The organism is Megasphaera hutchinsoni (assembly GCF_001553405.1).
Taxonomy (GTDB): Bacteria; Bacillota; Negativicutes; order Veillonellales; family Megasphaeraceae; genus Megasphaera; species Megasphaera hutchinsoni.
On the sequence record NZ_KQ960929.1, the window covers coordinates 7,590 to 65,260 of the forward strand.

Annotated in this window: 49 protein-coding genes; 41 read left to right on the plus strand and 8 right to left on the minus strand. The window is 38.9% G+C overall.

Annotation, left to right across the window (positions count from 1 at the left end; all coding sequences use genetic code 11):
• Positions 1 to 524: 524 nt before the first annotated feature.
• The 4 genes from HMPREF3182_RS01440 to HMPREF3182_RS07525 are packed head-to-tail and all read left to right on the plus strand — an operon-like array spanning position 525 to position 1,446.
• Entirely contained in the window at positions 525 to 722 is a 198-nt protein-coding gene (locus tag HMPREF3182_RS01440; protein WP_235808621.1) for a hypothetical protein, read from the plus strand.
• A 14-nt stretch (positions 723 to 736) separates the two neighbouring features.
• Complete coding sequence (locus HMPREF3182_RS01445; RefSeq protein ID WP_206445529.1) at positions 737 to 1,045, plus strand: hypothetical protein; 309 nt, start codon at positions 737 to 739, stop codon at positions 1,043 to 1,045.
• Complete coding sequence (locus tag HMPREF3182_RS01450; RefSeq protein WP_156208642.1) at positions 1,042 to 1,269, plus strand: hypothetical protein; 228 nt, start codon at positions 1,042 to 1,044, stop codon at positions 1,267 to 1,269. Before HMPREF3182_RS01445 ends, HMPREF3182_RS01450 begins: the two co-directional genes overlap by 4 nt.
• A gap of 24 nt (positions 1,270 to 1,293) precedes the next feature.
• Positions 1,294 to 1,446, plus strand: a complete 153-nt coding sequence (locus tag HMPREF3182_RS07525) for a hypothetical protein (RefSeq protein WP_156208643.1) — start codon at positions 1,294 to 1,296, stop codon at positions 1,444 to 1,446.
• A 302-nt stretch (positions 1,447 to 1,748) separates the two neighbouring features.
• Here the strand turns inward: HMPREF3182_RS07525 and dprA are convergent, their stop codons facing one another.
• Genes dprA through HMPREF3182_RS01465 form a run of 3 tightly spaced genes read right to left on the minus strand, consistent with a single transcriptional unit; the run spans position 1,749 to position 4,759 of the window.
• Positions 1,749 to 2,849: a DNA-processing protein DprA gene (gene dprA, locus HMPREF3182_RS01455; protein WP_180977842.1), complete on the minus strand. Its 1,101-nt coding sequence runs from the start codon at positions 2,847 to 2,849 to the stop codon at positions 1,749 to 1,751.
• A gap of 11 nt (positions 2,850 to 2,860) precedes the next feature.
• A complete protein-coding gene (locus tag HMPREF3182_RS01460) occupies positions 2,861 to 4,378 on the minus strand; it encodes a YifB family Mg chelatase-like AAA ATPase (protein WP_062485109.1) in 1,518 nt (505 codons plus the stop codon).
• Positions 4,379 to 4,390: 12 nt separating this feature from the next.
• Positions 4,391 to 4,759 carry a YraN family protein gene (locus HMPREF3182_RS01465; protein ID WP_007392582.1) on the minus strand — a complete coding sequence of 123 codons (369 nt, stop codon included), beginning with the start codon at positions 4,757 to 4,759 and terminating at the stop codon, positions 4,391 to 4,393.
• Between the two features lie 219 nt (positions 4,760 to 4,978).
• Between HMPREF3182_RS01465 and HMPREF3182_RS01470 the strand changes: the two genes are divergently transcribed.
• The 4 genes from HMPREF3182_RS01470 to HMPREF3182_RS01485 all read left to right on the plus strand — a co-directional run bounded on the left by HMPREF3182_RS01470 (position 4,979) and on the right by HMPREF3182_RS01485 (position 11,728).
• Entirely contained in the window at positions 4,979 to 7,093 is a 2,115-nt protein-coding gene (locus HMPREF3182_RS01470) for a TonB-dependent receptor (RefSeq protein WP_062485111.1), read from the plus strand.
• 15 nt (positions 7,094 to 7,108) lie between these two features.
• Positions 7,109 to 9,226: a TonB-dependent receptor gene (locus HMPREF3182_RS01475; protein ID WP_062485113.1), complete on the plus strand. Its 2,118-nt coding sequence runs from the start codon at positions 7,109 to 7,111 to the stop codon at positions 9,224 to 9,226.
• The gene (locus HMPREF3182_RS01480) at positions 9,216 to 10,016 is read left to right on the plus strand and encodes an energy transducer TonB family protein (protein WP_062485115.1); all 801 of its coding nucleotides are present in this window, start codon (positions 9,216 to 9,218) and stop codon (positions 10,014 to 10,016) included. Before HMPREF3182_RS01475 ends, HMPREF3182_RS01480 begins: the two co-directional genes overlap by 11 nt.
• A gap of 149 nt (positions 10,017 to 10,165) precedes the next feature.
• On the plus strand, positions 10,166 to 11,728 hold the full coding sequence (locus HMPREF3182_RS01485; RefSeq protein ID WP_062485117.1) for a WG repeat-containing protein: 1,563 nt from the start codon (positions 10,166 to 10,168) through the stop codon (positions 11,726 to 11,728).
• Between the two features lie 36 nt (positions 11,729 to 11,764).
• Here the strand turns inward: HMPREF3182_RS01485 and HMPREF3182_RS01490 are convergent, their stop codons facing one another.
• The 3 genes from HMPREF3182_RS01490 to HMPREF3182_RS01500 all read right to left on the minus strand — a co-directional run bounded on the left by HMPREF3182_RS01490 (position 11,765) and on the right by HMPREF3182_RS01500 (position 15,076).
• Entirely contained in the window at positions 11,765 to 12,028 is a 264-nt protein-coding gene (locus HMPREF3182_RS01490; RefSeq protein WP_062485119.1) for a hypothetical protein, read from the minus strand.
• Positions 12,029 to 12,167: 139 nt separating this feature from the next.
• Complete coding sequence (trhA, locus tag HMPREF3182_RS01495) at positions 12,168 to 12,824, minus strand: PAQR family membrane homeostasis protein TrhA (protein ID WP_062485121.1); 657 nt, start codon at positions 12,822 to 12,824, stop codon at positions 12,168 to 12,170.
• A 251-nt stretch (positions 12,825 to 13,075) separates the two neighbouring features.
• Positions 13,076 to 15,076: a TonB-dependent receptor plug domain-containing protein gene (locus HMPREF3182_RS01500; protein ID WP_062485123.1), complete on the minus strand. Its 2,001-nt coding sequence runs from the start codon at positions 15,074 to 15,076 to the stop codon at positions 13,076 to 13,078.
• 351 nt (positions 15,077 to 15,427) lie between these two features.
• On the opposite strand from HMPREF3182_RS01500, the gene HMPREF3182_RS01505 reads away from it, so the two are divergent.
• From HMPREF3182_RS01505 to HMPREF3182_RS01565, 13 genes are all read left to right on the plus strand, one after another.
• A complete protein-coding gene (locus tag HMPREF3182_RS01505) occupies positions 15,428 to 16,954 on the plus strand; it encodes a cobyric acid synthase (protein ID WP_062485125.1) in 1,527 nt (508 codons plus the stop codon).
• A 1-nt stretch (position 16,955) separates the two neighbouring features.
• Complete coding sequence (gene cbiB / locus HMPREF3182_RS01510; protein WP_062485127.1) at positions 16,956 to 17,894, plus strand: adenosylcobinamide-phosphate synthase CbiB; 939 nt, start codon at positions 16,956 to 16,958, stop codon at positions 17,892 to 17,894.
• 290 nt (positions 17,895 to 18,184) lie between these two features.
• Positions 18,185 to 19,264 carry a pyridoxal phosphate-dependent aminotransferase gene (locus tag HMPREF3182_RS01515; RefSeq protein ID WP_062485129.1) on the plus strand — a complete coding sequence of 360 codons (1,080 nt, stop codon included), beginning with the start codon at positions 18,185 to 18,187 and terminating at the stop codon, positions 19,262 to 19,264.
• A 187-nt stretch (positions 19,265 to 19,451) separates the two neighbouring features.
• The gene (gene brnQ, locus HMPREF3182_RS01520; RefSeq protein WP_062485131.1) at positions 19,452 to 20,774 is read left to right on the plus strand and encodes a branched-chain amino acid transport system II carrier protein; all 1,323 of its coding nucleotides are present in this window, start codon (positions 19,452 to 19,454) and stop codon (positions 20,772 to 20,774) included.
• 73 nt (positions 20,775 to 20,847) lie between these two features.
• Entirely contained in the window at positions 20,848 to 22,236 is a 1,389-nt protein-coding gene (locus HMPREF3182_RS01525; RefSeq protein WP_007392602.1) for an amino acid permease, read from the plus strand.
• 163 nt (positions 22,237 to 22,399) lie between these two features.
• Positions 22,400 to 23,437, plus strand: a complete 1,038-nt coding sequence (locus HMPREF3182_RS01530; RefSeq protein WP_007392578.1) for a rod shape-determining protein — start codon at positions 22,400 to 22,402, stop codon at positions 23,435 to 23,437.
• Positions 23,438 to 23,439: 2 nt separating this feature from the next.
• Positions 23,440 to 24,360 carry a rod shape-determining protein MreC gene (mreC, locus tag HMPREF3182_RS01535; protein ID WP_062485133.1) on the plus strand — a complete coding sequence of 307 codons (921 nt, stop codon included), beginning with the start codon at positions 23,440 to 23,442 and terminating at the stop codon, positions 24,358 to 24,360.
• Positions 24,357 to 24,866, plus strand: a complete 510-nt coding sequence (mreD, locus tag HMPREF3182_RS01540; protein ID WP_007392593.1) for a rod shape-determining protein MreD — start codon at positions 24,357 to 24,359, stop codon at positions 24,864 to 24,866. The genes mreC and mreD overlap by 4 nt, the downstream gene beginning before the upstream one ends.
• Positions 24,867 to 24,885: 19 nt before the next feature.
• A complete protein-coding gene (mrdA, locus tag HMPREF3182_RS01545; RefSeq protein WP_062485135.1) occupies positions 24,886 to 26,703 on the plus strand; it encodes a penicillin-binding protein 2 in 1,818 nt (605 codons plus the stop codon).
• A gap of 31 nt (positions 26,704 to 26,734) precedes the next feature.
• The gene (locus HMPREF3182_RS01550) at positions 26,735 to 27,622 is read left to right on the plus strand and encodes an AAA family ATPase (protein WP_062485137.1); all 888 of its coding nucleotides are present in this window, start codon (positions 26,735 to 26,737) and stop codon (positions 27,620 to 27,622) included.
• Positions 27,623 to 27,631: 9 nt separating this feature from the next.
• Positions 27,632 to 28,738: a rod shape-determining protein RodA gene (gene rodA, locus HMPREF3182_RS01555; RefSeq protein ID WP_062485139.1), complete on the plus strand. Its 1,107-nt coding sequence runs from the start codon at positions 27,632 to 27,634 to the stop codon at positions 28,736 to 28,738.
• Between the two features lie 41 nt (positions 28,739 to 28,779).
• The gene (locus HMPREF3182_RS01560; RefSeq protein WP_007392614.1) at positions 28,780 to 30,216 is read left to right on the plus strand and encodes an Rne/Rng family ribonuclease; all 1,437 of its coding nucleotides are present in this window, start codon (positions 28,780 to 28,782) and stop codon (positions 30,214 to 30,216) included.
• A 127-nt stretch (positions 30,217 to 30,343) separates the two neighbouring features.
• Positions 30,344 to 31,300: a lactate/malate family dehydrogenase gene (locus HMPREF3182_RS01565; RefSeq protein WP_007392596.1), complete on the plus strand. Its 957-nt coding sequence runs from the start codon at positions 30,344 to 30,346 to the stop codon at positions 31,298 to 31,300.
• Positions 31,301 to 31,387: 87 nt separating this feature from the next.
• On the opposite strand, the gene HMPREF3182_RS01570 is transcribed toward HMPREF3182_RS01565, so the two are convergent.
• Entirely contained in the window at positions 31,388 to 32,935 is a 1,548-nt protein-coding gene (locus HMPREF3182_RS01570; protein WP_062485141.1) for a degradosome RNA helicase CshA, read from the minus strand.
• Between the two features lie 178 nt (positions 32,936 to 33,113).
• On the opposite strand from HMPREF3182_RS01570, the gene secA reads away from it, so the two are divergent.
• From secA to HMPREF3182_RS01655, 17 genes are all read left to right on the plus strand, one after another.
• The gene (secA, locus tag HMPREF3182_RS01575) at positions 33,114 to 35,564 is read left to right on the plus strand and encodes a preprotein translocase subunit SecA (RefSeq protein WP_072270819.1); all 2,451 of its coding nucleotides are present in this window, start codon (positions 33,114 to 33,116) and stop codon (positions 35,562 to 35,564) included.
• A gap of 94 nt (positions 35,565 to 35,658) precedes the next feature.
• Positions 35,659 to 36,796, plus strand: a protein-coding gene (prfB, locus tag HMPREF3182_RS01580) for a peptide chain release factor 2 (protein ID WP_353848116.1) whose coding sequence is annotated in 2 segments (ribosomal slippage) — positions 35,659 to 35,730 and positions 35,732 to 36,796 — 1,137 coding nt in all. Because the reading frame shifts where the segments join, the coding sequence is not laid out codon by codon here.
• A 72-nt stretch (positions 36,797 to 36,868) separates the two neighbouring features.
• On the plus strand, positions 36,869 to 38,920 hold the full coding sequence (locus HMPREF3182_RS01585; protein ID WP_062485143.1) for a DUF5693 family protein: 2,052 nt from the start codon (positions 36,869 to 36,871) through the stop codon (positions 38,918 to 38,920).
• Entirely contained in the window at positions 38,907 to 40,046 is a 1,140-nt protein-coding gene (csaB, locus tag HMPREF3182_RS01590; protein ID WP_235808622.1) for a polysaccharide pyruvyl transferase CsaB, read from the plus strand. Before HMPREF3182_RS01585 ends, csaB begins: the two co-directional genes overlap by 14 nt.
• A gap of 20 nt (positions 40,047 to 40,066) precedes the next feature.
• On the plus strand, positions 40,067 to 40,753 hold the full coding sequence (ftsE, locus tag HMPREF3182_RS01595) for a cell division ATP-binding protein FtsE (RefSeq protein ID WP_007392598.1): 687 nt from the start codon (positions 40,067 to 40,069) through the stop codon (positions 40,751 to 40,753).
• Entirely contained in the window at positions 40,743 to 41,621 is an 879-nt protein-coding gene (gene ftsX / locus HMPREF3182_RS01600; RefSeq protein WP_062485145.1) for a permease-like cell division protein FtsX, read from the plus strand. The genes ftsE and ftsX overlap by 11 nt, the downstream gene beginning before the upstream one ends.
• Before the next feature lie 3 nt (positions 41,622 to 41,624).
• Entirely contained in the window at positions 41,625 to 42,863 is a 1,239-nt protein-coding gene (locus tag HMPREF3182_RS01605; RefSeq protein ID WP_062485147.1) for a murein hydrolase activator EnvC family protein, read from the plus strand.
• Between the two features lie 13 nt (positions 42,864 to 42,876).
• Positions 42,877 to 44,109 (plus strand): S41 family peptidase, encoded by a 1,233-nt coding sequence (locus HMPREF3182_RS01610; RefSeq protein ID WP_007392609.1) that lies wholly within the window; start codon positions 42,877 to 42,879, stop codon positions 44,107 to 44,109.
• A 142-nt stretch (positions 44,110 to 44,251) separates the two neighbouring features.
• Positions 44,252 to 45,526 (plus strand): GTPase ObgE, encoded by a 1,275-nt coding sequence (gene obgE / locus HMPREF3182_RS01615; RefSeq protein WP_007392603.1) that lies wholly within the window; start codon positions 44,252 to 44,254, stop codon positions 45,524 to 45,526.
• A gap of 12 nt (positions 45,527 to 45,538) precedes the next feature.
• A complete protein-coding gene (locus tag HMPREF3182_RS01620) occupies positions 45,539 to 45,829 on the plus strand; it encodes a YhbY family RNA-binding protein (RefSeq protein ID WP_007392610.1) in 291 nt (96 codons plus the stop codon).
• A 15-nt stretch (positions 45,830 to 45,844) separates the two neighbouring features.
• On the plus strand, positions 45,845 to 46,975 hold the full coding sequence (gene proB, locus HMPREF3182_RS01625; RefSeq protein ID WP_007392589.1) for a glutamate 5-kinase: 1,131 nt from the start codon (positions 45,845 to 45,847) through the stop codon (positions 46,973 to 46,975).
• 14 nt (positions 46,976 to 46,989) lie between these two features.
• Positions 46,990 to 48,234, plus strand: a complete 1,245-nt coding sequence (locus tag HMPREF3182_RS01630; RefSeq protein WP_062485149.1) for a glutamate-5-semialdehyde dehydrogenase — start codon at positions 46,990 to 46,992, stop codon at positions 48,232 to 48,234.
• A gap of 147 nt (positions 48,235 to 48,381) precedes the next feature.
• Entirely contained in the window at positions 48,382 to 48,993 is a 612-nt protein-coding gene (gene nadD / locus HMPREF3182_RS01635; RefSeq protein ID WP_062485151.1) for a nicotinate-nucleotide adenylyltransferase, read from the plus strand.
• On the plus strand, positions 48,981 to 49,595 hold the full coding sequence (gene yqeK / locus HMPREF3182_RS01640) for a bis(5'-nucleosyl)-tetraphosphatase (symmetrical) YqeK (protein WP_062485153.1): 615 nt from the start codon (positions 48,981 to 48,983) through the stop codon (positions 49,593 to 49,595). The genes nadD and yqeK overlap by 13 nt, the downstream gene beginning before the upstream one ends.
• Complete coding sequence (locus HMPREF3182_RS01645; RefSeq protein WP_062485155.1) at positions 49,582 to 50,601, plus strand: LCP family protein; 1,020 nt, start codon at positions 49,582 to 49,584, stop codon at positions 50,599 to 50,601. The genes yqeK and HMPREF3182_RS01645 overlap by 14 nt, the downstream gene beginning before the upstream one ends.
• A 26-nt stretch (positions 50,602 to 50,627) precedes the next feature.
• Positions 50,628 to 51,005 (plus strand): ribosome silencing factor, encoded by a 378-nt coding sequence (gene rsfS, locus HMPREF3182_RS01650; protein WP_062485157.1) that lies wholly within the window; start codon positions 50,628 to 50,630, stop codon positions 51,003 to 51,005.
• Between the two features lies 1 nt (position 51,006).
• Positions 51,007 to 51,873 (plus strand): CvfB family protein, encoded by an 867-nt coding sequence (locus HMPREF3182_RS01655; RefSeq protein ID WP_062485159.1) that lies wholly within the window; start codon positions 51,007 to 51,009, stop codon positions 51,871 to 51,873.
• A gap of 125 nt (positions 51,874 to 51,998) precedes the next feature.
• Here HMPREF3182_RS01655 and HMPREF3182_RS01660 read toward each other — a convergent pair whose 3' ends face one another.
• Positions 51,999 to 52,874: a phosphoribosylaminoimidazolesuccinocarboxamide synthase gene (locus HMPREF3182_RS01660; RefSeq protein WP_062485161.1), complete on the minus strand. Its 876-nt coding sequence runs from the start codon at positions 52,872 to 52,874 to the stop codon at positions 51,999 to 52,001.
• A gap of 191 nt (positions 52,875 to 53,065) precedes the next feature.
• On the opposite strand from HMPREF3182_RS01660, the gene HMPREF3182_RS01665 reads away from it, so the two are divergent.
• From HMPREF3182_RS01665 to HMPREF3182_RS01675, 3 genes are read left to right on the plus strand one after another with little or no spacing between them, the layout of a single operon-like run.
• Positions 53,066 to 53,539, plus strand: coding sequence for a MarR family winged helix-turn-helix transcriptional regulator (locus HMPREF3182_RS01665; protein ID WP_007393051.1), 474 nt, complete (start codon positions 53,066 to 53,068; stop codon positions 53,537 to 53,539).
• Entirely contained in the window at positions 53,526 to 54,617 is a 1,092-nt protein-coding gene (locus HMPREF3182_RS01670; protein ID WP_007393066.1) for an efflux RND transporter periplasmic adaptor subunit, read from the plus strand. Before HMPREF3182_RS01665 ends, HMPREF3182_RS01670 begins: the two co-directional genes overlap by 14 nt.
• On the plus strand, positions 54,614 to 57,655 hold the full coding sequence (locus HMPREF3182_RS01675; RefSeq protein ID WP_062485163.1) for an efflux RND transporter permease subunit: 3,042 nt from the start codon (positions 54,614 to 54,616) through the stop codon (positions 57,653 to 57,655). Before HMPREF3182_RS01670 ends, HMPREF3182_RS01675 begins: the two co-directional genes overlap by 4 nt.
• The last annotated feature ends 16 nt before the right edge of the window (positions 57,656 to 57,671 follow it).

Consider the following 57,671-nt stretch of genomic DNA (forward strand, 5'->3'; position numbering starts at 1 on the left):
GAGAGTAATGTAATTCTATAAGTGTCTAAAACTTGACCCTAACGGTTTATATACTTGCCCCAGTTTGAGAGTAATGTAATTCTATAAGTGTTTAAAATACAATGGGAAAGTGACGCATCGGTTGCTGTGTCGGAACGGATGGAAATATTCTCCGAAAAACGGTTTTACAAGTGAAAGAGACGTGAAAAATAAGCGGCCAATGATGAGGCGACTTATTTTGCAATGTGTCCTATAGGCGGTAGCGAGGAAAAAAAGAATCCGTATCTTGACTGATACGGATTCTTTTTTTCCGGTGTATACGGATGTGACACGATTTCGACGGTAGACGGTTGTGAGGAGTGGTTTGGGTGTATATGTGTATGTTGCAGGGGGAGTCTTGCAGGGAACGCGTATTTTTACGGTACGGGCGGTACGCGTTTTTTGCGTCGCAGGCGAAAGAAGCGGCGTAAGAGGTCGGCACATTCGTCGGCACGAATGCCGGCGGTAACGGCTACGCGATGGTTCAAGCGGGGGTGGTCCGTCAGGTGAAAGAGGGTATGTACGGCTCCGGCTTTGGGGTGCGTCGTGTTGACTGGGTGTTTTTATACCTCTTTTTATCGTTGCCGCCGGCTTCCGTACTGGCTTGTACGGTTACCATTGCCGTGCGGTTGGTGGCAGTGAAACGGCATTGGAAATTAGCGTTAATTCACAGAAAACGGCATAGACCGTATTTTTTCAGATAGGCAGGCGAAGTAAGGTGAAGAGAATGCGCAGGGGATGGCGGTTGGTGTTGGCAGTGGTCATGGTTTGCGGCGGTTTGGGTGCCAGTATAGATGTTGTTGCGTATGAGGCAAGACGTAGAGGATATGACGTAGAAGCTTTGCCGAATAGTGAAGAATATAGATGGGGAAAGAACGGTGAATACACAAGCCTGTTAGAGGCGTGGTTTAGTATAATCAAATTTACAGAAAACGGGTCATGGAAAGGCTCTGAATTATTACGTGTTGATGATAATAATTTTAACGTTGAGATGATAAATAATATTTTGAAAAAGAGAGAAGAATGATGGGTATACAAGAAAAGGCCACTCTATATGCAAAAAAACTTGGGTACAAGTATGCTGAACGTGATGGGCAGTATGAGGGGAAGGAAGTATATAGGTTGATAGGGGAAAATAAAAACGCCTTTGTCGGACAACCTCAATATATTATAGAAAAAGAAGGAAATTTTAGAGTATTAAAACCCAAAGAACATGATCAATATTTTTGGGGATTAACAAAGGTAAATTAACCTGTTTATGTTGGTGTGGGATATATGAGTAGTATAATGAAAGCGAGAATTGCCTATACGGGTTCTGCTTTAGACAATGGAGAAATGGGGATTCGAAATTTTACCAATGCTTTATTGCGTCGACTATTAGGTTTTTTGTGTGGAAGCAATGGGAGGAAAATTGGGAAAGTGGGGTAGCAAAATACATCTTTTATTGAAAAAATTGAATAAATTGAATAAATCGTGTTATACAGATAAACGGATTTTACGTTTATCTTTTTTTGTTGGAGGTAGTTATGAAAAATGTGTTCGGCATGGCAAGTGATTTTTGCATAATATTTTTAGATATATATCATTTACTAAAATAAAGGCGAGTTAATGACTACAATGAGATAAAAAAATTTGTATATAGAAAAAATGGTACAATTAATTTTTATTAGCGTATAGTATGGATATTAAGCAGTTGTTTAGGTTACGTAAAGAAAGTACACAATGTACCATTAGATTCGAATATATTGGGAGCCATTCCAGATTTTTATACATTGTTTTAATTGTAATTGTAGTAAGATTTGGGGTAATTTCGCTAGAGAGAGCCCACTCTTTAGAAGAATGTCTTCATATGACAATGGTGTTTCATAGGATAGAATTGCTAAAATTTGTGTTTCTTCAGGTGTGAGCGTAGTGGTAGCAACTGGTTGTGAATTAGGTATAGTAGGTGTGATTATTTTTTTATATTCAATGATAACGTCTTCTGTTTTCGTGAGGGCAATGGCCCCATTCCGCAAGAGGGCATTACTTCCCTGGCAGGTAAGAGAATAAATGCTGCCGGGGACGACAAAGATATCACGACCTTCTTCTAGGGCGAAATCTGTGGTAATGAGGGCACCGCTCTTAGCGGCAGCTTCGACAATGATAACTCCAGAGGATAGTCCAGCTATAATGCGATTTCGAGCAGGAAAATTAGCCGCTGAGGGAGGCGTACCGAAGGGGTATTCACTAAGGATACAGCCGTCATTTTTAATTATATTTGCAAATAAGGTGGTATTTTCTGGAGGATAGGTAATATCTATACCAGAGGCAATGACTACAATGGTTTTACCATTGCCTTGCAAGGCTCCTTGGTGTGCTTTGGTATCAATGCCACGAGCTCCGCCACTGACAATAATTACATCTTGTTGAGCTAATTCTTTTCCTAATTGATGGGCAACTCTATTGCCATAGGGGGATGATTTTCGTGATCCGACAATAGAGATAAAAAGATGGTGAGCTGGTGGTAGTTTACCTTGACAATAGAGAATATATGGGGGTGTTGCTGTTTCTTTTAATAAAGGAGGATAAGTTTCATCGTATATTGTAATTAAGGTGGTATTGAATTTTTCTAATAAGGCGGGCAAGCGAGATAAAAATTCGGGGTTTCTTCCTTTTTGTAATATAGAAATACAACTTTCATGAATATCATATTTTTTTAATTCTACAGCCGTAGATTGCCAAATTTTTTTTACATCAGGAATTTTAGTCAATAGGTAAGTTAAGCGTTTATAGCCGATTCCACGAATCATTTGGAGTGCGGCTAGATAGAGTCTATCTTCAGGTACCATCATAGTATCTCCTATTACGGTTGAGGTAAGGTGTTACGATAACTAATTGCTTCAGCTATGTGACTATCTGTAATAGATTCAGACGCATCTAAATCGGCGATAGTTCGGGAAACTTTAATAACTCGATCAAAGCTGCGTGCACTCAATTTTAATGAATCGAATACATGTTGTAATAATTTTTGCCCGTCTGGCGTGAGGTGGCAGGTTTCTTTTACGGCACGATGGCCCATGTGAGCGTTACAATATAAGTGATAAGGTGCTAAACGGGTAACTTGACGTTCACGGGCAATACATACACGTTGGCGAATAGTTTGTGAGGTTTCTTGTTGTATATGAGAGGTTAATTCTTCATATTTGGGGCGTTCTACAGAAACGTGAAGATCGATACGGTCTAAGAGCGGGCCTGAAATTTTTTGAATATAGCGTCGAATTTCGCGTGGGGTACAAGTGCAGGGACGTTCTTTATCACAAAGATAGCCACAAGGGCAAGGATTCATGGCAGCAATTAAGATAAAGCGTGCGGGGTAGGATAAGGTAGCTTGAATACGGGAAATATGAACGATACCATCTTCTAGTGGTTGTCGGAGTACTTCCAGTACGGTTCGAGGAAATTCAGGAAATTCATCTAAGAAGAGAACCCCATTATGACTAAGCGTGACTTCGCCAGGCTTAGGAATAGAGCCTCCGCCAATTAGTCCCCCCATAGAAATGGTATGATGGGGACTGCGAAAAGGCCGTTGTGTATGTAATTGAACCTCATGAAAGAGGCCAGATACACTGTAAATTTTGGTGACTTCCATAGATTCTTGTAATGTCATGGGAGGTAAAATAGTAGGAATACGTTTGGCAAGCATGGTTTTACCTGATCCCGGTGAGCCGATCATGAGGACATTGTGTCCGCCTGCAGCTGCAATTTCCAAGGCTCGTTTGGCTATATATTGACCTTGCACTTCGGAAAAATCTATATCGTAGGATAAAGGGGGATGGATGGGTACATCAAAATGGATAGGCTGTTGTGGTTTGGTTTGGGATAGATGGTTATATAGGGTTTGCAAGGTATCTACGGCATAAATGTTTATATTGGGACAAAGTGTTGCTTCCGCTTGATTTTCGGGATGGACGAAAACATTTGTAAATTTTTGGGCTCGGCCTTCTAGGAGCATGGGAAGTATACCGGTTACGGGTCTAGTTTTTCCGTCTAAGGCTAGTTCACCGATAAATAATGCATGCTCACAAACCTGTTCATCTAATTGTCCGCTTGATACGAGAATTCCAACGGCAATCGCCATATCTAGGCCAGCACTATCTTTTTTTAGGTCAGCTGGGGCAAGGTTTACGGTGATGCGTCGCATGGGAAATTCATAACCACTATTTTTAATAGCTGCACGAACTCTATCCTTTGATTCTTTTACAGCTGTTGTGGCTAGACCAACTAATTCAAAAGCGGGGAGACCATTGGCAATATCAATTTCGACAGAAATAATGTGTCCTTGTAAACCGAGTACAGAGGCACTAAATGTGCGGGCAAACATGAGTGAAACCTCCTAAAAGCAGGGAATAAAAGCATGTTGAATGTGATGAATTTGTTGATTTAGTGGTAATAAAGGAAAGATTTCTATTACGTCGAATCGACAAGACATTTCCCATTGTTCATGCGCTTGTAAGTAACAAATGGCAGTTTTTGTAATTTGACGTTGTTTTTGTAGTGAAACGGCTTCCATTGGCAGACCACATGTACAAGAACGTCGAGTTTTTACTTCAATAAAGACAAGTATATCTTTATCTTGGGCGATAATATCAATTTCTCCAGTTCGGGTTTGATAATTACGGCATAGAATATGATATTTTTTTTTCTGTTGGAGATAGGTTGTTGCAATTTCCTCTCCATAGGCACCTAATAGTTTGGTATTCATAATTCTCCTTTTTTATTTATTATATCAATATAAGATGAAAATGATTTAAATTGTTGATGAAAAATAGATGAAATATAACATTCTAGTGCATGCGTATAATACATGTGGCGTATTCGTTAACGCATTGTGAGGACCTTATGATTATATTGAGTTTATATATGATTTATGTTACCATTATTTTGATAACCAATTTCATTAATGTCATTAATAGGAGGTATTATGAATAAATATATAGCACTTACGTTAGTTGCACTTTTTTCTAGCACCGTCAGTAGTGAAGCGGCTGTACCGACAGGAATATTGGCACCGTCTTACGTGCATCCTGATTATATTGCGATGGAACAATTGCGACCGACAAAAGATATCATTGTGATTACTAAAAAAGACATTCAAGAAAATGGATATACGAGTATATCTGAAGCCTTAAAACGACAGACCGGAATTAACGTAGGTCTTACGGGAGAGGGGAGTATTGATATTCGTGGACAAGGTGATCAGTATGCAGATTCTAATATTCAAGTGTTAGTTGATGGTGTTCCTATTACTACCTTAGTTAATCATCCAATTCACACGAATTATGATGTTGTTCCTATTGAAAATATTGAAAAAATAGAAATTATTCCTGGTGGTGGTTCGGTATTATATGGGTCGGGAACGGTTGGGGGTGTGATTAATATTACGACTAATTTACGTTCCGTCCAGCGTGATCAAACGACAATTGGTATGCGGTATCAGCCGGAAGGATATAGGATGACAGGAAGTATCGCGACCCGGCCCAATGCACGTATTCGCATTACCGGAGGATATACGAAGTATAGAGAAAATTTATATTTTCAGGATACGTGGCAAGGTGGAAATTATTATTTTACTGCTGTTCGTTATGAACCACGTAGTGGTACAGCGCTTACATTTCGGGCGAGTCATTTAGATAATCAAGGCCAATATATTCAATTATTACAAACTCGTAAGATACAGCAATTTGGTAAGGATTATAAACCTGGATATAGAGATTTGACTGTAGGTGTTGATAAAGATGGTAATAAGATTGTGCGTAAAATACGAGATTATAGTATAAAAGATCGAGTGTTGAATACGTATCATATGACGTATATGGCACCATTGGGAAAGTTTTGGAATATGGAAATAGAGGGTTTTACTCAGAACGGAAATTATGCTAACTTTGAATTAAAAAAAATGGAACATCATACGCAGGGGGGCATGCTAAGATTGAGCCGAAATGCAGGAAATCATAAGTGGTTATTCGGCATGGAAGGTACGACGCAACAAGCTAAGTTAGAATATAATGATTATCCGGAAGATAGTAAGCGTCCGGGGAAATATTTGGTTGAACCGTTGTCGTTTTTTTATAAGAAGCAACTTCGTTCGGTATTTTTAATGCATACATTACAACATCATAAGTGGATACTTACGCAAGGAATTCGCCGAGAAGTTTTGCATTGGGATTATGATAAAAAGGGTGCCAAAGGGCTGGCAGGTAAAGATTCATCAAAACGATATAATACAGCAGCCGAATTATCATTAGCATATCAATATACAGATACAGGTAGTGTATTTGCACGTTATGAACGGGCGTATACTGTTCCTAATGGGATTCAAATTTCCGATAAGGTATTAGATCAGAATACATATGAACCTTTATATGTAACGTCATCAGCACAAGATGAAATATATGATTCATATGAATTAGGTTGGCGAGCAAAACTTGGTGCATCTACAATGAAAGCAAGTATTTTTTATAATAAAACGGATAATCAATTATGTCGGGTGGATACATTTTTTGGCATGCAAACAGAAACGAAGAATTTATTACAAACGAGACGACGGGGAATTGAATTGTCGTTACAACAACAGATGGGAAAGTGGAAGTTTTTTGAAGGGTATACTTACGTTAATGGTTCAACTAATTATAATGAGACCGGACGGAAGTTTTTGCAAGCGGAACCAGATAGTGAAATAAACTATGCTAAGAGTGGATTAAAAAAAGTGCCTGCTCATAAAGTGGTGCTTCGCTCAACCTATATGCCGAATCGGCGAATGAAAATTAATGCTATGTATCGTTATGTTGGTGCGTATAAAAATTATTTGAATGAAAGCAAAAAAGGAGATGCTCGTGAAGGTGATCTCGTTCATTCATATGGGGTATTGGATGTATCTATGTCGTATCAAGTACAACCAACATGGGCGATTTATGGTGGTATTACGAATGTATTTAATAAAGAATATTATGAATTTAAAGAAGGTGAGGGGCCTTATAGTACGATTACGCATGGGGCTAATCGTACGTATTATATAGGGGTAAATTATACGCTATAAAAAGGAGACCATGGAATGAGAAAAAATTATGTAGCCGGGCTTATTTTGTTATCCTTAATGGGAGCGATACAAGTGTCAGCTCAAGAGGTGCCAACAGCGATCTTAGCGGATGCGTATGTACGTCCGGAGTATGTAGAAATTGAAAGAATTCGTCATACGAAAGATATTGTCGTGATTACGAAAGAACAGATAAAACAGCGTGGTTATAGTTCGTTAAGTGAAGTATTAGCAAGTGTACCTATAATAAATGTTAATTTAACGGGTAACGGTGATATTGATATTCGTGGACAAGGTGCGGATCAAGCAACACGAAATGTGCAGATTATGGTAGATGGTGCACCTATTACGACATTAGTTAATCATCCTATTAAGACGGATTATAATATAGTGCCGATTGAAAACATTGAAAAAATAGAAATTATTCCTGGCGGTGGTTCAGTTTTATATGGTTCAGGTACTTCAGGTGGCGTGATTAATATTACGACTAATTTGCGTAACATACGGCAATCGCCGAATACGCTGAAGATAGAGAAAAATACGGCTGGAAATCGTTTAGCGTTTCAATTTAAATCGAGTATTAACGAAAAAATTTATTTTGCTGTCGGCGGTACAAGACAACAAAAGCGGTTATATTTTAAGGATACTTATCATAATAGCAAATATGCATATGCGGGAATTGCGTATCAAGATAATAATAAAAAAGTTACTTTTAGAATGTCTCATTTACAAGATGAAGGAAAAATGGTAGGTAATGTATCTGTTGAAAATTTATTGAAATATGACAAACATTATGTACCTAATTTTTTAGAGGTCATTACCGATATAGATGAACAAGGACATGTGAAGAAGGAAAAACGCCGGTCCTATTTGGATGGTAATCGGCAAGCGAATACGTATGTTATTACGTATCAAGAGCAAGTAGGAAAAAGGGCGAGTATGACGACAGATTTATTTTATAATAAAGGTTATTATAGTGGTCCGAATCAAGAAAAATTGCATTATACTACGAAGGGGATAAAAGTAAAATTAGACTATACTTACGGTATGAATAATGTATTGATTGGATTTGATGGATATACGCAACATGGTTCGTTAGCATATGATGATTTTAAATTAGTGTCCTTTAAGAATAAATTATATAAACGTGTGCCGCTCCATTTTATTTATGATAAACAAATAAGAGGGGTGTATGTATTAAATGTTATGAATAGAAATAAGTGGACCTATACGCAAGGTATACGTCGAGAACGGACTAATTGGGGATTTGATAAAAATGGAGCAAATAACATAAAGGGAAACGATGTATCACGGCGTTATAATACGTCAGCAGAGTTATCTGCGGCTTATCAATATACCCCAACGGGACGAGTGTTTGTTCGTTATGAACGTAGTTATACGGTGCCGGATGGATTGCAAATTACCGATCAGATCAAGGATAAACAAAAGCAGAAAAAATATGTTCCTACGACTGCTAAAGATGAACAATTTGATTTATATGAATTAGGTTGGCGAGATAAAATAGGTGTATCTGCGGTTAATATGACTGTATTTTATGCGTATACGCCGAATCAGATGAATAGATTTTATTTGATAGATAAAAATGGGTTACAAATGATGACGATGAATAATTTAGCGACGCGCCGGAAGGGTGTTGAACTAAGTCTTACTCAGCGTGTGGGAAAATGGATTTTTTCTGAGGCTTATGCATATTTACATGGTTATACTACGTATAATGCAGAGGGAGAGGTGTGGACTAAAGCAAATCCCCATAAAAAAATCGACTATACGCGAAGTGGTTTGGTGAAAGTACCTCGTCATAAAGTCGTATTGAATGGAGAATATCGTGTAAATCCAAAACTTTCTCTAGGGGTTACGTATACGTATGTAGGGTCATATAATAATTTTTTTGCTGAGGCCGATAAGAATACGAATGATGGTGGCATAGTTACATCGCATGGCGTTTTTGATGTGCGTTTTCGCTATAAGAGTAGCACGGGGGCGATTTTTTATGGCGGCATCACGAATGTAGGCAATATGAAATATTATGCTTATAAAGCAGGACAAGGTCCTGTTTCTACGATTATGCCGGGAAATGAAAGAGCCTATTATGGTGGGATGAGTTATGAATTTTAAATCATCCTTAGGAATTAATTGGACATGGGCATATTGTCTTTCCGTATTACTACATTTGGGTGTGTTTGGGATAGGGATGTTGCTTGTAGCTCAAACATGGCATCCTTCTTCCTTAACAGTGGTAGAAATTGTTGGTGGGGGCATGCAAGGGGAACGGGGAAACGGTACGTTTCCAGCACCCTTGTCAAAAGCGGTTATGGCAGTGAAGGTTAAGAATGTCTTTACACCGGCGGCGACATTGTCACAGGAAAAAGTACCGGAGGTAAAGCAGGTGGTGCGTACACAAACTGCGGTATCTGCCGATTCGGCTTTAGCCGTTCCACGATCTGTATCGTCTGTACCGGTTTCTGGGGGATCATCTTGGAGCGGTGCAGACAAACACGAGGGCGGTACAGCGGGAACGGCAGGAAACAATGGCGCATCTGGCACAGGGATGGCAGGAAAAGGCAATTCGCACGGTCTTGGTGCAGGCTTTGTTGATAATGGAGATGGTACTTATACGGCGAATGCCAATGCAATGCTTTCTTATCGTATTATACGTGATGCTAAAGTTGTTTATCCAGAAGAAGCCAGGTCGATTGGCTATGCGAAAACGGTTGTTGTTCATGCACGTATTTTAGTGGGCGTTAATGGGAAGGTTGAAGTGGTGCAGATTGTTTCTAGAACGCCTAATTTAGGCTTTAAAGAAGCGGCTGAAAGTGCATTGTGGAATATGAAGTTTGCCCCGATCACATATAAAGGGTATAAGATTAAAATGTATTTTCAAAAGACGATATATTTTCAACCATAGCGGTATGTTTTTTACATACCGCTTTTTTATTCTATATTTGCATATGTATTGCAAATATAGAATATATGATATAATCGCATTTGCATATATTCTATGATATACTACATATGCATTAAAATAGCATATTATTAAAGGGGGATATAACACAGATGAAATATCGCATATCAGCATATAAAATGGCTATGCTTATTGGTTTTATGGTGTGTTCAACGGTAGGCAATGTCATGGCGTTGGATACGGTTGAGCAGGATATAACTATTCAACACGAACAAGCAAAAGGATGGGCGTCACATATTCAGGATGAACATTCACGGCGAGTGTATATGGAGGGTACTCATCGTCATCGTGAAAAACATGAAACACATGTGAGTAAAGAAGCTTTTACAAAAGAAGAACATGCAACCACTACGAAAAAACATATGGTTCATAAGGGTACAGATAAAGCACTTGCTATTGTTGTGGGGGAGAATTATGAGGCTCATAAACGTCAGGTTTTTCTTGATGCATGGCAAGGAGGATTGCGAGAAACCGGTGATGACATGGCGTATAATCAGGGGGTTTTAGGTCTCGTTTATCAAAAAGGCAAGTGGGGACTTGTCGATAAAGCGGGAGAGATGATTGTTCCGCTTACTTATAAGGAATTAACATATATTGGGGATGGCGTATTTCGTGGTACGGGAAAAGGCCATGTCGAGTATATTGATAGTACGGGAAAAAAAGTAGCCAATCCTGCTTTTGAAGGAAAAACACATTTTTATCGTGAAAATGGCCGTTATGGTATCGTTAGTGCGATGGGAGAACGTGTGACATCACCTATATATAGACGTGTTGTTACACCTTTTCAGGAACAAATTGCGTTTGTAGAAATAAAACACAAAAAAGTTGTAGCTATCAATGAAGAAGGGCAAGTTTTATTTCAAGCACCTTCTAGGCTGATGAAAGCTTATGCACATGGGTTAGCAGAATATCGATATCCTGCACACTCTTTTCGTGTGGGAATGGTAGCGGGGATGATCGCACAACATTATATGACGGATCAAGGCGTTGTTTTTACGGAGCAAAATGATGTATCAACGACAGTTTGTAAGCGGGGGTATATTGATCATGCAGGAAACATCATTATTGATGCTAAGTATGATGTGGTTTATCCATTGACAAAGTGGGGAACGTTTGTAGGGGATAAAGGAAGATTGCAATTTGTAAATACGAAGGGAAAAACAGTTATTGCTGCAGGTAATTATCGTATTCAAGGAAAATATATCGACTTTGTTTCTGGGCGAGCGGCATTGCAAGATGAACAGACAGGAAAATTTTCAGTTTGGTCATTAGATACAGGCAAGAACATATCCGGTAAGACTTATGATGATGTTGTATTTTTACATAAACAGTTTTGGGCAGGGCGGATTAATAATACCCTTGTTATTGTCGCGGCAGATACCGGTAATGAATTGTTTGTTTTACCTAATATGATTCGTATTCTTCCATTTGGAAATGAAGAATATACATGGGTATTTAGTAAGGACCATACGTATTCTATACTACATCAGAGTGGCCGTATTGTTTATACGGCACCGAAGGGGAGTATTCGTGGTGTTATGGCGTTTAAGCATGGTCATACGGCAGTTCGTTATAAAACAAAATGGGCTATCCTTGATGCACAGGGGAATATTGTACTTGATAATATGCCTTATGAGACGGTTAAGTTGGTATAAAAAAATCCTAACAGATTCATTCTGTTAGGATTTTTTTTATTTTCCCCAAAGGGTGCCAAATTTATATAATGCACGATTCATAAATGAGCCGGATACGTATAGTGCGATGACTATGGATATCGTAACTATTATGGTTCGCTGAGCCTCTATTGCATAGGAGGAAAACAGGCTTATATAACTAAGCAATGTAGGAAATGCGGCTTCTAAGGAAACACAACAGACAAATAAGGCAATAAAAAAGATACACATTGCACAGCCTGAAATCAATATGTAGGGCATAACATGATATAATTTTTTCATAATCTACACCTCCTAGTAGATAACGTGAAAATATTGATTACACCTTTAGTATACCCTATATTATCAAAATGTCAATACTAAATGAGATTAAAAATGAGATTGAAATTGATAGTGCTATAATCATGCCTAGCTATTATGACTATAGAAGAATTGGCGATGCAAGTAAAACATAATGATACATTGCGTAAAAATGGCAAATGCTTCCACCGAGTACAAAAAAATGCCAGATAAGATGTTGGAAAGGAAGCTTTTTCCAAAGATAAAAGATAGCACCTAAGGTATACCAAAGCCCTCCCACGAGTAGCCAGATAACGGCTTGTGGAGATAGATGGATCCATAAAATAGGTAAGGTACCTACTAATAACCATCCCATAAGAACATAGCAAAGGGTGGCGAGTTTTTTGAATTTGTGTACATTGAAACATTGCCATAATACACCGATGAGTGCGACTATCCAGATAATAATCGCGATGGCGAGCCCATGATAATGTCGCAATACCGTCAGTAATACGGGTGTATCGGTTCCAGCAATTAATATATATATAGCAGCGTGATCTAATATTTTAAATATTCGTGATACGGTGGGTAAGCAAAAAAAAGAATGATAAAATGTACTCATACTATACATAAATATTAATGAAAGACCATAGATGATAGCAGATAGGATATATAAGCTATCTTTATTATGCGTTATTACTTGATGTAGCATGAGGACCAGGCCGATTATAGACAATATAATGCCGAGACCATGGGTAATGGCATTGAAAATTTCTTCTATGATATCGCGTGTTTTCATATATAAATCTCCTTTGATACAGATGGTATTCATTTCATTGTGTAGATTCTATTATAGTGCATATAATCAAGCAAGGGAATACGTATAGAGCGAATGTAGGGGAAATTAGCAATGTAGAAAAGACAGAAAGCGACGGATGATTACGCCGTTTTCTGTCTTTTTATAAGATGTTATGAATAAGATGAAGTTTTTAGTAAGATGTATTTAACATAAGGTGTTGAATTAAAAAAACATATGGTTGTCTGGTTAGTTTATAATTTCCATGTCGCATTAACACGATATTCTCGCCCCAAGATGGATAAGTCAGTAAGTTTAGTTTGGAAGAGGTTGTCAATCCCGGCATACAGGGAGAAACGATTATTCCATGTTTTATGCATTCCTATATTGAATTGAGGATAGGAATAGAGTTTGTTATTTTGATGGATAGCGTATAAATAATTTTTGGTATATCGACCCATTAGCGTAATGTGGAAGGGATTTTTGTGATGATCATGATATTGAATGAGGATAGAAGCAACTTCTTCAGCTCGATTATGTAAGCGGTGTTTGCTTTTGGCGTCAATGGCATCATTCCAGTTATATTGCAATTTTCCTGTCCAGTGTTCGGAAATTTTGGTGCCTATTTCCATTTCGATACCATTGATTTGGGCAGCATTTATATTTTGATATTTGTAGGCATTTTTTATAGGATGAGAAAAATCAAAATCAATGAGATTTGAGATATGATTATTAAAATATGTCATTTTAATAAAAGAAGTACCATTTTGTCCTTCTAAACTAATGTCATAGCTAATGGAATATTCGGGTTTTAAATCAGGATTTCCTAATAAATAAAATCCGTGATGGAAAAAGTTCATATGTAATTCGCTTACCGTCGGTGCTTTGAATCCTTTGCCAACATTTGCTTTTATTTTCCAAATAGGAGTAACATTATAAGTTAATCCTAATTTAGGAATTATTACATTGCCAAAATTATGGTTATGTTCATAACGCAAAGAAGGGAATAACCATAACTGATCACTTATTTTGTATATGTCTTCGACATATAAGGCATGGGAAAAATTGGTAAATTCGTTTTCCGCTTTTTTTAGAGCAGCGGTTGGCATGCCTACTGACGAAACGGTTTGTGGATTACCAATGCGTGTGCTTTTTTGGAATTGTTTTTTGACTTCAAATCCGATAGTAAGATTATGGTTATCGCCGATAAAGGTTGTGTTTTTCCCTTCTAAAACAGATGTTGTATAAGTTGATGTGTCCGTGTCTTGGAATACTTTAAAATTATTAGGGGCTTGCGGTGAAGCGGCGAAGTCACGTTGATGTTTATGTAAGGTATTCGTATAGGCACGTAATACGTATTCATTATTATTTGTTTTTCCAGAAAAGCGGATAGATAGACTATTTTGGGAGTTATCAAATAATTGCTTGGTATTTATAAATCCTTTATGGGGATAGCGAATGTCTTTGAACGTGCGACTATTTAAGGTAAGAGCACTCTCCATTCGCCATAAGGAAAGATCGAATTGTTGGTTTTTATGATGGGGCAAATGATAACTTCCCTTTAGGCAGTAGTTACGTCTGATGCCACTTGCTTCAGCAGGATTATTGGCTTTTAATTGATTTTCGACATGCCAATCAAGCGTGCCAAAGAAGGTTCCTGGAGTACCAAAGTTAGTATGAAGGGAGCCCATGGTCCGTTTGGTTCCAGCTCCATATGATAGGATAGTTTTAGATTTTTGGTTTGATTGCTTGGTAATAATATTAATAATACCACCAATAGCATCGGATCCGTATAATGAACTGCCTGTACCGCGTACGATTTCAATGCGGTCAATTTCAGATATATTGATTCGTTGTAGTACTTTTGTATTTGCTAGTTGTGGTGTATCTTCCCCGGAAATACGTTCACCATCAATGAGAAATAGGGTATGGGAGGAGGATAGTCCTCGGATTTGTAGGGCTGTACCATGATTAGAACGAGAGGTATCTACACCGAACGTATAAGCGAAGATATCTGTAACACTTGTCGCACCTAGTTTTTCTATGTCTTTAGCAGTAATAACTTCGACAGATTGCGATACAAGTCGTATATTTTCTTTTGTTTTGGTAGCTGTGATGACGATATCTTTTGTTAATGCACCAGAAGGAGGATGGGGCATACTTGCTTGGACTGATGTAGTAAATGTTGAGGTGGCGAGTACACTTAAGGTACTTAATATGGTAAGACGTGCGATAATTCTTTTTTGTTGTAACATGTTTTTCCCTCTTTCATAAGATATTAATTATCGTTATCATAATATCAAAATATGAATATAAATGCAATATAAAAATAGAAAATAGTTTTTCTTGTATAATGAAAAAAATGATAATACATGCCGTTTAAAGCTGCTTATTTGTTGAAAAAAAGAAAATAAATATATGAATAATATTACATATGAATAAGCATACATATGCATAAATGCTCATGTGAAAATAAAATCATATGAGTAAGAGGTGTAAGGGAAAAATAATACTATAAAAAATTGTCTGGAGTAAGATGAGTTCTTATCATTTCCAATTTCATGTGTTATACTATACCACAGAAAAAGATGTAGGAGGCGGCATATATGGCATCGTGTATTATGCTCCAAGGAACAGCTTCGCATGTAGGAAAAAGCATTCTTACAACGGCATTATGCCGTATTTTTTTGCAAAAGGGAAGGCATGTTGTACCATTTAAAGCACAAAATATGTCTTTAAATTCATATGTTACAATAGATGGAAAAGAAATGGGACGGGCACAAGTAGCACAAGCAGAAGCGGCGGGTTTGTTACCCGACGTAGATATGAATCCAGTGTTACTTAAACCTACGGGAAATGCTACTTCACAAGTGATTATCCATGGTCTGGCAAGGGGAATTATGTCGGCCCGTGATTATCACAAAAAGTATGCATTACATGCTTTTTCAGCAGTGCAAGATTCGTTACTGCGGCTACAAGCTGCGTTTGATACGATTGTCATCGAAGGTGCTGGTAGTCCCGCAGAAGTTAATTTAAAAGATCAAGATATTGTCAATATGCGTGTGGCTAAATATTTACAGGCTCCTGTGTTGTTGGTTGCAGATATTGATCGTGGCGGAGCTTTGGCGAGTATTGTAGGGACATTGGAGTTATTAGAACCAGATGAGCGGGCATTAATACAGGGGTTGATTATCAATAAATTTCGTGGGGATGTATCATTATTTACACCGGCGATAGACTTTTTAGAGCAGAAAACGAATAAACCCGTATTAGGGGTAATTCCTTTTTTAGAAAATCTCGGCATAGAGGAAGAAGATTCGGTGAGTTTAGAAGATGTATCTCTTTGTCCTAAAGCGGATAAGCATATTCATATAGCGGTGATAAGGCTTCCTAAAATATCCAATTTTACAGATTTTTCTGCTTTTTCAATTGAGCCAGATGTGCAAGTGTTTTATACACAAGAGGCAGCGCATTTATTTCAAGCTGATTTGATTATTATTCCAGGAAGCAAGAATACGGCAGAAGATCTACAGTGGCTTCACCGCCATCGGCTGGACATAGCGTTACAACAGGCATTGGCGAAGCAAATACCGATTATCGGTATTTGCGGAGGATATCAAATGCTGGGTGAGAAGATTGTTGATCCTAAAAGAACTGAATCAGAGGTAGGGTGTATTGATGGATTAGGAATTTTACCAATTACTACGACGTTTTGTAAACAAAAAAAGATGGCACAAGTAAGGGGAATTTGCAGATCCTTTCCATTTCTTGGAAAAGCGTTGCCGCAGCAATGTGTACAGGGATATGAAATTCATCATGGGCAATCATACACGGATAAATTTGATGCAACGTTGATTACGCTTGATTTACAGCAAACACAGAAGCCCTATATCGTAGGTATGGCACGAGCTGATGGAATGGTGTGGGGGACGTATTTGCATGGAATTTTTGATGAAGATGGTTTTCGACGTAATTTATTGAATGAACTTAGGCAGCGAAAGGGATTTATGCGGCTGCCTTTAACTCGATCATATCGCGTAGAAAAAGAAAGAGCATATGATAGATTGGCTATGCATGTTAGAACGTATCTTCAGATGGATAAGATCTATCGCATTATGGCTGGAGGCATGTAGAATGGTTGTTATAGTAGCTGGAATAATCGATTGGTTGGTAGGAGATCCGCAATCGCCGTTTCATCCAGTAGCATGTATTGGGTATATCATTGCAAAAGTTGAAAAATATGTCTATCCTTTGCAGCGGTCACCCAAAGAACAGATAGTGTTAGGCGGGCTCGGTACGGCCTTGGTATTGTTGATTATAGGAAATATTATTATGTGGGGAGAAGTGCTTTTATACCACTGGTTACCGCTGTATGTTCGCTATCTTGTAGAGGCGTTTATTTTATCGTTTACGATTTGTCCGCGGAGTTTAGCAAAGGCGGCTCGGGATGTGCAAATGGCGTTACAGTATAACCATCTTCAACGGGCAAGATATTATGTCAGTCATATTGTTGGACGAGATACTAAACAGCTCACAGCGTGTGAAATCGTACGTGCTACGGTGGAAACGGTAGCAGAGAATACGATAGATGGCATTATATCACCGCTCTTTTTTTATTTGTTATTTGGGATTCCTGGAGCAGTGTTGTATCGGACCGTTAATACGTTGGATTCTATGTGGGGATATAAAAATGAACGATTTTTATATTTTGGGCGAGTTGCAGCACGACTTGATGATATAGGTAATTATATTCCTGCTAGACTGACTTTTTTGCTTTTAGTGGTAGTTTCATGGGTTGTCCATTTTGATAGCAAAGGAGCATGGTGTATAGGCTGGCGTGACGCTAACAAACACCCTAGTCCCAATGGTGGATGGGCTGAAGCAACCGTAGCTGGTGCTTTGCATGTGCAATTAGGTGGCTATAATTCGTATTTTGGTAAGGTATCATTTCGTGCGTATATGGGCGATGCTTCAGAAATGCTAGCACCAAAACATATTACAAAAGCGATACAATTAATGTATGGAAGTACAGTGATTATGATTGCTGCCGTAGCCTTATTTCGTATTTTTTAAGTAAGAAAACGGAATTTGTAAAAAATATAGATTTATTGTGATATATATAATATAAATAAAAATTTTATGGAAAGTATTGCATTATTTGTAAATAGTGGTATTATAATAAACATGATATGCACCTTATATAGGTGAACGGTGATTTTATGCGTGTCGAAAAGAGCACGCATAAAATTTTAACTTATTTAAGGAACTTTTGTTGCACTCAAAGGAACAATATGTGCTTTATAGTGGGTGTAACGAAGATAAGGATATCATGATTAGTATTAGTAGGTTGGATTGGAGGTGAGATGATGGAACGATTTGAACATGGTGGCAATATTTACTCTCCGTCAGCGTTGGGGGCATGGTTAGATTTTAGTGCTAATATTAATCCGTTAGGTTTATCGCCGGCAGTACAGAAAAGTTTACATGAACATATAGAAAAGGTGGTGGTGTATCCGGATCCGCATATGCGTGATTTGATTTCAAGTATAGCCGAGCAGTACCGCATTCCGGAAGAACAGATATTTCCTGGAAATGGAGCGGCTGAACTTTTTTATTTATATTTTCATGTATATCGACCAAAACGAGTCGTGTTACCAGTCCCTTCTTTTTCAGAATATGAAAGAGCAGCTTATTCTGTGTCAAGTCAGGTTACGTATATATATAGCAAGCCTCAGGAAGATTTTGAGTTTCCTTTTGAGGAAGTTATGACCGCATGTCCCTATGCGGATTGTGTGATTATTGGAAATCCTAATAATCCGACGGGGACTTTGTTAGATAAAGAACGATTGACTCAGTTAATTTGTTACGCTCATGAATACCAAACTGATATCATGATAGATGAATCGTTTTTGGAATTTATGACCGAAGCAGACGCTTATACGGTGCGTGATTTGGTATCATGTTATGATAACTTGATTGTCATTCAGTCATTGACCAAGTTATATGCGTTACCGGGCTTGCGTTTAGGTTTTGCCATAGTATCACCACAACGAAGTAAGGAAATGGCAGCACATACGGATGTTTGGCATGTGAATATATTAGCTCAGTATGCAGGTGTGGCGGCATTGCAAGAAACGGTGTATCGAGAGGAATCGCGGCGAATTATATCCAGTGAAAAGCAATGGCTATTTCATCAATTAACGGATGAATTAGGGTTTGATGTAGTTTTTCCCTCGGTTAATTTTTTATTATTTAATACGCGTAAGCAAGGACTAACGGCCGAAGCATTAAGGGTAGCGTTGCGTGAGCAAGGTATTTTAATTCGTAATTGTGAAGCTTATGAAGGATTAGATCGATATTATAGTCGTATTGCCGTTAAATTACGTAGTCAGAACGAAAGATTGGTGAAGAAACTAAAAGATATTATAGATAATAGAATATAGAGAAAACGCCTAACAGCATTGCACTTGATTGATAAAAGAAAGTAAATTAAACGAAGTTTCATAAAATTTTGATATAAATTTCATAAAAACCTTTTCTTTTTAAATTAATGTGGTATAATACTTATAAACAATTCTACGTTTAAGAAATGCATTTTTAATGCAAAAATGCTGTTAGGAGGATGAGAGTATGGGTGAGAAGAAAAGAAGTAGAACTGTAGCAATTGGATTGATGTTGTTTGCACTGTTTTTTGGGGCAGGAAATTTGATTTTTCCAGCGTCAATGGGGCAACATGCAGGGACTAACGTCTGGTGGGCTGTGTTAGGTTTTGTATTTACTGGTGTAGGTTTACCTTTATTAGGTGTATTAGCTATGGGGTATTCGGGCTGTAAGAATTTACAAGAATTAGCGAGTCGTGTACATCCTAAGTTTGGTCTGTTTTTCACGGTATTATCTTTTATTACTATTGGACCAGCTTTTGCAACACCTCGAACGGGAAGCGTATCTTATGAAATTGCTGTTCGGCCGTTTTTGGCAAATGGTGGTAGTGACTTGTCGATGATTGGCTTTTTAGTACTTTTTTTTGTTATTTCTTTTTGGTTATCTGCATCGCCTCAAAAACTGGTTGATCGTATTGGAAAAATATTAACACCGAGTTTATTAATTGCCATTGTTATTTTAATTATTAAATCGTTTATTACACCATTGGGTGTACCCGTAATGCCAACGGCAGAATTTGCAACTCCCTCTATTGCCACGTTACAAGGCTTTTTAGATGGATATAATACAATGGATGCTATTGCATCGTTAGTATTTGCTATTTTGGTTATTGAATTTTTGATGGAAGATGGCGTTACCGAGTCTAGACAAATTACAAAAGAAGTGTTTAAAGCTGGTTTTGTTGCAGTATTTTTCTTAGCTGTAGTATATATTTTTGTAGCTAAGATCGGTGCAGATAGTGTTACCGTGTTTGGTATCCAAAGTACAGGAGCACCAGTATTATCGTTGAGCGCAATGCATTTGTTTGGTAATGTAGGGGCGATTTTATTAGCGATTATCGTATTATTAGCTTGTTTATCCACTAGTATTGGCTTGATTACTTCATGTGCTGCTTATTTCCACGGTTTGTTTTCTGGAATTAGCTATCGCAAATGGGTTACGTTGTTCTCGGTTGTATCATTTTTAGTTGCTTTGTTTGGTTTAAAAACGATTATTGTAGCAGCTATTCCCGTATTGATGTTTATTTACCCGATCGTAGTAGTTCTGATTCTTTTAACTTTCTTACATAACTTATTTGATGGACGGCAATGTGTGTATGCTTGGACTGTTGGATTAACGCTGATAACAGCATTGATTAATGGCACACAGACTGCTCATATTTCCTTAGGACCTGTTGATTCTTTCTTTAATTCGGTAGTACCATTTCATGCACTTGGCATGAGTTGGGTATGCTTTGCTGCTATTGGTTTCATTATAGGATTGCTATGGAAAGTGGCGAAAAAGTCAGCTTAGTTAGTAGATAATAGTAAGGTTAAAGAACTCTCATCTTTTGAGAGTTCTTTTTTATTTTTATGGAGGTGGTTATATGCATATATTTCGATGCAAATCATATGAGCGATTGATGGAAGAGGCAAAAGACAATCAACATTTATTGAAAGCCTTAGGTGCACTTGATATTACGTTGTTAGGATTAGGCATTATTATTGGTACGGGTATTTTTGTTTTGACTGGTATCGGTGCAGCTGAATATGCGGGTCCAGGGTTGATGTTGTCGTTCGTACTTGCGGCTGTTACGTGTGCCTTTATTTGTTTGGCTTATGCAGAGTTGGCTTCATTTTTACCAGCTGCAGGGAGTACGTATACCTATGCTTATTCTTCTTTAGGAGAGCTGTTTGGCTGGTGGGTTGGCTGGAGTCTGATCTTAGAATATTCTGTTGGTGCTAGTGCGGTAGCTGGAGGCTGGTCTGCTTATTTTTCTGGTATTTTACATGCAGCTGGATTAGATTTACCTAGACAATTAATTATGGTGCCAGCGGAAGGTGGATGGGTTAATTTACCCGCTGTGCTTATTGTAGTCGTATCTACGGCATTGCTTATATTTGGAGTGCAGGCGAGTGCCAAAATTAATCGCTTATTGGTATTTATCAAATTAGGGACTATTTTTCTTTTCCTCTTTTTGGCAGCACCTCATATTAATCCTTTGCATTGGAAACCGTTTTTACCTTTTGGTGTAAAAGGAGTTGTGGCAGGGACGGCTGTATTGTTTTTTGCTTACTTGGGTGTAGATGCATTGGCAACAACGGCAGAAGAGGCTAAAAATCCTAAACGCGATATGCCTATAGGAATTCTTTCGGCATTGCTTTTATGTACTATATTGTATATTGCCGTATGTGCAGTGATGACTGGTGTTGTACCTTATCCACAATTAGATACGGCTGCACCCGCTTCTTTTGTCTTAGAATATATAGGATTACGTTTTGGTTCTGCTATTGTGGGCACGGGAGCTATATGCGGTTTGTCAACGGTTATTTTAGGCATGCTTTTTGCCCAGAGCCGTGCGTTGTATGCGATGAGTCGGGATGGGCTTATTCCAATGCGATTATACAAGGTACATCCACGATTTCGTTCGCCTTATATCATTCAATTACTCGTTGGGGGAGTTGTCGCTATCATTACGGGCTTTACGCCCATTCATATAGTGGCAGAAGTATGTAGTGCCGGTACGATCTTTGCCTTTTTATGTGCGTGCGTAGGAATTTTGATTTTGCGTAAACGGTATCCCGATAAACCACGTGGATTCCGTTGCCCTGCTGTGAAGGTGATTGCTCCATTGGGATTTATTTTTTGTGGTTTCATTTTTTCACAATTATCTAGTTGTACGATGATATTATTTTGCGTATGGACGCTAATTGGTTTTGTCGTATATGGGTTATATGGATATCGTCATAGTGAGTTGAGAAAAGAAGAACAATAATTTATTTAATTGGTTGGATATGTATTTAACACGGCTTATATAGATATATAAGCCGTGTTTTTTGTCGCTTTGCGGCAGAAGGGAAACGGGGTTTATACTTTAAAATTCATAGTAATTATGCTACAATATAAAAACATTAGGATAGATAAGTGGGGGGATTTTTATGGCTGTTTTTTTTTCACCTCTAACGAAAAATATAGGGATTGACTTGGGAACATGTACAACGAATGTCTGGGTAGAAAGTCGTGGGGTAGTATGGTCGGAACCATCTATTGTAGTTATTCGTGAAGGCATACCCATTCAAATTGCTGTGGGTAATGCGGCTGAACGGTTATTAGCAAAAACTGAAGGTACGGCAAAAATACAGTACCCTTTAGATAATGGGACTATTTCAGATTATCAAGTAACTTGTGATATGCTGGGGTATTTATTGAATAAATGTGTGCGCAGTGTGCAACAATTACGGATTATGGTAGGCATTTCGGCAGGTGCGTCAAACGTGGAAAAAAGAGCAGTAATGGAAGCCTTGTATCAAGTGGGGGCGAAAGAAGCACTTTTGATTGATACGGGAGTAGCCGCTGCATTAAGTGTGTCGCAAGTAAGTACAGAAAGCAGTACTATGGTTATTGATATGGGCGGAGGCACAACGAATGTGGCATTGATTGCTTTTGGAGGAATTGTCTTTTCTACATCAATACACCAAGGAAGTTTAGTTTATAATCAAGTAATTCGTGAATATTTGCGTTCTCGTTATGATATAGGTGTGGATGAGCAGACCATTGAAGCAATCAAAAAATATTGTGGTACTGCCGTATTACCAATTGAAAATAAATCCTTTGAATTTGTCGGCCGGAAGTTAGATAGTGGGCGTCAGAGTAAGTTATCCATTACGACATCTGAATTATATCCTGTTATCGGTCGGCCTTTACAAAAAATTGCAACTTTAGTGCGGCAAGTATTACAAGAAATACCACCTGAGTTGATTGCTGATATTATGGTAAATGGGATTGCGTTAACTGGTGGTGGTGCTAATTTAGTTGGGGTGGATACTTTTTTTGCTCAATTATTAGGCCTGCCTGTTAGGGTTGTCGATGAACCGGAATTGGCGGTCATTCGAGGAATTGGTATTGCGTGGCAAGAACGAGAATATGTTAGTGCATGTATTGAAGATACATCATGTGTTTATAAAAGGAGATTGTAACAGTGTTTGTGTTCGGTAAACGTAGTATTATTGTAATTTGTATTATGTTTATAGTGATGGTAGTTATGGGATGGGCGTGGAGAACGAGGGAATCATTGCCTTTTATTACACGTCCATTTCAACTGATAGCGACACCGATAGAATCCGTAAGCAGTCGGATGGTAGCAGCGATTTCTTCGGTCACGCATATTGTTCAAATTAGTTTGAAAAATCGCATTGAATGGGAAGCACTGGAATCTCAAAATGCGACATTGCAAAAAAAGAGTATTCATTACGATGAAGTTGTAGCGGAAAATAAACGATTAAAAGAGTTGCTTGATTTTCGCGATTCTCATCCATCATATCAATTAGTGGCAGCTGCAGTTATTTCACGGGATTATGGTACATGGAGTAATACGATGATGATTAACGTGGGAAGTCAGCATGGCATAACCAAGAATATGCCTGTTGTCACACCTAAGGGAATTGTAGGCGTTGTAGTTGATGTGTATCGTGATTCTTCGCGTGTTCAATTATTAACGGATCCGCGTACGAGTATTGGGGCGATTGTACAACGTGCTGAATCTCGTGTTTCGTCGGTTGTTCGTGGTAATGGAAACATACCAACGGAACCACAATTTGTGAATATTGCTAAAGATGCAGATATTTTAGTCGGAGATACCTTGGTTACCTCTGGCTTTAGTTCTATTTATCCTAAGGGGATTCCCATTGGTACGATTGTTTCTATTCATCAACGTGATTCTGATTTTGTGAAGTATGCCGTTATACGTCCCGCTGTGGATTTTTCACGTTTGGAAGAAGTATTTGTTATTGTGCAAGCAACGATGGAGATGTCTACCGAAGTGCCTCAGGTGGAACCGAAATTAGTGCCACAGACACAACGTGATAAGGTAGAAGGGGTGAAGGGGGCAGCGGCCTTATGAAAATAAAAAGAACCATAGGTGTAGCTTTGCTTTTTTTCTTGCTACAAAGTGTCTTCATTCCTTTGTTTTGCAATGGTGTAACACAGCCTAATATTATCTTTTTGGCCGTACTTACGATGGCGTTGCAATATGGGAAACGGGCTGGGGTACTTACGGCTCTTTTAGGTGGATTTATCCATGATGTTGTAATTAGTAATTTTTTTGGTATTCATATTGTCGTCTATGTCATTATTGCTTGGATATGTGGTTATTTGGGTAAATCATTGGATGAAAAATATGGACTTATTACATGGTTAATTGCTTTAGGTGCGACGGAATTAAGTTTGTTATTGAATAGTGTCGTATTAATATTGGCAGGGCAATATGTGAATATTTTGGTTTATGTTTGGGAATTTAGTGTTCCCATGTTAATTTATAGCGGTATTTTTGTGGTTCCTGTCGCATATGTTATAGGGACGTTAAGGGATACAGAAGTGATGTACCCGTATCGTTCTTTGTACCACTGATACATGGAGGAAGAATGGAATGCTCCAAGCATTAATGAAAAAAAAGCGAGATAATGGCCGCTTTCGTTATTTATATTGGATATATATAGCGGTATTTGTGGTATTGTTGGTTCGTTTAATATATTTGCAATTGATTGCGGGTTCGTACTATCATTCGTTAGCAGAGGGAAATCGATTACGGGCGATTCCGTTGGCTGCAATGCGTGGTGTGATGTATGATCGGAATGGACAAATATTAGTCGCTTCACGACCAGGATTTATGGTTACGTATGTACCTACGGAACAGCGGATATCAGAAACGGAAATACAACAATTAGCTCAATTATTAGACATACCTGAAGAAACGTTACGGGGAAAATTTAAGAAAAAAGCTAGTACCTATTTACCGACCGTATTAGCAACTGATTTGACACAAGATGTGGTGACGCGCGTTGAAGAACGGCGTAATGATTTGCCAGGGATATCTGTTGATGTGCAGCCGATACGTTATTATCCATATAATGAAATGGCGGCACAGGTTTTAGGGTATGTGGGGCAAATTGACGAGAATGATATGAAACGTCTTGAAGGGCAAGATGGGATTACGACGGTTACGCAAATTGGACGGGCTGGATTAGAAGCGTATTATGATGATATTTTGCGAGGTAAAGATGGTGCTCGGCAAGTGGAAGTAGATGCAACGGGACGGCCTGTAAAGGAAATGGAACGAAAGAATCCTATGGCTGGACGGAATATGCATTTGACATTAGACTTATATTTGCAGCAAGCGGCAGAACGAGCAATGGATGCACAATTAGCTAGTGGTATTGGTGCTAATGGTATTGCTGTGGTCGCTATGGATCCGAATACGGGAGCTATCTTAGCTATGGCTAGTCGTCCTTCCTATAATCCGAATTGGTTTACTCGTGGTATAACTGCAGCTGAATGGAAACAAATTAATACGAATCCTAATCATCCTATGGAAAATCGGGTTATTACGGGGCAGTATCCACCTGGATCAACGTTTAAATTAGTTACAGGTGCGGCTGCTTTAGAGTTAAAAAAAGTTACATCTGGCGAAATGATTTTTGATAGTGGGCGACATTGGCTTATCGATAAACGGAATGCTGGTGGCGAAGCGTTGGGCTGGATTAATTTTAAAACGGCCTTAGCAAAATCCGATAATGTTTATTTTTATGAAATGGGACGTCGTGTAGGTATTGATAAATTATCTGAGTATGCACGAATGTTTGGCTTAGGTGAAAAAACAGGCATTGCTTTATATGGCGAATCAAAAGGGGTAGTAGCCAGTGCAGAATACAAGAAAAAGGTATTTAAGCAAGGCTGGTATTTAGGGGATACCTTTAATTCAGCAATTGGACAAGGATTTCAATTAGTTACACCGTTACAAGCGGCTATGCTCGTTAGCGAAGTGGCTAATGGGGGTATTCGGTATCGTCCATTTTTGGTGAGTCGGATTGATAATTTAGATGGTACGCCTTATAAAATATTTGCACCAGAACAGATTGGCTCTTTGTCCATTTCTAAATCAACCCTTGATTTGATTCGTGAAGGTATGCGGAATGTGGCAGAAGAAAATGGTACGGCCGGATATTTATTTGCTAATTTCCCCATCCCGGTTGCAGGTAAGACAGGAACGGCTGAAAATTATAGTGGTCGTGATCATGGGTGGTTTGTAGCGTATGCCCCATATGATCATCCTCGTATTGTTATCGCCGTTTTAACAGAACAAGGCGGATATGGTTCTTCATCGTCTGGACCAATTGTCAAATCAATGTTAGAAGCTTATTTTCATGTAGGTGCTTATGCACCAGATAAACAAGATACGCATATGTAAGAATATATTGAATAGTATAGGAGGAAAGCATATGGCTATGATTATAGCCCTGGCCTCGGGGAAGGGTGGGGTAGGAAAAACAGCTTTGACGGCAGCTTTATCCTTGGCTCTTTGCAAGAAGGGCAAACAAGTACTTGCGGTAGATGCGGATATGGGATTGCGCAATCTTGATTTAATGTTTGGTGTGCAAGATGAAGTGTTTTATGATTTAGGTGATATTTTAAAACAGCGTTGTCGGGTGAAAGATGCGATCATTTCTATTGAACCTGGATTAGACTTTTTAGCGGCCAGTCAAAAACATACATGGGAAAAAATAGATGCAGCGACTTTTCAGTTTTGGGTAGATAAGCTATCGAAAAAATATGATTATGTGTTGATTGATAGTCCGCCAGGACGGGGGTATGCATACCGGGAAGCTACGGCTATTGCGGATCAGATCTTTTTTATCGTAGCACCTACGTGGACATCTTTGCGTGATGCGGCACGGGTAACACAGTATTGTAGAAAACATAAAAAATTTAATTATAGTGTGATTTTAAATAATTTTTCTCGAATTTCTGGTTATACACTTTCTGTTTCTGATGCATTAGATTCGTTACAATTGGAATCATTGGCAGGGATTCTCCCTCATGATAAGGTTGTGGAAAAAGCGTTATATGAAGGTAGCATAGACATATTGCTTGATAGTGCATTTTGGCGGGCCTTGCAACAGACGGTGCGTTTTATTGCAGAAGGAAAAGATATCGCCGAGGAAGAAATACGAGAATGGCTAGTCACGGATGATGAAACTGCGTTGGGACAAGAAGCATATAGTAGGGTGTCGCCAGTGGCACGAAAATCGCCTAGATATGCTGACTTTCATTCATCTATTACTAGACGACGTATGCAATCTCAAGGATGGCGACGATATCGACGATAGGAGTAGGGTATGATTAATCATAAATGGAAAAATATAGATCGAGTATTGTTGCTCATTTGCCTGGGGATTACCTGCGTTGGTCTATGCACTATTGGCAGTGCAACACATATTAATAAAGGGATGGCTTATTTTGATTTTTTTATCAAACAGGCTGTAGCCTTTTTAATTAATCTTTTTATTATTTTGTTTGGTTGTAGATATGATTATACTGCTTTGAAACGATGGATAAAACCATTATATATCCTTAATTTACTTATGTTAGGGGCAGTGCTTTTTTTAGGAAAATCTGCGTTAGGTGCACAACGGTGGATTCAATTAGGACCTATTACGTTGCAGCCATCGGAGTTTTCTAAACTTATCATGATCGTATGTACCGCGGGTATGCTGTCGGAACGCGTGCAGCAATTAAATACAGTTCGTCAGATACTACCCATCGCTGTATTTGTCGGGGTTCCTTTTTTATTAGTCCTCAAGCAACCTGATTTAGGAACGAGTCTTGTTTTTATCGGTATTACGTTGGGTATGCTTTTCATGGCACAAATTAGGCTACGTTTATTAGGTAAAATTGCTCTGTTAGGAGTAGTTTTAGCTCCCGTAGGGTGGCATTTTTTGAAAGATTACCAAAAGTCTCGTATTGCTGTTTTTTTAGATCCCAATGCGGATCCCTTTGGTGCAGGATATCATATTATTCAATCAAAGATAGCTATTGGTTCGGGTATGTTTTTTGGTAAAGGGTTGTTTCAAGGAACGCAGAGCCAATTAAATTTTTTGCCAGAAAATCATACGGATTTTATTTTTTCCGTTATTGGTGAAGAGTTAGGTTTCATTGGTTGTTTTATTGTCTTATTGTTATATTTTATGCTCGTATATAGAGGGTTGCTCATTGCTAAAGAATGTAAAGAACCGTTTGGTATGCTTGTGGCAACGGGAATTATTTCTATGTGGGTCTTTCAAGTATTGGTTAATGTGGGTATGACTTGCGGCATTATGCCCGTAACAGGAATTCCTTTACCATTTATGAGTTATGGCGTAAGTTCATTAACTACTAATATGTTGGCTTTAGGTATTTTATTGAGTATTCATTTTAGACAACAAAAGATGATTTTTAATTTGTAGTAACAGTAGAAAGAAAACCCCAGATGAGTGGAGGAAAAGTAATGAAAACGATAGTGGCCAATATCATGCCAGAAGAAACGCGGTTAGCCATTTTGGAAGAAGGGCGTTTACGGGATTATGCAGTAGAACGAGATGATGAGAGTCGTATTGTCAATCATATTTATAGAGGTACGATCCAAAATATTTTACCTGCTTTGCAAGCTGCTTTTGTGAATATTGGCCGAAAAAAGAATGCCTTCATTTATATGGGGGATTTTTTTCCCCGTGCTGCTACAAAAGAGGAAATACAGCAAACGAAATTATCTGTGGGTCAATCAGTGCTAGTGCAAGTTATTAAAGAAGAACAAGGTACAAAGGGTGCGAAAGTTACGGCGAACGTTAGCTTGGCTGGTCGCTATTCTGTATTGATGCCAACGGTACAATATGTGGGTGTATCTAAAAAAATTAGAGATGAAGAAGAACGAAATCGGTTGCGTGAGATTGTCAATCGAGTTAAACCAGCATCGCTAGGCATGATTGTTCGCACAGTTGCTAATGGTGTATCAGCGGAAGTGCTTGAAGCGGATATTGTATATTTATTGCATACGTGGGATAGCATTTGTCGTAGATATAAATTGACAAAAAAAAATAAGCTCTTGTATCGTGAAACTGATTTAGTGATGCGGATGATTCGTGATCATGACTCTGATGAGGTAGCAGAGATTGTCGTTGATCAAAAAGAGAGCTATGAGCGTATCAAACAGGTTCTTATAGCACCTGATAAGAGACATAAGGTACGGCTTTATCAAGGAGAAAAGCCAATTTTCGATGCTTATGGTGTAGAAGAAGAAGTAAAACATTTATTGTCACGACAGATATTACTCCCCTCAGGAGGAAATTTGATTTTTGATCATACTGAGGCGTTAACCGTCATTGATGTCAATAGCAGTAAATATACTGGTAATGGTACGTTACAAGATACGATTTTTCATGTAAACAAAGAAGCAGCAAAAGAGATAGCACGTCAATTGCGGTTACGAGATATTGGCGGGATTATTCTTGTCGATTTTATTGATATGGTACGTGCAGAGCATCGGGAAGAAATATTGGAGTTGCTCGTAAAGGAAACGGCTTCCGATACGAATAAAACACGTATCATGGGTATGACAGCGTTGAATTTAGTGGAAATTACGCGTAAAAAATCACGTCAAGGGTTACATCAAGTGCAATTTTCAGCATGTCCTATTTGTGGTGGTACGGGATATTTATATTCTGCTGAGTCGGTGGCCTTGCAAATTATTAGGAAATTACGACATTTACTAAAACAACAGAAATTGAGTCAAGATGTACTAGTGGTTGCACATGAAAGTGTAATTGAAATATTACAAGAAACGAAACGTAAGGAAGCATTAGAAAAAGAGTTAGCACGAACATTATATTTTGAAGTTTCGACGCATGCTAATCGTGAAGTCTTTTCTATTCTCGCATACAGTAAATAATAGTTATCGTTTTATAGAAAATGATCAGTAAAAGTGTGTTTACAAATCCAGGCAAATATGATACAGTGTTATAAACTTTTCGCATTATAATGATAATGCAGAAGTTGTACGTGAGGAGGTTATAATAATGGAGATAAAAAGAAGAATCGTTGGGGTTGTTGGTGTAGGTCACGTAGGTGCACATGTGGCATTTAATTTAGGAATGATGGGCATTGCTGATGAAGTACGGTTGTGTGACTGTAAGGAACAAAAAGTAGTTAGTGAAGTTCAAGATTTAAACGATGCTGTATCCTATATGCCTAATCATGTACGGTATATAGGAACGGATTATGCAGGGTTAAAAGACTGCGATGTCATAGTGAATGCCAGTGGAGATATTTCTATATTAGTGAATGGTAATACGCGTGATTTGGAATTAGTGAATAGTGTTAAACAAGTATCTGATTTTGTGCCAAAAATTATGGCAGCCGGCTTTCAAGGGATTTTTGTAAATATTACCAATCCTTGTGATGTGATCACGAATTTGATTGCTGAGAAAAGTGGGTTACCTCGTAATCGCGTTGTAGGAACGGGAACGTTACTTGATTCATCACGGTTGATTCATGCTATTTCAGATTATACTGGTCTGGATGCACGTAGTTTTACGGCGTTTATGTTAGGTGAACATGGGAATGCACAGTTTGTTCCTTGGTCTTGTGTTTATTTTTACGGGAAATCGTTTGTTGATTTTGCCAAAGATACGGGTATTAACTTTAATCAAAAAGAAATTCAAGAAAAGGCGATTATGGGCGGATGGACGACGTTTAATGGTAAACATTGTACGGAATATGGTATTGCATCTGCTGGTGCTACGTTGGTGCGTACTATTTTGCACGATGAAAAACGAATTATTCCCGTATCTGCTCCTTTAAATGGTGAATATGGACAAAAGGATATTTATTGTGGTGTACCAGCTGTGGTAGGGGCAAAGGGAGTAGAAAGTGTTATAGAATATCCGTTGACGAAGGAAGAAATGACTGAATTTACTCGTTGTTGTGATGTTATTCGGGTAAATATTCAAAAAGGCAAAGATGTATTAAAATAAATATAGAGAACATATAAAAAGGGAGTCCGATGATGGGGACTCCCTTTTTTGTTGCTTGTGTATAGACAGATTATAATTAAATAGTTATTAATCTTTAAAATATGGTTTGAAGACAGAACGATTTGGTGTTTTTCCTACTTTTTTCTTGGCGCGTGGGGCTGGGGTTTCGTTGTTGTGCCCGCGGGGAGAAAAATGACGTTTTTTCTGATTTTTTGGTGTGCTCTCACGTTTTTCGTTATGTTTATTCCCATTTGTACGGGGTGGGCGCCGTCGGGATTTAGTTGTTGGGCGTTTAGCACGGCGTATCCGCAATGGGGCTTCTTCTGTAATTTTTACAGGAGTTAAATCGGGCTCTTTGGTTAATTGCTTAATAGCCGCTGAAAGCAAAGCAACCGAATCATAATGGCTAAGCAATTCTTCTGCATTGGCACGATAAGCTGAAGCGGATTGTTCTTCGACTGTAGCAATTAAATTTCGAATGGCGGTTTGTTGTGCACCTTCTAAAGCTTCTGCCAGGGTGGGTGCTTGGTGACGAACAATGTGACGCTTGATTAGGCGTTCAATGGCACGCAAATGTTCTAGTTCACGGGGAATGACAAAGGTAGTTGCTTCACCGGTTTTGCCGGCACGTCCCGTACGGCCAACACGATGTACATAGCTTTCTGGATCTTGGGGTAAATCATAATTAAATACATGCGTAACGCCGCTAATATCTAAGCCACGGGCGGCAACATCGGTAGCAACGAGAATATCAATCGTCTTTTCTCTAAACTGACGGATCACACTATCCCGTTTGGCTTGTGTTAAATCGCCATGAATTCCTTCGGATGAATAGCCTCTTTTTTTTAGGGCTTCGGATAACTCATCAACACGACGTTTCGTGCGAACAAAGATGATGGCTAAATCAGGTTCTTGTAAATCTAATAAGCGACAAAGGACATCGAATTTTTGTCTATCTGGTGTTTCGATATACGATTGTTCTATTAAATCCATCGTTACTTCTTTTGCTTTCATACGGATGATTTGGGGATCTTTTAAAAAGGTTTGCGCTAATTTTTGAATAGGTGCGGGCATCGTTGCTGAAAATAACAAGGTCTGCCGAGTTTCGGGAGTGGCACTCATGATAGTATGAATATCATCAATAAAACCCATGTCTAGCATTTCATCGGCTTCATCTAACACGATCGTAGAAATTTCATCTAAGTGAATCGTTCCTCGTTTCATATGATCAATCAATCGACCTGGTGTAGCTACAATGATTTGTGGATGTTTACGCAGTCTGCGTAATTGTCGTTCCATATCTTGTCCGCCATAAATAGGCAAGGCTTGAATTGATGTATATTGTGCTAAATGGTTTAATTCTTCGGCAACTTGCATTGCCAGTTCACGAGTAGGTGATAACACAATTGTTTGTACGTTATTCGTTTTAGATGATGCTAATATTTTTTCTAATACGGGAATTCCGAAAGCAGCAGTTTTTCCTGTTCCGGTCTGTGCTTGACCAATCATATCCTGACCTTGCAGAGCGACGGGAATAGCTTCTGCTTGGATGGGGGTGGGTTCTTCAAATCCCATCGTATTTAACGCTTGCAAAATAGTAGTGCTAATATTCAAATTTTGAAATTTCTCTAACATAGAGACCTCCTTTTACATAACTCAATTATTATATCATCTCGGTTTTAAAAAAGATAGAGAGAAAGACAAGGATTACTCTCTCTACAGGTGGTGATACTTGTCTTTTTACGGCGAGTTTGATAAAATGTATAATTGACATAAGTGTAGAGAGAAATTTTCAATTGGAGGTCTCGTTTAAGTGATTAATAAATTAGTACAGCGATTGCTCGGTAATAATACAGAACGTGAATTAAAAAAAATGTGGCCAATCGTTCACCATATAAATGAACTTGAAGCAACGATGTCTACCTTGAGTGATGCTTCATTACAAGCAAAAACAGCGGAATTTAAAGAACGTTTACAAGCAGGAGAAAAGTTGGATGATTTATTGCCAGAAGCATTTGCTGTCGTGCGAGAAGCTTCGCGTCGCGTATTGGGAATGCGTCATTTTGATGTGCAATTATTAGGTGGTATTGTACTTCATCGTGGAGATATTGCTGAAATGCGTACAGGTGAAGGGAAAACATTAGTAGCAACTTTACCAGTATATTTAAACGCCTTGACGGGAAAAGGTGTTCACGTTGTCACTGTTAATGATTATTTAGCGACACGTGATAGTGAAGAAATGGGGCAAATTTATCGCTTTCTGGGCTTATCCGTAGGGCTTATCGTCCATGATTTATCATATGAACAACGTCGACGGGCATATAATTCGGATATTACGTATGGTACAAATAATGAATTTGGTTTTGATTATTTGCGTGATAATATGGTTGTTAGTCAAGAACAAATGGTACAGCGTCCGTTACATTATTGTATTGTCGATGAAGTGGATAGTATTCTTATTGATGAAGCACGGACACCGTTAATCATTTCAGGTCCGGGTGAAAAATCAACGGAATTATATTCTACTTTAGCCGCAATTGTTGGTCGTTTAGAAAAAGACGATTATACGATGGATGAAAAACAAAAAACCATTGCACCTACAGAAAGTGGTGTGGCAAAAGTTGAAAAAATGTTGGGCATTAAAAATATGTTTGATCGCGAACATTTAGATCTCAACCATTTGGTCATTCAAGCATTGCGTGCTCGTTTTATGATGCATCGCGATAAAGATTATGTTGTCAAAGATGGCGAAATCGTTATTGTTGATGAATTTACGGGGCGGTTAATGTTTGGTCGGCGTTTTAGTGATGGGTTGCATCAATCTATTGAAGCCAAGGAAAACGTACAGGTACAGGGTGAAAGTAAAACCTTGGCTACTATTACATTCCAAAATTATTTCCGTATGTATGATAAGCTTAGTGGGATGACCGGTACAGCTAAAACAGAAGAAGATGAATTTAATAAAATTTATAAATTAGATGTATTTGTTATTCCTACCAATAAACCCGCTATTCGTAAAGATGAACCGGATGTTATTTATAAAACGAAAAATGCTAAATATCGTGCAGTTGTTCGCGATGTAATCGAACGGCATAAGACAGGACAACCGATTTTAGTAGGAACGACATCGATTAGTCAATCGGAAATTGTCAGTCAATTATTGAGTAAAGAAAATATAGCACATAATGTCTTAAATGCGAAATATCATGAAATGGAAGCCGAAATTATTAAAAATGCGGGGCAACGTAATATGGTTACGATTGCTACAAATATGGCTGGTCGTGGTACGGATATCAAGTTGGGTGAAGGGGTTGCTGAATTAGGTGGTCTCATGATTATTGGTACAGAACGCCATGAAAGTCGTCGTATTGATAATCAATTGCGTGGTCGTGCCGGTCGTCAAGGCGATCCTGGTACAACGCGTTTCTATCTCTCATTAGAAGATGATTTGATGCGTATTTTTGGCTCTGATAATATTGCTAAATTTATGGATCGCTTAGGGATGGATGAAGATGAGCCGATTACGCATTCCATGATTACGAAGTCTATTGAAAAAGCACAAAAGAAAGTAGAAAATCATAATTTTGAAATTCGTAAGTATGTTTTAGAGTATGATGACGTAATGAATCAACAACGGGAAGTCTTGTATGGTCAACGGAAACAAGTGCTTATTGCTTCGTCGTTGCGTGATATTATTTTATCCATGGTTGATGATATCATTGCTGCTGGTTTAGATAAATATGCCGATGAAAAGTTATATCCTGAAGAATGGGACTTTGCAGGATTAGTAGCACAGATGGAACAATACTTTGTACCAAAAGGTGCATTGACCGTAGAAAATTTAGAAAATTTAAGTCGAGTAGAAGTGCAAGAAAAACTAAAAGATGTAGCAGTTCGTTTATATGATGCCCGCGAAGAAGAAATTGGTAGCGATACGATGCGACAATTAGAGAAGGCAATCATGCTGCGTGTGGTAGATAGTAAGTGGATGGATCATTTGGATGCGATGGATGCCCTTAAAGAAGGAATAAATTTACGTGCCTATGGACAAAAAAATCCTATTGTTGAATATAAATTTGAAGCCTATGAGATGTTTGAAGAAATGATAGATTCGATTAAACGTACAGTGGTTACATTCTTATATCATATTCAAATTACGTATAGTGTACCAGTACCAGAAGCGGAAGATCATTTGCAAGGGTCTCATGAAGTACATGAAGAAATGGATTCTTTAGGTGATAAAAGCGAACAAACTCCATCCTAGTAGTATGGAAATATGCTAGAAATATAAAATGAGATTAGCTATGCCTAATCTCATTTTATATACAGATGATATCAAGTTTGGTTATAGTAGAAAGATGGTGATACTTGTGTTATTAGAAGAATTGCGAAAGCCGATAGAAGATTTAAAACAAAGAATACAAGAAATCGGGGATTCACTTTAACTTACCTCAAAAAGAGGAAAAAATAATGGATTTGGATATCCGAATGAGTGATCCTGATTTTTGGAATGATCCAGAGCGGGCGAGAAACATTTCACAAGAAGCAACCGCTTTAAAAGAAGCCGTTGAAGCACATTATTCGTTGATACGGCGAGCAGAAGAATTATATGATTATGTTAGTTTAGCGATTGAAGAAGGGGAAATATCCCTTTTAAACGAATTGGAAACACAATATAAACAGTTATTAGAAGAAGTAGAGAAACAAGAAATTCGTTTGCTTTTATCAGGAGAATATGATCATTGCAATGCGATCATTACATTTCATGCTGGTGCAGGTGGTACGGAAGCACAAGATTGGGCACAAATGCTTATTCGTATGTATACTCGTTGGGCTGAACGTAGTGGATATACTTTGGTGCTAATGGATTTACAGCCAGGGGATGAAGCTGGTGTTAAGAGTGCTACTTTTGGTGTGGTAGGCGATTTAGCTTATGGTTATTTGAAGTCTGAAAAAGGGGTGCATCGGCTGGTTCGTATTTCACCATTTGATGCGGCCGCAAGAAGGCACACGTCCTTTACAGCCGTCGATGTAATGCCGGAATTGCCGGAGGATGTAGATATTCAAATTAACATGGATGATGTGCGTGTCGATTATTTTCGAGCATCAGGTGCAGGGGGACAGCATGTCAATAAAACAAGTTCGGCTGTGCGGATGACCCATATACCAACGGGTATCGTAGTTCAATGTCAGAATGAACGGTCACAATTACAGAATAAAGAGATGTGTTTGAAGTATTTACGGGCCAAGTTGTTTGAATTAGAACAAGAAAAACAAGCACAGCTAAAAGCGGAAATTGGGGGCGTCCATCAAGCCATTGAATGGGGAAGTCAGATTCGTTCTTATGTATTTCATCCATATAATTTGGTGAAGGATCATCGGACGAATGTTGAAACAGGTAATGTTCAAGCCGTAATGGATGGTGACTTGGACATGTTTATTGAAGGATATTTACAACAAGAAAAAAATAAGAAGATAGCTCAGCCTCTCGCGTAAGATGAGGAAAGGATGATTAGTTCATACAGTGAAGAACTAGTAGGATGAAACATAAATAGGTGGGTCTAGACAATGGAGAAGAATATTAGTAAAAAAGTAATGATTTTTGCGGTGTTGCTAGGTTTATTGTGCAGTCTTATCCTGTGTGTACAGCGGTATCATATCGAGGAACGCAGTAAAACAATTGAACAAGCATTAGATTATGATGCGGTCGTGCGTATGGCACGTAGTGATGGATATGATAATGAAACTATGTTCAAGATGGTGCGGGAAGCTGGTATTACGAGTTTTACCATGTATGATACAACGTTGAATAAACTGGCTCAACGTGGTGATATTTCGATAATAACTAACCTCATGGCCCGGTTATATTATCCACAACTCCATATTCAAGATTATTCGTATGATTATTATGTAATTGGTAAGCCAAAAGCAGAAAAAGATCTTTATTTTGACGAAGTAGTATCTGATTTGGGTATACGACTACATCCGAGAAACGTGGCCAATTTAAGTAATGGTGAATATCGTATTGCGGGTATTCGTGGCATTATGCCTGAAATTGGTGAGGTCAATTTGGGGATTTTAAGTGCCGATGTGAACTACGTGGCAGCTCATGGATTTTTTGCGGTATTACGGCCAACTAATTATGGCGAACCTACATCCGCGGAGGTACAACACTTCTTTGCCCGCATGGATAAGATGCAGCATGTGTCTGGTATGATGTTTGTAGGCAAGGATGTGTTAGGTTATCATCATGACGTAAATAAAATGAGACCTTTATTAGCGTATACGGCACAACAAATGAAACAACGTACGTGCCCTTTTTATATGATTGAAGCGACGGGACAATTACAATACGATCCACAAGCTGGTATGTATGAATTAGCTGCCTTATTAGATCATAGAACGGTACGTGCCTATGCTATGTCGAAAGAAGAACTGGAAAAAATTGCACCTGGTGAAGCTACTATGCGTTATTACATTAGTGACTTAGAACGAAATGTGCGGTTTAATTTATATCCCTTATATAAAAAGCCCTTGCAAGGACAGAATCTCACAGAAACGAATTTGTCTTATATAAGCAATGTATCAAAAAAATTACAACAACGGGGGTATCACTTAGGTCGGGCATCGGTTATGCCTGCGTATTATCCAACGCGATTATTATTGGCAATTGCCGCATTGGGGGCATGCAGTGGATTTTTATGGCTGCTGAATCTATTATTGCCATTGAGCGAACGGGTAAATCGTCGTTTATTACCGTTGGCGGCCGCAATTGGCGTGGCAGGAAGTTTGGCTGTTCATGGTGCATGGTTTTTACAATTGCTTGCCTTGGTTTGTGCCGTTTCTGCTCCTGTTATTGCGATATTATTAGTGGTAAAACAGTTAAAACAATACAGTTGTCAGGAAGTACATACATATAAAAAAATTATTTGTATTGGAATTATTTCTTTGACGGTGGCAGTTTTATTTTCCTTAGTAGGTGGAATTTATATTGCTGGTATGTTAGGTAATATTCGTTTCTTTATGGAATTTGATTTTTATCGTGGTGTAAAAGTAACTTTTATATTGCCATTATTACTGGTTATGTGGGGATATTTACGGGTATTTCCTTTGCATGGATATCGGTTATCGACATGGCAAGAAACGAAAAAATTATGCCAATATGTATTAAATGTACCTATTCGTATGCAAACGTTAGGTATTATTGGCGTACTTGTTATTGGTGCATATATTTTCTTAGGACGCAGCGGGCATACGGCAGGTGTGCCTGTTCCTGGATTTGAAGTAGCCATGCGAAGATTTTTGGAAAGCGTCATGTATGCACGACCACGAGAAAAAGAATTCCTTATTGGCTATCCAGCATTTTTCCTTATGGTAACTGCTATATATCGGCAATGGCCATCGTTATTTCAATTCTTTATGGTAGTTGGTGCAACTATCGGCTTAGGATCCATGGTAGAAACGTTTGCTCATATACGCACGCCCTTTTTAATGTCTCTCTTGCGAGGTGTTGACGGCTGGTTTGTGGGTGTTTTTATAGGTGTAGCAGTAGTAATTGTGCTTGCCTTGCTACATCAGGGAAAAATATGGATAGGAAAGCGGGTGGATGATGGGACATAATATTGTTATTTCTGGATACTATGGGTTTGCTAATGCTGGTGATGAAGCAATGTTGACGGCGATTATTGAATCGTTGCGACAATTAGAAGGAGATATGCATATTACCGTCCTTACAGGAAATCCAGAGAGAACTACAAAGCAACATGATGTACGAGCAATAGGACGTACGCAATTTTGGAAAATTTTTCAAGCGTTACGACAAAGTGATTTGCTTCTTAGCGGTGGAGGTAGTCTATTACAAGACGTAACCAGTGCACGTAGTATATATTATTATCTGGGTATTATACTCTTTGCACGACTGCTAAGAAAGCCGGTTGTCCTGTATGCACAAGGAATTGGCCCAGTGCGGCGACGAATGGCTAGATACGTTATGCGGTTTGTTTTGCGACAGGTGGCAGCTATTGGCGTACGCGATAGGCAATCGAAGGTGGATTTATTACAGATGGGCGTGGATAAGCCACCCATTCATGTGACGGCTGATGCGGTTTTATCTATTTCGCCAGGGAACACTTCTTTTGGTGAAAGTGTACTTCAAGCAGCTGGCTGTATCAGCGGAAAACGACGAGTTGGTATTGCCTTACGAGAGTGGAAAGAAGTTGAGGTATATAAAAAAGAAATAGCGAAAGCCGCGGATAGGTTACAACGTGAAGAGGGGGTAGAAATTATTTTTATTCCCATGCAATATCCTACGGACGTACCTATTGCCTATGATATTGTAAAAGAGATGCAAACGGAAGCTTATGTTTTAGACGCTTCGTATGCAACAGAAGAATTTATTTCACTGATGGCATGTATGGATGTCGTTATTGCTAATCGGCTACACGCTTTGATTTTTGCCACATTAATGAAAATACCGGTGGTAGCTATTTCTTATGACCCTAAAATAGACGGTTTTATACATTCGATTGGTGAGACCGTTTGTGGTACGGTAGAAGATGTATCGCACCAGGTAATCATCACACAGGTTCAGCAGCGTCTACAACAAAAGATGCTGTTGCCGCATGTGGAAAAACAGGTGGTTCATCTTCGGCGACAGTCTTTTCGCAATCTATATTTAGTGGCTTACGTGTTATGGGGTAAGGGAAGATTACGTACACCGTGGCAGCAGATAAAACGATTTTTGTAGTATAATAAAGAGAGGTATATATGATTGATTTTAAAGATGTATCAAAAATATATGATAATGGATCGGTTGCACTAAGTCATGTGTCGTTACATATTGGCAAAGGCGAGTTTGTGTTTGTCGTAGGCGCTAGTGGTGCAGGAAAATCAACGTTGATTAAATTATTGTCGCATGAGGAAATCCCAACTCAAGGTAGTGTATCTGTCGATGGTATCGAGGTGCAGAAGTTGCATAAAAAGAAGGTACCTTATTTACGTCGGAAAATGGGGATTGTCTTCCAAGATTTCCGATTATTGCCCAATAAGACTGTCGAAGAAAATGTAGCATTCGCAATGGAAGTAATTGGTGCTTCGCGGCGTACTATTAAAGAACGGGTACGGACGGTCCTTGATTTAGTCGGTTTGCTTGGCAAGGCAGATGTATTGCCCCAAAATTTAAGTGGTGGGGAACAACAACGAGTGGCTATTGCTCGGGCTATTGTTAATAGACCGTTGCTATTGATTGCGGATGAACCGACAGGAAATCTTGATCCGGATACCTCAAAAGATATCATGGATATTTTTAAACGAATTAATCATATGGGTACAACTGTATTGATGGTTACACATGATCAACAAATGGTTGATCTATTAAATAAACGTGTAGTAGAAATTGTCGATGGCAATGTTATTCGCGATGAATTACGAGGGGGATATAGTAATGAAGATTAGATATTTTATGTCTGAGGCAATCACCTCTTTTTATCGAAATAGTTTTATGTCGATTGCATCTATTATTACAGTGGCCTTATCCTTTTTTATTTTGGGATTATTTGTGATCTTAGTGAGCAATTTAGATAATTTTGCTGGACATTTAGAAAATCAAGTGCAAATTAGCGTTTATCTTAAGGAAGGGTTGACAACGGAGCAAGTTATGGGCGTAGGTAAGCGATTAAAATCATTACCGGATATTCGTGAATTGAAATTTACGAATAAAGATCAAGCTATGGTTGAGCTAAAAGAACGAATGAAGGATCAACCGGGGATTTTAGAAGCACTTGAAGGTAAGAATCCATTGCCAACATCTTATGAAATTACGTTTACTAATGCTGAAGCCGTGAAAAAAACAGCCGCTTTGGTGGCGACCTATCCTGAAGTAGAAAGTTCGCATTATGGTCAAGATGTTATTGAACAATTGTTGAATATTACCAAAGTGATCCGATGGGGTGGAATTGCAATTATCATTATATTAACAGTAGCAACATTGTTTATTATTTCTAATACGATACGTCTGACTGTTTTTGCTCGTCGCAAAGAAATTGGTATTATGAAATATGTAGGTGCTACAAACTGGTTTATTCGTTGGCCTTTTCTATTAGAAGGCTTATTACTTGGCCTGATTGGTGGCGTGATTGCCGATGTTGCTTTATTTCAATTTTATCGATTTGTGACGTCTGAAATTCAGCGTTCTTTAGCCTTTTTGCCTTTGGTTAGCATGAATCCATTCATGTATTATATTGGGGGCGGATTGTTGGTTCTTAGTATGCTTATTGGTGCTATTGGTAGTACTATTTCGTTGAAACGATATATGAAGGTGTAAGGTATGAGTAAAGGGAATGCACAGAAAAAATACATAGTTATAGCTGTTGTGCTAGCGTTGTTAAGTCCTTCCTTGCATTCGTTTGCCATAGATGAAGATCTGCATCAAAAAATGTCTTCCGTAAAGCAACAAATGCAAATTCAGGCACAAAAGAGTCAACAAGCACAAAAGGTGATTGGCAATGTATTTGAAAAAATAAAAACAATACAAGATCAATTGGCAGCAGCTGAAAATGATGAAAAAAATATTACGGCGAAGTTGGCTGTGACAGAACAAAAAATTAGTGTATTACAGACTCAATTAATACAGGAGCAAGGTAAATTAGATGTTCGGCAAGTGGTCTTTCAGCGACGGATTCGTCAAATTTACATGCATGGCCAGTTGAATTATCTTGATGTAGTATTAGGGGCAAAAGATTTTAATGATTTTGCCAATCGCGTTGAGTTATTACGGCGGATTATTAGTGCAGACATGGAGTTGATTTCATCTATTCGGACACAGCGAGATGCGATACAGCAAATGAAAGCACAGTTGGAAGGACAACGAACGGAAGAATTGCGGTTAAAAGCAGCGGCAGTGAAAAAAAGAGAAGAAATTAGTCAGCACAAGAAAGAGCTGCAAGCTGTTTTGTATCAGGCACAGCATGATAAAGCGGTAGCTGATAAGGCTTATCAGGAATTGGAAGCATCATCGGCACAAATTGGGGCGATGTTGCGTAAGCGTGCGGCCGATAGAGCTGCTGAAGCAGCTGTTGCTGCGGCACGTAAGCGGATGGCCGAAGAAGCCGCAAAACGAGGGGGACATGCGATCAAAAAAGGGGGAAAAAGTATTTTTGTGCCAGCGGCACCACCCATTAGTACGGGCCGCTTAGGATGGCCTGTATCTGGTCCGGTTACATCTCCGTTTGGGTATCGCGTACATCCTATTTTTGGACGAAAAATTTTCCATAGTGGTATTGATATTGGTGTAGGAACAGGGACACCTGTTCATGCCGCTGATTCAGGAGTAGTCGTTTCAGCTGGTTGGATCAGTGGGTATGGATATGCTGTTATTATCGATCATGGTGGTGGTATTTCTACGCTCTATGCTCATAATAGTTTAGTTCGTGTCCGAGTAGGACAGGCCGTAGGCAAGGGGCAAGTTATTGCGACATCTGGTGCGACCGGTAATGTTACGGGACCGCATGTGCATTTTGAAGTACGTAAGAATGGTGCACCTGTTAATCCTTTAGGTTATTTATAGTACGTATATAGGAGTGAAACAACATAAAAATATGATACGAATTATCAAACAATATCAACGACAATTAAAATTGTTTCTCGGGGGAATTTTGGTTGCTATTGTCGGTTTTGTTGGCGGTACATTAATGTTGTCTTATTGGTTATTTGGTAGTGCACCGGGGATGTTTTTGGTATATAAAACGGTTCTATTGGTACGGCAACAATTTGCTGGCAACGTTGATGGTCCCGTTGTCTTAGAGAATACGTTGCGGGGTATTGTACAATCTACGGGCGATCCTTATTCACGTTATTTTTCTGCACGCGAATTTGATGCATTTAAGAAACAATTATCTGCATCTTATGGTGGTATCGGTGTTTTGTTAGGAGAAGGGGCTAATGGGAGGGTTCAAGTTACTTACTTAGTGGATACCGTGACACCTTCGCCAGCAAAACAGGCAGGTTTGCAGCGGGGTGATGAAATAATTGCGATTAATAAACAAGCGACAACGGATTGGACCATAGAAAAAATATCTGAAGCGATACGTGGCTTGCCTGGAACTCCCGTGCGGTTAACCATATTGCGTCAAGGACAGAAAAAGGAGGTATCGCTCACGCGACAAGCTTTACAAATTAAGCAGGTGAAGGGAACGCTTATTGCGGGCTCTAATGTTGGGTATATTCGAATATTTGCTTTTGGGGAAGATTCGGGAAAAGAGTTTACGCAAGTCTATCGAACATTGCGTAAGCAAGGCATGAAAATGTTAATTTTAGATTTACGGAATAATCCAGGAGGGTTAATTCAAGAGGCTGTAGCTGTTTCTTCTAATTTCGTGCCGAAAAATAGTACGATTTTATCCTTTTCGTTAGCGAACGGTAAAGAACAAACTTTTCGGGCTGCCGGAACGAAAGATCTTATTCCTATGGCCGTATTAATGAATAAATCTTCTGCTAGTGCCTCTGAGATTGTTGCTGGTGATATTCAAGATTTACATTTAGGTAAAGTGGTTGGAACACCTTCTTTTGGTAAGGGTTCTGTTCAAACGGTGTATCCCTTAGCAGATAAAGGGGTAATTAAATTAACGATTGCTCGGTATAAAACGAATAAAGGTCGAGAAATTCATTTACAAGGTATTACGCCTGATGTGGTAGTACAGGAAGATCCTTTATGGCGACAGGATTTACCACTTCAAGCTGCGTATCGGTTGCTTTCAGGAAAAGCCCAAAAAGCGGTGTTACCCGATGCTTACACTATTCCCGTAGAAGAATAGAAATAATACTTTACAGGTCTGCTATTTTGCTTTACAATAAAAAATAATTATATAGTAGGACAGATAGACAGGAGACATAGTATATGGATGCTGTGTCTTTTTTCTATGTAGATACGTTTATATTTTGCATAAGAGGTGTTATATGTTTATAGATAAAGCTAGAATTTTTGTTCAATCGGGTAAAGGCGGAGATGGCATGAGTAGTTTTCGTCATGAGAAGTTTGTACCCAAGGGAGGTCCTAATGGCGGCGATGGTGGTCAAGGGGGCGATGTGATACTTGTTGCTGATAGAAATATAAATACGTTGTTAGATTTTCGGTATCGACGTTTATTTAAAGCGAAACCGGGTGGGCGTGGATTGTCCAGCAATAAATACGGACGAGATGCTATGCCACTTATCATTCCCGTACCAGTCGGAACGATTGTAAAGGAAGAAAGTAATGGCGATTTGCTAGCTGATTTGCGTGTTGATGGGCAACGTGTCGTAGTTGCTAAAGGCGGTCGCGGCGGTCGGGGAAATTGGCATTTTCGTACGAGTGCAAACCGGACGCCAACGTTTGCTGAAAAAGGTGAACCGGGTGAAGAATTATGGTTACAAATGGAATTAAAATTACTTGCCGATGTAGGGTTGCTAGGTTATCCTAGTGTGGGAAAATCAAGCATTTTATGTAAGGTTTCAGCGGCACAGCCTGAAGTTGCAGCATATCATTTTACGACATTACATCCTATTTTAGGGGTAGTTGATTTAAACGATCACCGGACCTTAGTAATGGCGGATATTCCGGGATTAATTGAAGGTGCTAGTGAAGGCGTTGGTTTGGGACATACTTTTTTACGTCATATTGAACGTACAAAAATCTTATTACACGTGCTAGATGTATCGGGCATGGAAGGTCGGGACCCGATTGAAGATTATGAAAAAATAAACGAAGAATTGGTAAAATATAGTGAAAAATTAGCACATAAAAAACAGATTATTGTGGCAAATAAAGTAGATCTATTAGGGGACAATCGAGAAGCATTGACACGGTTAGAAGCCTACATGGGAGAAAGGGGAAATGAAGTATATCCTATTTGTGCGGTTACGGGTGAAGGCTTAGATGTGTTGCTCGAACGCGTATGGACAGAAGTAGAAGCTTATCAGGCAGAAGCAGAAGAGAAAGAGGAAGAAGTCATATATAGAGCAAAGGATACGAAAGATTTTGTTATCACCCGTGCTAGTGATGGTGCTTTTGTTATTACGGGATCTCGTATTGAAAATCTCGTAGCGATGACGAATTTTGATGATGACCAGTCGGTACGGCGGTTTCAGCGTATTTGGCGCTATATGGAACTTGATAAATTATTACAAGAAAAAGGTATTTGCGATGGGAATACTGTTAGAATTTATGAAATGGAATTTGAATATCACGCATAAGGAGATGATTGGGTGAAGGGGAAAATAAAACAGAAATTAAAAGCATTGGGAGTACAGCTGTCGGCAGTTGTCCAAATTGGTAAAGAAGGCATGAGTGATACCTTGATTGATAGTACGCGGGAGGCCTTACAAGCAAGGGAATTGATTAAAGTGCATGTATTGCCTAATGCAGTATTAGATACAAAAGAAACGATAGAAGCCTTAGCGGATATGTTAGGGGCGGAAGTGATTCAAGTAATTGGTCGTTATGGTATTTTATTTAAAAAGAAAAAGGAAAAATCTCATTTTGAAGATATCCTATAATAAGGTCGTGATAGTATGTCAGAACAACGACAAGCTTTAGTAGCTAAAAAGCGAATTGTCGTCAAAGTTGGTTCTAGCACTTTAACATATGCTACGGGAAAATTGAATTATCATCGTATTGATAGATTGGCACGAGATATAGCTAATTTATCCAATCAAGGTAAGGAAATGATTTTAGTTTCTTCTGGAGCCGTAAGTGCGGGTATGGGACCGTTAGGACTAACTCATAAACCTCAGTCTATTCGTGAAAAACAGGCGGTAGCAGCCGTAGGGCAGGGGGTTTTAATGCATACATATGAAAAAATATTCCGTGAATATGGACAAACGGTGGGGCAAGTTTTATTAACACGCATGGATGCCCATGATCGGAGTAAGTTTATTAATTCTCGGAATACGTTGCTGACCATGCTAGATATGGGAATTATTCCGATTATCAATGAAAATGATGTTGTTGCTATTGATGAATTTAAAATTGGTGATAATGATTCTTTATCGGCTATGGTAAGTACTATTATTGATGCGGATTTATTGATTTTACTTTCTGACGTGGATGGTTTATACACCAAAAATCCGCAAGAACATGATGATGCAAGGCTTATATCGGTGGTGGAAACGATTGATCGGCATTGCTATGATATAGCGGGTGGAGCTGGTACGGCACGAGGTACGGGCGGCATGTTTACTAAAATTCAAGCGGCGGCTCTGGTTACAGCGGCTCATATTGATATGGTTATTGCTTCAGGAAGCGAAGAGGATGTATTGCGACGTATTTGTGTTGGCGAGGAAGTGGGAACATGGTTTCCCGGAAAAGAAACGTCGCTGCATACCAAAAAAAGATGGCTCTTATCATCAGGCAAATCGCGGGGAACAATTATCGTTGATGAAGGCTGTAAAAATGCTATTATTCAGCATGGATCAAGTTTGTTAGCGGTGGGAATTATGGAAGTAAAAGGTACCTTTGAAGCAGGTGATATTGTATCTATTATGTATGATGGACTGGTTATTGCGAAGGGGATTGTTCATTATAATGCCAGTGATATACAAGCGATTAAAGGGTATAAGAGTGAAGATATATCTCATATATTAGGGCATGAAGGTGTTTATGAAGAAGTAGTACATAGAGATAATTTAGTGATTATGCAATAAGATGGAGGAAGTATATGTCATCAGAAGTAGTTATCAAAGCAAAAGAGGCACGTATAGCGGCACGGAAATTAGCGAACGTTTCTACGGATGTTAAGAATAAGGCCTTAGAAACGATTGCTCACGCATTAGAAGTATCGTATGAACGGATTTTAGTAGAAAATAAGAAAGATATTGATAGGGCTCGTCAACGTGGCATGAGCCCAGCAATGATTGATCGGTTAACACTTACGAAAGAACGGGTGTTGAGTATGGCCGAAGGGGTACGTCAAGTTGCGTCCTTAGAAGATCCGGTTGGTCATATTCTTTCGGAACAACGGCGTCCCAATGGGTTGTTGATTAGAAAAATTACCGTACCGTTGGGGGTTATTGCTATTATTTTTGAATCACGCCCTAATGTTACGGTAGATGCGGCTGTTCTTTGTTTAAAATCTGGAAATGCTTGTGTATTACGTGGTGGAAGCGAGGCTATTCATTCTAATGTCGTGTTAGTACAGGTTATTCAAGAGGCATTACAAAAGGCGGGGTTACCTACGGCGGCGGTAGAATTAATTGAAAATACAGATAGGGCGTTAGTAAAAGAATTGTTGACATTGCGTCCTTATATTGATTTAGCTATTCCACGCGGTGGTGCTGGTTTAATTCAAATGGTTGTGAATACAGCAACGGTTCCTTGTATTGAAACAGGGAGTGGCGTATGCCATGTGTATGTAGATAAATATGCCGATTTGGATATGGCTGTAAATATTGTCGAAAATGCTAAGGTTTCACGTCCTTCTACATGTAATGCAATGGAAACATTGTTGGTACATGAAGCTGTATTAGTACCTTTTTTAGAAAAATTAAAGCCACGGATGGTACAACAGCAAGTGGAATTACGAGGAGATGCACAAATACAGGCATTGGGAATTGAAAAGGCGGCAACAGAAGAAGATTGGCAAACAGAATATAATGCGTTAATTTTATCTATTAAGGCGGTGCCATCTTTAGAAGCGGCTTTAGCACATATCCGTCAATATAGTACACATCATTCGGAAGCAATTGTTACGGAAGATAAGGAACGTGCAGCTATGTTTTTAGCAGATGTTGATTCAGCGGCCGTATATGTCAATGCGTCTACTCGTTTTACCGATGGATTTGAATTTGGTTTTGGTGCAGAAATTGGTATTAGCACGCAGAAATTGCATGTGCGTGGTCCTATGGGATTAACCGCTCTTGTGTCTTATAAATATCAAATTCAAGGACAAGGACAAATTCGGTAATGAGACGATGGGTAAAAGGTTATTATCGTACGCTACGGCAGTACATGATGGCACCAAAGACTCAGTATGAGTGGAAATATTATGGCCTATTATTCATATTATATATAGTGACCATGTGTATCTGTTGGGGAGGCATTTATTGGTATTATGAATAAGGTAAAAATAGGGATTATGGGAGGGTCCTTTAATCCAATCCATATGGGGCATTTAATGATCGCTGAAGAAGCAAGACAGGCGTTGGGGTTAGAGAAAATTTATTTTGTTCCTTCTTATCAGACACCCCAAAAGGAAGTGCAGGGAGCAACGCCTTTACAACGTCTTGAAATGACGCAATTAGCAACTGCCGATAATCCTTATTTTAAGGTCAGCGATTGGGAAATACAGCAAGCTAGTATTTCATATACGATTAATACGATTACGCATTTTGCTACACACTGGGGAAAAGGGGTAACAATTTATTTTATTTCTGGTACGGATACGATTCATGATTTGATTTATTGGAAAGAACCAGAAGCGATATTAGATGCGTGTTATGTGGTAGGTGCCGTACGACCAGATGGCACAGAAAACATAGATCAGGCCGTAGCCTATTTTGGAACACGTAGTAAAAAAATCATTAAACTTCCTGTACCTGCTATGGAGATATCGTCAACGGATATACGTAATAGGCTTTCCGAGGGAAAATCAGTTCGCTATTTTTTACCAACGGTTGTACAAGAGTATATAGAAGTAAATGGGGTATATAAATGGAGAGGATAATGCAAAAAGAACAAATTTTACACTACGTAAAGACGCACTTGACGACAGCACGTTATCAGCATGTGGTTGGTGTTGCCGCGGCGGCAAAGCAATTAGCTATACAGTATGGTGGAGATCCGGAACAAGCGGAAATTGCAGGCCTGTTGCATGATGTGGCAAAACAGCTTCCTTTAGAGCAAATGCAATCCTTGGCACAACGATCCTTTGGCGACACGTTAGATACAGAAATTATGGTTAATGGCAATTTGTTGCATGGTTATGCGGCGGTTACTATGGCACGAGAGCTATTTGGTGTAACCGACGCTACATTGTTAGCATCCTTGGCACACCATACAACGGGAGCTCCCGTGATGAATACGCTTGAAAAAATTGTATTTTTGGCAGATTATATTGAAGTACATAGAACCTTTCCAGGTGTAGAAACATTACGAGCCTTAGCTAAACAAGATTTAGACAGGGCGGTATTGGCTGGTTATGATTCAACGTTATGTCATTTATTGGAAGAAAAGCAACCTATTTATGTGGGGACCATTGTCAATCGTAATGCTTTATTGGCTATGATTATGAAGAATAAAGAAGGAAAAGGATATGAAACGAGATAGAAAAAAAAGACGTCGTTCTGTTCATCCACGAGTTATTGGCCAGCGGCGACGTTTATGGAAAAGAATAGCTCTAGGAGTGGTTATCTTGCTGGTAATCTTAGGGATAATTATCATTCGTTTGGGGGCGTCATTTTCAGCCTTTTCTACGAATGAACGAGGGGCTAACAGTACGAAAGCATTTTCTCAAATCAGTCCAGATGTGCCACTTTATGTATTGATTGTAGGGGTAGATAAAGAACAACCGAAACAAACGAATTTTATCGCAGTCGCTGCGGTGAATGAAGAAAAACAACAACTCGATTTTATTATGCTTCCTGATAATACGAAAGTAGAAAGTAGACAAGAAAAAAAGAGTGAATATTTACGTGATATATATCCACAGGGAGGGATATCTTTATTAAAAGCAGTCGTTGAGGATATTTTTCATATTCCGGTTCCGTTTTATGCGATTTGTACGCCCGATGCCTTTTTCAAGCTTATGGATATGAATGGGGGCTTACGGATGTACGTAGAACGAGGCATGTATCATGGTGACCGTAAGGGAAAAACAGAATTTAATATTTATCAAGGGTATCAAAGGCTTAATGGTGAAAATGCCCTTGGCTATGTGCGATATATTAATGATGAGGGTGAATTGGCAAGAACATTGCGGCAAGAACGGTTCGTAAAGCAGTTATATCATAATCGTCAACAGCATTGGGGAATTACGAATATGGTATTTATGTATCGTTTTTGGCATTATGTGCAATCAAATATTAAAACGAAAGATATCGCTCATCTTGCTTATAGTTTTGCCGATATGCCCGTAAATAAAATAAATTTTTACATTTTACCGGGCGAAATGGGAAATGCTTTGGACGCATCGAATCGATCATATTGGGTGTTTGATCCAGTGGAAGTACAAAAATTAATAGGAACAACGAATCATGCGATTGCTCCAGCCTCAGCAAGTGATAAGAAAACAGAGCAGAAAAATGATCCGTCTAGTGAAACGAAAAAAAATTGATGTATTATATCTTAAAGGAGAAGAATATGCCGATTATAAAGAAAGAAACTAATGATAAGGTAGAACTTACTAGTTATGAATTAGCTGCTCAAGCGGCAGTTGATAAAAAAGCGTGGGACGTGACGATATTAAATATGGAAGGTACGTCTTTATTAGCTGATTATTTTGTTTTATGTACCGTACGAAATGAGCGGATGGCACGTAGTGTAGCTGATGAAATTGAAGAACGATTAAAAACACAAGGCTATACCATTGCCCATACGGAAGGTTACCGGCAGGGTGATTGGATTTTATTAGATGCGGGAGAAGTAATTATTCATATTTTTGTGGAAGCACAACGAACGTATTATGATTTAGAATCGCTTTGGAGTGACGCACAACGGATTTCGTTTGAGGGTGAATAAGATGGCAGCAATATGGCAAGAAAATAGTTTGGCAACATTAAAAGTCTTACGTGAAAGCGATGTAGGCGTGTTTTTAGATGGCGGTACAGGTAATACAAACGATGATATTTTACTTCACAAAAATCAACAAACTCGGCCTTTAGCAGTAGGTGATATGATCGATGTTTTTTTGTATCATGATCCGTTAGGCAGATTGACGGCGAGTATGCATCTACCTAAAATCAAGGTTGGGCAGATTGGATATGCACCAGTCATTAATACGACCCGTTTTGGTGCTTTTGTAGAAGTCGGAACGGAACGGGGAATTTTTATGCCTTTTGCCGAAATGAAAGGGCGCCCGAAAGAAGGCGAGTATATTTGGGTCAAATTATATGAAGATAAATCAGGTAGATTAGCTGTTTCGATGGAAGTCGAAGATGAGATGCGCAGAGCTTCTAAACCGGCAACAGAAGCGGTTATTGGCAATTGGGTAGAAGGCGCTGTATATAATATGACCGATCAAGGTGCATATATCATGACGCGTGAAAGATGGATTGCGTTCTTACATCGTAGTGAATTTTCGGGGCCTATTTTGATTGGGCAATTAATTAAAGGGCGGATTACGTACCTGCGAGAAGATGGTCGAATTAATATATCGTTGCGGTATGTTAAAGAAAAAGCGTTAACTGGTGATAGTGAAACGATTTTGCAGTTTTTGCAACGGCGTAATGGTAAAATGCCATATGGCGATAAAACGGCACCGCCAGTCATTAAGGCTAAATTCGGCTTGAGTAAAGCGGCTTTTAAACGTGCGTTGGGGCATCTTATGAAAGAAGGTAAAATCAGACAAGAAGAAGGCTGGACCTATTTAGTAGAAGAAAATGGTTAGGCTGTTTTTGCCTGAAGAAAAAGGGAAAAGCACGTGACGCCTTTCTAATAAATAAAAAAAGAAAGCACTTTGTGCATTGCACATAGTGCTTTCTTTTTTTATTTATTGTTTATAAGAACTTGCCTTTATAAAGACCAAGGTGTGCCAGTAATACGTTCATACGCTTCTTTATATTTAGCTATCGTTTTATCAATAATTTCTTGTGGTAATAGATAATCATTATGGGGATTCGCTTTTAGCCAATCTCGCACAAATTGTTTATCGTAAGACGGTTGTGATTTTCCCGGTGCATAGCCATCGCAAGGCCAGAAACGAGAACTGTCGGGTGTCAACATTTCATCGCCTAAAATGATATTTTCCTGCTCATCTAAGCCGAATTCAAATTTTGTATCGGCGATAATAATACCCTTTGATAACGCATAGGCTGCACATTTTTTGTATAAGGCTAACGAATAATCGCGGATTTTTTCGGCATATAACTGCCCTTTACCAGGAAAGGTTTTTTCTAATATAGCCGCACCTTTTTCTATGGATACATTTTCATCGTGTTCACCTAATTCGGCTTTGGTACTAGGTGTAAAAATAGGTTCAGATAACTGTTGTGATTCTTGTAATCCCGCAGGTAAAGAAATACCACAAATAGTTTGATCTTTTTGATAGCTTTCCCAGCCACTACCCGTAATGTAACCACGAACGATACATTCCATTGGAATCATCGTTAACTTACGGCACTTCATACTATTTCCACGAAACATATCTTGTTGGAAAAATTCTGGCATATCCTTAGGATCGATACTTAACATATGGTTTGGAATAATATCCTTTGTGAAATCGAACCAAAATTTTGACATCTGTGTTAAGATAGCACCCTTTTCGGCGATCTTATTTTTTAGAATATGATCGAATGCAGAAATTCTATCTGTGGCGACCATGATAATAGTATCGTCTACATCATATACTTCTCGAACTTTTCCTGACTTAAATGGTTTGTACTTTTGCATGCCTATTGCCTCCATTATATTGGATTCCCCTTGAACCTCTTTATCATAGCATAAATTTTAAAAATGGTCGATATGGGTTGTAAGGGATATATTGAGTATAACGAAGATAAATTTTCTTGCATAGATATCTCCTTTTTGGTATACTTTTATTAACTTAACGTTGATTGAATCAACTTAACGGAGGTATGTAAATGAACTATTTCGAAATTGGTCATGAATTTGGCGTGATTAATAGACGGACACAGGCATATGTAACGTTAGCATGCAAGCCTTGGCATATTTCATATTCTGAGCATGTCATGTTATTAACTTTATATTCACATGATGGTTGTACACAAATTGAATTAGGAAAATTGCTAACTGCTGATAAAGCTTTAGTGGCAAGAAATGTTAAATTATTAGAAGAAAAGAAATTGATATATAGACGACAAGATTGTGAGGATTTACGTTTTAAGTATATTCACTTAACACAAAAAGCATGGGATATGCAAAGGGAAATGGAAAATATTGTAAAACGGTGGGTAACGTATTTATTACAAGGAGTTGACAAAAAGAAATTAGAGGATGCGTTAGAAACGATGAGTAGTGTGGCAAAACATGCATCGGAGGTACATATTGAAGAATTAGTATTACAAGGAAAGGAGATTCCTCATGATACACAGTAAATGGCTGCTTCGTATTGTCGTTTTTAGTGTTTTAGGTATGACACTTGTAGGATGTGGTACAAAGAAACCTGAAACAGATGTAGTTCCTTTGGTGAGTACGATAACCGTCGGCGGCGAAGATAAAGATGAGGCACAATCGGCTTATACGGGAACTGTACGTGGACGCTATGAGAGTAAATTGGCCTTTCAAGTAGGTGGAAAAATTACGGGGCAATATGTGCAAGTTGGTTCAAGGGTACGTGTAGGGCAAGTATTAATGACGTTAGATCCCCAAGATATGGCACAAGGGGTTGAACAGGCAAATGCACAAGTGACAGCAGCCGCTTCACAATGCCAATTAGCTAAAGAAAAGTATTCTCGCTTTCAGGCGTTGTATCAGCAGTCGGCGATTAGCACGCTCGCATGGGAACAAGCAAAAACGGAATATAAACAAGCACAAGCACAATATGCACAAGCAAAGGCGGCACGACAAGTACAGCAACATCGTTTGGCCTATACGCAATTGACGGCGAGTGCCGATGGTGTAGTAGCTATGGTTGCAGGTGAACCGGGGCAAGTCATTGGTGCAGGTATGCCTGTGTTAACATTGATTCATGCGGGACAAATGGAAGTTGAAATGAATGTACCGGAAAATAAAATTGGTGACTTTTTTGTAGGTAAACCAGTAGCAGTTTCGTTTTGGGCTTTACAAGAACAGCGTGTAGTTGGTCATGTTCGTGCGATTGCACCCATGGCGGATCCCCTTGCGAAAACATATATGGTGCGAATCTCCTTAGATAAGCCGCCACAGGGACTAAAGTTGGGCATGACCGCACAGGTATTTGATACGCATGCGAATGTAGGTGATAATAATACCTATAACGTACCAGTAGGGGCAATTTATCAAACAGGAAATACGCCCTATGTATGGTGTGTCACCGCAACGGGAACGGTGCAATTAAAACGCATTACGATTGTTTCTTTTGAAGATGATACGGTGCGTATACAAGGTGTTGCCAAAGGGGATGTTATCGTTAAAGCAGGTGTACAAAAATTGCATCAAGGAGAACAAGTGCGAACGGAGAGTGACCATGCATGAAAAATCTTTCAGAATTGGCGTTGAAAAATAAGGTTTTAGTATGGTACTTTATTATTCTTGTTGCGATTGCGGGCGTATTTTCGTATATGAAATTAGGGCGAATGGAAGATCCCGCATATACGGTACGGCAAATGGTCATTACGGTTGCTTGGCCAGGAGCAACAGCAACGCAAATGCAAGAACAAGTAACGGATAAGTTAGAAAGACAATTGCAAGATACGAAAGGGCTATCATATTTAAAAAGCTATTCTAAGTCAGGGCAAGCGGTTATTTATGTCACCCTCGATGACAAGGTGCCATCGAAAGATATTCGCAATACGTGGCATGACGTGCGAAATACAACGGAGAATATGAAACGGCAATTGCCCGAAGGGGTAGTTGGACCATTTTATAATGATCGATTTGATGATGTGTATGGATCGGTTTATGCTCTTACGGGTGATGGGTATACGTATGAGGACTTGCGTAAAAAAGGGGAACAAATTCGGAGATACTTGGTCACCATACCCGATGTGAGTGAAGTAAAGCTATTGGGGGTTCAAGATGAGCAAATAGCCGTTGAATTAGCAAATGATAAATTAGCTGCACTGGGGATTCCGCCGCAGCTTGTTGCACAGGCGATTCATTCACAAAATCAAATGACACCAGCAGGTCGTATTACAACAGCGGATCAAACGGTGTATCTGCGATTATCGGGCAATTTTGACAGTGTAGATGCAATTCGAAATGTACCTTTATATGTACAGGGAAGTACGTTTCGTTTAGGCGATATCGCTACGGTTAAACGAGGATATCCTGATCCGTTGCAACCGCAAATGTATTATAATGGTAAACCGGCGATTGGGATTGCCTTATCTATGAAAAATGGAGGCAATATTCTTACTTTAGGCACGCAGCTGAAACAATTTTCCCAATCGATTCGGAAAGAATTACCGGTAGGTATGGAATTACATCAAGTATCGGATCAGCCACAAGTGGTAAAAGAGTCTATTGCTGATTTTATCGGTACTTTACGGGAAGCTATTATTATTGTTTTGGTAGTTAGTTTTTTGAGTTTAGGTATCCGTACAGGGATGGTTGTCGCATGTTGTATACCGCTTGTCCTTGCCGGTGTATTTTGTGTGATGAAAGTTGGCGGTATCGATTTACATAAAGTTTCTTTAGGGTCATTGATTATTTCGTTAGGGTTGTTAGTCGATGATGCTATTATTGCCGTAGAAATGATGAGTGTTCAATTAGAACGAGGTAAAAAACGGATGGAAGCAGCTTGTTTCGCTTTTCGGGCAACGGCAAAACCGATGCTAACGGGAACACTAGTTACTTGTGCGGGATTTATACCTGTTGCCTTTGCAGAAGGAGCTGCTTCTGAATTTTGTCGCAGTTTATTTCCTGTTATTTTTTCTTCCTTGATTATATCGTGGATTGTTTCAGTTATGGTAGCACCTTTGTTTGGCTATTACTTTATCAAGGTGAAACCACAAGAAGAAAAGAAACCATCGTATCAAACGCGATTTTACGTATTCTTTCGACAAGTTTTACAATGGTGCTTGCATCGGAGTAAAGTGGTTATTGTAGCGACACTTGGTTTGTTTTTATTTTCGATCGGGTTATTGCGGTTTATTCCACAAGAATTTTTCCCGCCGTCTTTACGACCGGAAGTTATCGTTGAAATGACTTTACCAGAAGGCTCTTCTCTTGAAGCAACGAAGAACGCAGCACAACAGTTTGCGGCGGATATACAAAAGGAAAAGACCGTTCAAAATTATTCCTATTATGTGGGGGAAGGGGCTCCGCGTTTTGTTTTGACATGGGAACCTGTTTTGCCGGCTGATAATTACGCTCAATTTATTATTGTACCGAAGGATATTAAAGACCGAGAGGTGTTAACGGAAAGATGTAGGCAGATACTGCAAGAACATTTTCCCGATGTACGAGGACATGTAAAACATATTTCTATCGGACCGCCTTCGGAATACCCTGTTATGCTACGCGTTTCTGGATATGATCCGCAAAAAGTGAAGGAATACGCGGAACAAATGGCAGCACGTATTCGCATGAATCCTAATATTTCGAATGTATTTTTAAATTGGGAACAAAAAAGTAAAATTCTTCATATTGAATTGGACCATGAAAAATTACGTGCTCTTGGTATTTCTGCTCAAGATGTAGGGCAAACGCTATATACGGAACTCTCGGGAGCAACGATCGCTCAATATTATGATCAAGATAAAACGATTGGCATTCAAATGCGTTTGCAAGAACAGGATAGAAAATCCTTGCAATCGATTGATACAATTCCTATTTATACTAAGGTCGGCTATATTCCTTTAGGACAGGTAGCGAAGATATCATATGGAGCAGAAGAACCATTAATTTGGCGGAGAAACTTAAAGCCTACGGTTACGATTCAAGGCGATATTCGAGAAGGCACGGCGAATGATGCAACGCAAAAAGCGTATGATGCTATTGCAGGAATTCGTAACAGTATGCCCTTTGGCTATGATGTAGAAGTTGCTGGCGATTTAGAAAATAGTCAACAATCATTGCATTACTTACTAGGTCCTATACCACTCATGATCATTATCATTATTACCTTATTAATGTTCCAATTACGGAATGTGGGTGATATGATTTTAACCCTTGTGACGGCTCCGTTAGGAATCATCGGTGTTAGTTTTGGAATGCTTATCAGTGGTAAGCCTATGGGCTTTGTAGCTTATTTAGGTATATTGGCGTTGTCAGGGATGATTATTCGGAACTCCGTTATTTTGATCGATCAAATTAAGCAGCATATTGCCCGTGGTGAAGATCCGTGGCATGCTGTCATTGATTCGGCGATTTTACGTTTTAGACCAATTATGCTGACGGCAGCAGCAGCTATTCTGGGCATGATACCACTTATGCGGAGTATTTTTTGGGGCCCTATGGCAGTTGCTATTGCGTCAGGTTTGTTTGTTGCTACTATCTTGACATTAGTTGTATTACCGGTTATGTATGTGGTGTGGCATAAGATAACACCACCAGATGATACTATATAAATGTAGTTATAAATAA

Excerpts from the sequence above, each read along its gene's own strand:
- HMPREF3182_RS01490 (WP_062485119.1), bottom strand. The coding sequence starts at position 12,028 with ATGAAAAAATTATATCATGTTATGCCCTACATATTGATTTCAGGCTGT.
- HMPREF3182_RS01585 (WP_062485143.1), top strand. The coding sequence starts at position 36,869 with ATGGAGAAGAATATTAGTAAAAAAGTAATGATTTTTGCGGTGTTGCTA.
- csaB (WP_235808622.1), top strand. The coding sequence starts at position 38,907 with ATGATGGGACATAATATTGTTATTTCTGGATACTATGGGTTTGCTAAT.
- HMPREF3182_RS01460 (WP_062485109.1), bottom strand. The coding sequence starts at position 4,378 with ATGTTTGCCCGCACATTTAGTGCCTCTGTACTCGGTTTACAAGGACAC.
- HMPREF3182_RS01655 (WP_062485159.1), top strand. The coding sequence starts at position 51,007 with ATGGCAGCAATATGGCAAGAAAATAGTTTGGCAACATTAAAAGTCTTA.
- HMPREF3182_RS01470 (WP_062485111.1), top strand. The coding sequence starts at position 4,979 with ATGAATAAATATATAGCACTTACGTTAGTTGCACTTTTTTCTAGCACC.
- HMPREF3182_RS01530 (WP_007392578.1), top strand. The coding sequence starts at position 22,400 with ATGGCTGTTTTTTTTTCACCTCTAACGAAAAATATAGGGATTGACTTG.
- HMPREF3182_RS01675 (WP_062485163.1), top strand. The coding sequence starts at position 54,614 with ATGAAAAATCTTTCAGAATTGGCGTTGAAAAATAAGGTTTTAGTATGG.
- rodA (WP_062485139.1), top strand. The coding sequence starts at position 27,632 with ATGATTAATCATAAATGGAAAAATATAGATCGAGTATTGTTGCTCATT.
- dprA (WP_180977842.1), bottom strand. The coding sequence starts at position 2,849 with ATGATGGTACCTGAAGATAGACTCTATCTAGCCGCACTCCAAATGATT.
- mrdA (WP_062485135.1), top strand. The coding sequence starts at position 24,886 with ATGCTCCAAGCATTAATGAAAAAAAAGCGAGATAATGGCCGCTTTCGT.
- HMPREF3182_RS07525 (WP_156208643.1), top strand. The coding sequence starts at position 1,294 with ATGAGTAGTATAATGAAAGCGAGAATTGCCTATACGGGTTCTGCTTTA.
- mreD (WP_007392593.1), top strand. The coding sequence starts at position 24,357 with ATGAAAATAAAAAGAACCATAGGTGTAGCTTTGCTTTTTTTCTTGCTA.
- HMPREF3182_RS01570 (WP_062485141.1), bottom strand. The coding sequence starts at position 32,935 with ATGTTAGAGAAATTTCAAAATTTGAATATTAGCACTACTATTTTGCAA.
- HMPREF3182_RS01505 (WP_062485125.1), top strand. The coding sequence starts at position 15,428 with ATGGCATCGTGTATTATGCTCCAAGGAACAGCTTCGCATGTAGGAAAA.
- HMPREF3182_RS01550 (WP_062485137.1), top strand. The coding sequence starts at position 26,735 with ATGGCTATGATTATAGCCCTGGCCTCGGGGAAGGGTGGGGTAGGAAAA.
- nadD (WP_062485151.1), top strand. The coding sequence starts at position 48,382 with ATGAATAAGGTAAAAATAGGGATTATGGGAGGGTCCTTTAATCCAATC.
- HMPREF3182_RS01565 (WP_007392596.1), top strand. The coding sequence starts at position 30,344 with ATGGAGATAAAAAGAAGAATCGTTGGGGTTGTTGGTGTAGGTCACGTA.
- yqeK (WP_062485153.1), top strand. The coding sequence starts at position 48,981 with ATGGAGAGGATAATGCAAAAAGAACAAATTTTACACTACGTAAAGACG.
- HMPREF3182_RS01450 (WP_156208642.1), top strand. The coding sequence starts at position 1,042 with ATGATGGGTATACAAGAAAAGGCCACTCTATATGCAAAAAAACTTGGG.
- HMPREF3182_RS01465 (WP_007392582.1), bottom strand. The coding sequence starts at position 4,759 with ATGAATACCAAACTATTAGGTGCCTATGGAGAGGAAATTGCAACAACC.
- HMPREF3182_RS01660 (WP_062485161.1), bottom strand. The coding sequence starts at position 52,874 with ATGCAAAAGTACAAACCATTTAAGTCAGGAAAAGTTCGAGAAGTATAT.
- HMPREF3182_RS01630 (WP_062485149.1), top strand. The coding sequence starts at position 46,990 with ATGTCATCAGAAGTAGTTATCAAAGCAAAAGAGGCACGTATAGCGGCA.
- ftsE (WP_007392598.1), top strand. The coding sequence starts at position 40,067 with ATGATTGATTTTAAAGATGTATCAAAAATATATGATAATGGATCGGTT.
- HMPREF3182_RS01480 (WP_062485115.1), top strand. The coding sequence starts at position 9,216 with ATGAATTTTAAATCATCCTTAGGAATTAATTGGACATGGGCATATTGT.
- cbiB (WP_062485127.1), top strand. The coding sequence starts at position 16,956 with ATGGTTGTTATAGTAGCTGGAATAATCGATTGGTTGGTAGGAGATCCG.
- obgE (WP_007392603.1), top strand. The coding sequence starts at position 44,252 with ATGTTTATAGATAAAGCTAGAATTTTTGTTCAATCGGGTAAAGGCGGA.
- HMPREF3182_RS01515 (WP_062485129.1), top strand. The coding sequence starts at position 18,185 with ATGATGGAACGATTTGAACATGGTGGCAATATTTACTCTCCGTCAGCG.
- HMPREF3182_RS01475 (WP_062485113.1), top strand. The coding sequence starts at position 7,109 with ATGAGAAAAAATTATGTAGCCGGGCTTATTTTGTTATCCTTAATGGGA.
- HMPREF3182_RS01670 (WP_007393066.1), top strand. The coding sequence starts at position 53,526 with ATGATACACAGTAAATGGCTGCTTCGTATTGTCGTTTTTAGTGTTTTA.
- HMPREF3182_RS01500 (WP_062485123.1), bottom strand. The coding sequence starts at position 15,076 with ATGTTACAACAAAAAAGAATTATCGCACGTCTTACCATATTAAGTACC.
- HMPREF3182_RS01645 (WP_062485155.1), top strand. The coding sequence starts at position 49,582 with ATGAAACGAGATAGAAAAAAAAGACGTCGTTCTGTTCATCCACGAGTT.
- ftsX (WP_062485145.1), top strand. The coding sequence starts at position 40,743 with ATGAAGATTAGATATTTTATGTCTGAGGCAATCACCTCTTTTTATCGA.
- HMPREF3182_RS01665 (WP_007393051.1), top strand. The coding sequence starts at position 53,066 with ATGAACTATTTCGAAATTGGTCATGAATTTGGCGTGATTAATAGACGG.
- HMPREF3182_RS01560 (WP_007392614.1), top strand. The coding sequence starts at position 28,780 with ATGAAAACGATAGTGGCCAATATCATGCCAGAAGAAACGCGGTTAGCC.
- HMPREF3182_RS01605 (WP_062485147.1), top strand. The coding sequence starts at position 41,625 with ATGAGTAAAGGGAATGCACAGAAAAAATACATAGTTATAGCTGTTGTG.
- trhA (WP_062485121.1), bottom strand. The coding sequence starts at position 12,824 with ATGAAAACACGCGATATCATAGAAGAAATTTTCAATGCCATTACCCAT.
- brnQ (WP_062485131.1), top strand. The coding sequence starts at position 19,452 with ATGGGTGAGAAGAAAAGAAGTAGAACTGTAGCAATTGGATTGATGTTG.
- HMPREF3182_RS01485 (WP_062485117.1), top strand. The coding sequence starts at position 10,166 with ATGAAATATCGCATATCAGCATATAAAATGGCTATGCTTATTGGTTTT.
- proB (WP_007392589.1), top strand. The coding sequence starts at position 45,845 with ATGTCAGAACAACGACAAGCTTTAGTAGCTAAAAAGCGAATTGTCGTC.
- rsfS (WP_062485157.1), top strand. The coding sequence starts at position 50,628 with ATGCCGATTATAAAGAAAGAAACTAATGATAAGGTAGAACTTACTAGT.
- HMPREF3182_RS01525 (WP_007392602.1), top strand. The coding sequence starts at position 20,848 with ATGCATATATTTCGATGCAAATCATATGAGCGATTGATGGAAGAGGCA.